At 61.0% G+C, this 54,913-nt stretch carries 58 protein-coding genes (1 of these 58 running past the window's edge); 30 read left to right on the forward strand and 28 right to left on the reverse strand.

Translation table 11 applies throughout. The features are described from left to right. The 4 genes from HGP14_RS04245 to ubiA all read left to right on the forward strand — a co-directional run. Positions 1 to 273, forward strand: the 3' portion of a protein-coding gene (locus HGP14_RS04245) for an SAM-dependent methyltransferase (protein WP_168828589.1). It extends 987 nt beyond the left edge of the window; 273 of the gene's 1,260 nt are visible here — the last part of the coding sequence; its start codon lies off the left edge, out of view; its stop codon occupies positions 271 to 273. Positions 274 to 324: 51 nt separating this feature from the next. Next, entirely contained in the window at positions 325 to 906 is a 582-nt protein-coding gene (locus HGP14_RS04250; protein ID WP_168828590.1) for a histidine phosphatase family protein, read from the forward strand. An 80-nt stretch (positions 907 to 986) separates the two neighbouring features. Next, complete coding sequence (locus HGP14_RS04255; RefSeq protein ID WP_168828591.1) at positions 987 to 1,472, forward strand: class I SAM-dependent methyltransferase; 486 nt, start codon at positions 987 to 989, stop codon at positions 1,470 to 1,472. A gap of 60 nt (positions 1,473 to 1,532) precedes the next feature. Continuing rightward, positions 1,533 to 2,492, forward strand: a complete 960-nt coding sequence (gene ubiA / locus HGP14_RS04260) for a 4-hydroxybenzoate octaprenyltransferase (protein WP_168828592.1) — start codon at positions 1,533 to 1,535, stop codon at positions 2,490 to 2,492. Between the two features lie 59 nt (positions 2,493 to 2,551). Here ubiA and HGP14_RS04265 read toward each other — a convergent pair whose 3' ends face one another. Continuing rightward, on the reverse strand, positions 2,552 to 3,118 hold the full coding sequence (locus HGP14_RS04265) for a DUF6101 family protein (RefSeq protein WP_168828593.1): 567 nt from the start codon (positions 3,116 to 3,118) through the stop codon (positions 2,552 to 2,554). 312 nt (positions 3,119 to 3,430) lie between these two features. On the opposite strand from HGP14_RS04265, the gene HGP14_RS04270 reads away from it, so the two are divergent. Then, on the forward strand, positions 3,431 to 5,593 hold the full coding sequence (locus HGP14_RS04270) for a DUF1217 domain-containing protein (RefSeq protein WP_168828594.1): 2,163 nt from the start codon (positions 3,431 to 3,433) through the stop codon (positions 5,591 to 5,593). 46 nt (positions 5,594 to 5,639) lie between these two features. Here HGP14_RS04270 and HGP14_RS04275 read toward each other — a convergent pair whose 3' ends face one another. The 3 genes from HGP14_RS04275 to HGP14_RS04285 are packed head-to-tail and all read right to left on the reverse strand — an operon-like array spanning position 5,640 to position 8,725. Next, positions 5,640 to 7,067: an FAD-binding oxidoreductase gene (locus HGP14_RS04275; RefSeq protein WP_168828595.1), complete on the reverse strand. Its 1,428-nt coding sequence runs from the start codon at positions 7,065 to 7,067 to the stop codon at positions 5,640 to 5,642. A gap of 19 nt (positions 7,068 to 7,086) precedes the next feature. Beyond that, positions 7,087 to 8,061: an L-threonylcarbamoyladenylate synthase gene (locus tag HGP14_RS04280; RefSeq protein WP_168828596.1), complete on the reverse strand. Its 975-nt coding sequence runs from the start codon at positions 8,059 to 8,061 to the stop codon at positions 7,087 to 7,089. Between the two features lie 55 nt (positions 8,062 to 8,116). Further along, positions 8,117 to 8,725, reverse strand: coding sequence for a DUF6656 family protein (locus HGP14_RS04285; protein WP_168828597.1), 609 nt, complete (start codon positions 8,723 to 8,725; stop codon positions 8,117 to 8,119). A gap of 322 nt (positions 8,726 to 9,047) precedes the next feature. On the opposite strand from HGP14_RS04285, the gene HGP14_RS04290 reads away from it, so the two are divergent. Continuing rightward, on the forward strand, positions 9,048 to 10,292 hold the full coding sequence (locus HGP14_RS04290; protein ID WP_168828598.1) for an aromatic ring-hydroxylating oxygenase subunit alpha: 1,245 nt from the start codon (positions 9,048 to 9,050) through the stop codon (positions 10,290 to 10,292). A gap of 286 nt (positions 10,293 to 10,578) precedes the next feature. After that, entirely contained in the window at positions 10,579 to 11,040 is a 462-nt protein-coding gene (locus HGP14_RS04295) for a BA14K family protein (RefSeq protein ID WP_168828599.1), read from the forward strand. Between the two features lie 55 nt (positions 11,041 to 11,095). On the opposite strand, the gene HGP14_RS04300 is transcribed toward HGP14_RS04295, so the two are convergent. Then, a complete protein-coding gene (locus HGP14_RS04300; protein ID WP_168828600.1) occupies positions 11,096 to 12,091 on the reverse strand; it encodes a transporter in 996 nt (331 codons plus the stop codon). A gap of 194 nt (positions 12,092 to 12,285) precedes the next feature. On the opposite strand from HGP14_RS04300, the gene HGP14_RS04305 reads away from it, so the two are divergent. The 5 genes from HGP14_RS04305 (at position 12,286) to HGP14_RS04325 (ending at position 16,574) form a co-directional block, all read left to right on the forward strand. Next, the gene (locus tag HGP14_RS04305; RefSeq protein ID WP_168828601.1) at positions 12,286 to 14,064 is read left to right on the forward strand and encodes an acyl-CoA dehydrogenase; all 1,779 of its coding nucleotides are present in this window, start codon (positions 12,286 to 12,288) and stop codon (positions 14,062 to 14,064) included. 11 nt (positions 14,065 to 14,075) lie between these two features. Continuing rightward, positions 14,076 to 14,828, forward strand: coding sequence for a crotonase/enoyl-CoA hydratase family protein (locus HGP14_RS04310; RefSeq protein ID WP_168828602.1), 753 nt, complete (start codon positions 14,076 to 14,078; stop codon positions 14,826 to 14,828). Positions 14,829 to 14,962: 134 nt separating this feature from the next. Next, a complete protein-coding gene (locus HGP14_RS04315) occupies positions 14,963 to 15,328 on the forward strand; it encodes an ArsR/SmtB family transcription factor (RefSeq protein WP_168828603.1) in 366 nt (121 codons plus the stop codon). 4 nt (positions 15,329 to 15,332) lie between these two features. Next, the gene (locus HGP14_RS04320) at positions 15,333 to 15,803 is read left to right on the forward strand and encodes an SRPBCC family protein (RefSeq protein WP_168828604.1); all 471 of its coding nucleotides are present in this window, start codon (positions 15,333 to 15,335) and stop codon (positions 15,801 to 15,803) included. 105 nt (positions 15,804 to 15,908) lie between these two features. Then, on the forward strand, positions 15,909 to 16,574 hold the full coding sequence (locus tag HGP14_RS04325) for a dihydrofolate reductase family protein (protein WP_168828605.1): 666 nt from the start codon (positions 15,909 to 15,911) through the stop codon (positions 16,572 to 16,574). A 27-nt stretch (positions 16,575 to 16,601) separates the two neighbouring features. Here the strand turns inward: HGP14_RS04325 and HGP14_RS04330 are convergent, their stop codons facing one another. From HGP14_RS04330 to HGP14_RS04360, 7 genes are all read right to left on the reverse strand, one after another. Beyond that, positions 16,602 to 17,852, reverse strand: coding sequence for a class I SAM-dependent RNA methyltransferase (locus tag HGP14_RS04330; protein WP_168828606.1), 1,251 nt, complete (start codon positions 17,850 to 17,852; stop codon positions 16,602 to 16,604). After that, complete coding sequence (locus tag HGP14_RS04335) at positions 17,849 to 18,595, reverse strand: TlyA family RNA methyltransferase (protein ID WP_168828607.1); 747 nt, start codon at positions 18,593 to 18,595, stop codon at positions 17,849 to 17,851. Before HGP14_RS04335 ends, HGP14_RS04330 begins: the two co-directional genes overlap by 4 nt. Positions 18,596 to 18,724: 129 nt before the next feature. Beyond that, positions 18,725 to 20,641 carry a 1-deoxy-D-xylulose-5-phosphate synthase gene (gene dxs / locus HGP14_RS04340; protein ID WP_168828608.1) on the reverse strand — a complete coding sequence of 639 codons (1,917 nt, stop codon included), beginning with the start codon at positions 20,639 to 20,641 and terminating at the stop codon, positions 18,725 to 18,727. 103 nt (positions 20,642 to 20,744) lie between these two features. Next, a complete protein-coding gene (locus HGP14_RS04345; protein ID WP_168828609.1) occupies positions 20,745 to 21,668 on the reverse strand; it encodes a pirin family protein in 924 nt (307 codons plus the stop codon). Positions 21,669 to 21,738: 70 nt separating this feature from the next. After that, entirely contained in the window at positions 21,739 to 22,506 is a 768-nt protein-coding gene (locus tag HGP14_RS04350) for an SDR family NAD(P)-dependent oxidoreductase (RefSeq protein WP_168828610.1), read from the reverse strand. Positions 22,507 to 22,591: 85 nt separating this feature from the next. Next, positions 22,592 to 22,843 (reverse strand): exodeoxyribonuclease VII small subunit, encoded by a 252-nt coding sequence (locus HGP14_RS04355; RefSeq protein ID WP_047507965.1) that lies wholly within the window; start codon positions 22,841 to 22,843, stop codon positions 22,592 to 22,594. A gap of 2 nt (positions 22,844 to 22,845) precedes the next feature. Beyond that, the gene (locus HGP14_RS04360; protein ID WP_168828611.1) at positions 22,846 to 23,781 is read right to left on the reverse strand and encodes a histone deacetylase family protein; all 936 of its coding nucleotides are present in this window, start codon (positions 23,779 to 23,781) and stop codon (positions 22,846 to 22,848) included. A gap of 161 nt (positions 23,782 to 23,942) precedes the next feature. Here HGP14_RS04360 and HGP14_RS04365 point away from each other — a divergent pair, with 161 nt between their 5' ends. Next, complete coding sequence (locus tag HGP14_RS04365) at positions 23,943 to 24,344, forward strand: thioesterase family protein (protein WP_168828612.1); 402 nt, start codon at positions 23,943 to 23,945, stop codon at positions 24,342 to 24,344. Between the two features lie 101 nt (positions 24,345 to 24,445). Here the strand turns inward: HGP14_RS04365 and HGP14_RS04370 are convergent, their stop codons facing one another. Genes HGP14_RS04370 through HGP14_RS04380 form a run of 3 tightly spaced genes read right to left on the reverse strand, consistent with a single transcriptional unit; the run spans position 24,446 to position 26,316 of the window. After that, on the reverse strand, positions 24,446 to 25,009 hold the full coding sequence (locus tag HGP14_RS04370) for a biotin transporter BioY (RefSeq protein WP_168828613.1): 564 nt from the start codon (positions 25,007 to 25,009) through the stop codon (positions 24,446 to 24,448). 24 nt (positions 25,010 to 25,033) lie between these two features. Continuing rightward, a complete protein-coding gene (locus HGP14_RS04375; protein ID WP_168828614.1) occupies positions 25,034 to 25,642 on the reverse strand; it encodes an energy-coupling factor transporter transmembrane protein EcfT in 609 nt (202 codons plus the stop codon). Next, a complete protein-coding gene (locus HGP14_RS04380; RefSeq protein WP_168828615.1) occupies positions 25,642 to 26,316 on the reverse strand; it encodes an energy-coupling factor ABC transporter ATP-binding protein in 675 nt (224 codons plus the stop codon). The genes HGP14_RS04375 and HGP14_RS04380 overlap by 1 nt, the downstream gene beginning before the upstream one ends. A gap of 97 nt (positions 26,317 to 26,413) precedes the next feature. Between HGP14_RS04380 and HGP14_RS04385 the strand changes: the two genes are divergently transcribed. Next, complete coding sequence (locus tag HGP14_RS04385; RefSeq protein ID WP_168828616.1) at positions 26,414 to 27,604, forward strand: winged helix-turn-helix domain-containing protein; 1,191 nt, start codon at positions 26,414 to 26,416, stop codon at positions 27,602 to 27,604. A gap of 133 nt (positions 27,605 to 27,737) precedes the next feature. Here HGP14_RS04385 and ribB read toward each other — a convergent pair whose 3' ends face one another. The 3 genes from ribB to HGP14_RS04400 all read right to left on the reverse strand — a co-directional run bounded on the left by ribB (position 27,738) and on the right by HGP14_RS04400 (position 33,292). Further along, positions 27,738 to 28,841 (reverse strand): 3,4-dihydroxy-2-butanone-4-phosphate synthase, encoded by a 1,104-nt coding sequence (gene ribB / locus HGP14_RS04390; RefSeq protein WP_168828617.1) that lies wholly within the window; start codon positions 28,839 to 28,841, stop codon positions 27,738 to 27,740. An 11-nt stretch (positions 28,842 to 28,852) separates the two neighbouring features. Then, a complete protein-coding gene (gene aroC / locus HGP14_RS04395) occupies positions 28,853 to 29,950 on the reverse strand; it encodes a chorismate synthase (protein ID WP_168828618.1) in 1,098 nt (365 codons plus the stop codon). Between the two features lie 162 nt (positions 29,951 to 30,112). Further along, on the reverse strand, positions 30,113 to 33,292 hold the full coding sequence (locus HGP14_RS04400; protein WP_312862089.1) for an EAL domain-containing protein: 3,180 nt from the start codon (positions 33,290 to 33,292) through the stop codon (positions 30,113 to 30,115). 240 nt (positions 33,293 to 33,532) lie between these two features. Between HGP14_RS04400 and HGP14_RS04405 the strand changes: the two genes are divergently transcribed. Next, the gene (locus HGP14_RS04405; protein ID WP_168828619.1) at positions 33,533 to 33,793 is read left to right on the forward strand and encodes a DUF1344 domain-containing protein; all 261 of its coding nucleotides are present in this window, start codon (positions 33,533 to 33,535) and stop codon (positions 33,791 to 33,793) included. Between the two features lie 6 nt (positions 33,794 to 33,799). On the opposite strand, the gene HGP14_RS04410 is transcribed toward HGP14_RS04405, so the two are convergent. From HGP14_RS04410 to HGP14_RS04425, 4 genes are all read right to left on the reverse strand, one after another. Continuing rightward, positions 33,800 to 34,390, reverse strand: coding sequence for a histidine phosphatase family protein (locus HGP14_RS04410; RefSeq protein ID WP_168828620.1), 591 nt, complete (start codon positions 34,388 to 34,390; stop codon positions 33,800 to 33,802). 27 nt (positions 34,391 to 34,417) lie between these two features. Next, on the reverse strand, positions 34,418 to 35,236 hold the full coding sequence (gene fabI / locus HGP14_RS04415; protein ID WP_168828621.1) for an enoyl-ACP reductase FabI: 819 nt from the start codon (positions 35,234 to 35,236) through the stop codon (positions 34,418 to 34,420). A gap of 123 nt (positions 35,237 to 35,359) precedes the next feature. Further along, the gene (locus tag HGP14_RS04420; RefSeq protein WP_168828758.1) at positions 35,360 to 36,508 is read right to left on the reverse strand and encodes a DnaJ C-terminal domain-containing protein; all 1,149 of its coding nucleotides are present in this window, start codon (positions 36,506 to 36,508) and stop codon (positions 35,360 to 35,362) included. Between the two features lie 244 nt (positions 36,509 to 36,752). Next, positions 36,753 to 37,211 (reverse strand): RT0821/Lpp0805 family surface protein, encoded by a 459-nt coding sequence (locus tag HGP14_RS04425; RefSeq protein WP_168828622.1) that lies wholly within the window; start codon positions 37,209 to 37,211, stop codon positions 36,753 to 36,755. 66 nt (positions 37,212 to 37,277) lie between these two features. On the opposite strand from HGP14_RS04425, the gene pdxH reads away from it, so the two are divergent. Then, positions 37,278 to 37,898, forward strand: coding sequence for a pyridoxamine 5'-phosphate oxidase (gene pdxH / locus HGP14_RS04430; protein ID WP_168828623.1), 621 nt, complete (start codon positions 37,278 to 37,280; stop codon positions 37,896 to 37,898). Positions 37,899 to 37,916: 18 nt separating this feature from the next. On the opposite strand, the gene HGP14_RS04435 is transcribed toward pdxH, so the two are convergent. Continuing rightward, a complete protein-coding gene (locus tag HGP14_RS04435) occupies positions 37,917 to 38,957 on the reverse strand; it encodes a polysaccharide deacetylase family protein (RefSeq protein WP_168828624.1) in 1,041 nt (346 codons plus the stop codon). Positions 38,958 to 39,179: 222 nt separating this feature from the next. On the opposite strand from HGP14_RS04435, the gene HGP14_RS04440 reads away from it, so the two are divergent. Both HGP14_RS04440 and HGP14_RS04445 read left to right on the forward strand, forming a co-directional pair. Next, positions 39,180 to 40,457: a D-alanyl-D-alanine carboxypeptidase family protein gene (locus HGP14_RS04440; RefSeq protein WP_168828625.1), complete on the forward strand. Its 1,278-nt coding sequence runs from the start codon at positions 39,180 to 39,182 to the stop codon at positions 40,455 to 40,457. 75 nt (positions 40,458 to 40,532) lie between these two features. Continuing rightward, positions 40,533 to 40,820, forward strand: a complete 288-nt coding sequence (locus HGP14_RS04445; RefSeq protein ID WP_168828626.1) for a pyrophosphatase — start codon at positions 40,533 to 40,535, stop codon at positions 40,818 to 40,820. On the opposite strand, the gene HGP14_RS04450 is transcribed toward HGP14_RS04445, so the two are convergent. The 3 genes from HGP14_RS04450 to HGP14_RS04460 form a co-directional block, all read right to left on the reverse strand. Continuing rightward, positions 40,821 to 41,318 (reverse strand): GNAT family N-acetyltransferase, encoded by a 498-nt coding sequence (locus HGP14_RS04450; RefSeq protein ID WP_168828627.1) that lies wholly within the window; start codon positions 41,316 to 41,318, stop codon positions 40,821 to 40,823. It lies immediately after the preceding gene. Positions 41,319 to 41,335: 17 nt separating this feature from the next. Next, on the reverse strand, positions 41,336 to 42,751 hold the full coding sequence (gene tldD / locus HGP14_RS04455) for a metalloprotease TldD (protein ID WP_168828628.1): 1,416 nt from the start codon (positions 42,749 to 42,751) through the stop codon (positions 41,336 to 41,338). Between the two features lie 76 nt (positions 42,752 to 42,827). Next, complete coding sequence (locus HGP14_RS04460) at positions 42,828 to 43,430, reverse strand: invasion associated locus B family protein (protein ID WP_168828629.1); 603 nt, start codon at positions 43,428 to 43,430, stop codon at positions 42,828 to 42,830. Positions 43,431 to 43,759: 329 nt separating this feature from the next. Between HGP14_RS04460 and coxB the strand changes: the two genes are divergently transcribed. The 6 genes from coxB (at position 43,760) to HGP14_RS04490 (ending at position 49,063) form a co-directional block, all read left to right on the forward strand. Further along, positions 43,760 to 44,650, forward strand: coding sequence for a cytochrome c oxidase subunit II (gene coxB, locus HGP14_RS04465; RefSeq protein ID WP_168828630.1), 891 nt, complete (start codon positions 43,760 to 43,762; stop codon positions 44,648 to 44,650). Between the two features lie 19 nt (positions 44,651 to 44,669). Next, positions 44,670 to 46,355 (forward strand): cytochrome c oxidase subunit I, encoded by a 1,686-nt coding sequence (ctaD, locus tag HGP14_RS04470; RefSeq protein WP_168828631.1) that lies wholly within the window; start codon positions 44,670 to 44,672, stop codon positions 46,353 to 46,355. A gap of 60 nt (positions 46,356 to 46,415) precedes the next feature. Beyond that, the gene (locus HGP14_RS04475; RefSeq protein WP_168828632.1) at positions 46,416 to 47,372 is read left to right on the forward strand and encodes a heme o synthase; all 957 of its coding nucleotides are present in this window, start codon (positions 46,416 to 46,418) and stop codon (positions 47,370 to 47,372) included. Beyond that, complete coding sequence (locus tag HGP14_RS04480; RefSeq protein ID WP_168828633.1) at positions 47,372 to 47,509, forward strand: hypothetical protein; 138 nt, start codon at positions 47,372 to 47,374, stop codon at positions 47,507 to 47,509. The genes HGP14_RS04475 and HGP14_RS04480 overlap by 1 nt, the downstream gene beginning before the upstream one ends. A 4-nt stretch (positions 47,510 to 47,513) precedes the next feature. Then, entirely contained in the window at positions 47,514 to 48,122 is a 609-nt protein-coding gene (locus HGP14_RS04485; RefSeq protein ID WP_168828634.1) for a cytochrome c oxidase assembly protein, read from the forward strand. A gap of 62 nt (positions 48,123 to 48,184) precedes the next feature. Continuing rightward, positions 48,185 to 49,063: a cytochrome c oxidase subunit 3 gene (locus HGP14_RS04490; RefSeq protein ID WP_168828635.1), complete on the forward strand. Its 879-nt coding sequence runs from the start codon at positions 48,185 to 48,187 to the stop codon at positions 49,061 to 49,063. Between the two features lie 55 nt (positions 49,064 to 49,118). On the opposite strand, the gene HGP14_RS04495 is transcribed toward HGP14_RS04490, so the two are convergent. Next, positions 49,119 to 49,760 carry a chloramphenicol phosphotransferase CPT family protein gene (locus HGP14_RS04495; protein WP_168828636.1) on the reverse strand — a complete coding sequence of 214 codons (642 nt, stop codon included), beginning with the start codon at positions 49,758 to 49,760 and terminating at the stop codon, positions 49,119 to 49,121. A gap of 131 nt (positions 49,761 to 49,891) precedes the next feature. On the opposite strand from HGP14_RS04495, the gene HGP14_RS04500 reads away from it, so the two are divergent. From HGP14_RS04500 to HGP14_RS04525, 6 genes are all read left to right on the forward strand, one after another. After that, entirely contained in the window at positions 49,892 to 50,275 is a 384-nt protein-coding gene (locus HGP14_RS04500) for a DUF983 domain-containing protein (protein WP_168828637.1), read from the forward strand. Further along, complete coding sequence (locus tag HGP14_RS04505) at positions 50,268 to 51,023, forward strand: SURF1 family protein (RefSeq protein ID WP_168828638.1); 756 nt, start codon at positions 50,268 to 50,270, stop codon at positions 51,021 to 51,023. Before HGP14_RS04500 ends, HGP14_RS04505 begins: the two co-directional genes overlap by 8 nt. A gap of 62 nt (positions 51,024 to 51,085) precedes the next feature. Further along, entirely contained in the window at positions 51,086 to 52,087 is a 1,002-nt protein-coding gene (ispH, locus tag HGP14_RS04510; RefSeq protein ID WP_168828639.1) for a 4-hydroxy-3-methylbut-2-enyl diphosphate reductase, read from the forward strand. Positions 52,088 to 52,317: 230 nt separating this feature from the next. Continuing rightward, positions 52,318 to 53,283, forward strand: coding sequence for a homoserine kinase (locus HGP14_RS04515; protein WP_168828640.1), 966 nt, complete (start codon positions 52,318 to 52,320; stop codon positions 53,281 to 53,283). Continuing rightward, positions 53,280 to 53,720: a ribonuclease HI gene (gene rnhA / locus HGP14_RS04520; RefSeq protein WP_168828641.1), complete on the forward strand. Its 441-nt coding sequence runs from the start codon at positions 53,280 to 53,282 to the stop codon at positions 53,718 to 53,720. Before HGP14_RS04515 ends, rnhA begins: the two co-directional genes overlap by 4 nt. Before the next feature lie 95 nt (positions 53,721 to 53,815). After that, positions 53,816 to 54,619 carry an endonuclease/exonuclease/phosphatase family protein gene (locus tag HGP14_RS04525; protein WP_168828759.1) on the forward strand — a complete coding sequence of 268 codons (804 nt, stop codon included), beginning with the start codon at positions 53,816 to 53,818 and terminating at the stop codon, positions 54,617 to 54,619. Between the two features lie 45 nt (positions 54,620 to 54,664). On the opposite strand, the gene HGP14_RS04530 is transcribed toward HGP14_RS04525, so the two are convergent. Beyond that, positions 54,665 to 54,910, reverse strand: coding sequence for a DUF6894 family protein (locus tag HGP14_RS04530; RefSeq protein ID WP_168828642.1), 246 nt, complete (start codon positions 54,908 to 54,910; stop codon positions 54,665 to 54,667). Positions 54,911 to 54,913: the final 3 nt, after the last annotated feature.

Genomic DNA, 54,913 nt, shown 5'->3' on the forward strand with positions numbered 1-54,913 from the left:
TATGCCTACACGCTCCGTCACTGGCGCGAGCGCTTCGTGGCACGCAAGGCGGAAGCCGTCGCCCTTTACGACGAACGCTTCTTCCGCATGTGGGAGTTCTATCTCGCCGGCTCCGAAATGGGTTTCCGCTGGGACGAGCTCTTCATCATGCAGATCCAAATTTCCAAGAACCAGTATTCGACCCCGGACAACCGCAACTACATTGCCGAGAACGAGGCGAAGCTGAAGCAGTTCGAGGCCACGCGTCCGCCCTTGGAAAAGGTCATCATCTGACATTACGGGCGCGGCTTCGGCCGCGCTCCTTCTTTAAGGAAAGTCTTGCAGATGAGCGGTGTATTTCCTGAAATCCATCTTGTCCGCCACGGCGAAACGGAGTGGTCGCTCTCCGGAAAGCATACCGGCAGGAGCGATATTCCGTTGACCCCGGACGGCGAGGCGGCCGCCCGCAAACTCGCCGATCGGCTTAAGGGACTGACGGTTTCAGCCGTCTGGTCCAGCCCCTCCCAGAGAGCCCAAAACACCTGCACTCTTGCCGGTTTCCGTGCAAATGCGGTTATAAAGCCGGATCTCGCCGAATGGGACTACGGTGCCTATGAAGGCGTCACGACGAAGGAAATCCTCGCGACTAGGCCCGGCTGGCAGCTCTTCCGCGACGGATGTCCGGACGGAGAAATGGCCGCGGACGTCGGTGCAAGGGCGGATCGTATCGTCAGCGAGCTTCGCAATGCCAACGCAGCCGTGCTGATCTTTTCCAGCTCCCACTTTCTCCGTGTGCTCGCCGCACGCTGGCTCGGGCTGCCGCCGGAAGACGGATCGCGCCTTGTCCTCGATACCGCGAGCATCAGCGTTCTGGGCTATGAGCACGACCTGACGGAGCCGGTCATTCGGCGGTGGAACCAGCGTTAGCAACGAGGCAGTCGCCTGAGGGCGAGCTTGAACTATTGAATTTAAAAGCTTATTTCGAGTTAGGGCACTCGGATTGGCTTATGCGAACACGTCTCGACGACTTTATCAGCAGAATCTCCGCGCAAAGAGACATACTCAACTCCATCGCGGAAAGGCGGCCGGAACTGCCGGATGGACCAATATTGGAGATCGGTCTCGGCAACGGCCGGACCTATAGTCACTTGCGTGCGCGCTTCCCTGACCTGCGCATCATCGCCTTCGATCACGAAAACGGTGCGCACGGAAGCTGTCGGCCCGATGATGCGGATGTCGTGCTCGGCGATATCCAGGAAACTTGCATGAGTTATAACGGTGCAGCGGCAGCCGTCGCTCATGCCGATATCGGCACCGGCTACCCGGAAAAGGATGCAATCATCCGCCAGTGGTTACCGTCCCGCATCGTCGCTGTGCTAGCGCGCGGCGGATTTGCGGTCAGCGGCCTGGAGTTGAGGCATCCCGAACTTGAGGAAATTCCGCCGCCTCCGTCTGTCGAGAAGGGCCGCTACTTTCTCTATCGCCGCAGATGAACGCTCGGCGCCGACGGCCCGGCTATTGACCCGCCCGGCGCCTGGTCGCTAGATGGCCGCATGCAACAGATTGGCGGCTTCAACGGGCGCGTCGCCGACGCTCCTTCGGACAATTGGGTTTACCGGATTTTGCCTCCGTGGCTCTGGCCCTATGCGCAGCTTGCGCGCTGGGACAGGCCGATCGGCTGGCAGCTTCTCATGTGGCCCTGTTTCTGGTCGGTCGCACTCGCAGCAAATGCTGCCGCGGCCCGGGGCCTCTTCTCCGGCTCGCAGATGCTGTTTCATCTGTTTCTCTACTTCATAGGTGCCGTCGCCATGCGCGGGGCAGGATGCACCTATAACGATCTGGTCGACCATCAGATCGACATGGAAGTTGCGCGTACCCGCTCGCGGCCCTTGCCGTCGGGGCGTGTCACGCGAACCCAGGCGAAGATCTTCATCGTGCTTCAAGCGTTCGTGGGCCTGCTGGTGCTGTTACAGTTCAATTGGTTCGCGGTTGTTCTCGGCATACTTTCGCTTGCCATCGTCGCGCTCTATCCCTTTGCCAAGCGCTTCACCGATTGGCCGCAGTTCTTCCTTGGTCTTGCTTTTTCCTGGGGTGCGCTGATGGGTTGGGCCGGCATATTCGGCAGCCTGTCCTTTGCCGCGATCGCGCTTTATCTCGCTTCGATCGTCTGGACGATCGGTTATGACACGATCTATGCGCATCAGGACAAGGAAGACGACGAGTTGATCGGCGTGCGTTCGACTGCACGGCTTTTCGGCGAAAAGACGAAGCAGTGGCTTGTCGGTCTGTATGGCCTGACGCTCGTGCTTGCCTTTTGCGCTTTCGCGCTTGCGGGTGTCGGCTTGTTTGCCTATCTCGGCTTGCTCGTTGCCGCCGGCATGTTTGCCTGGCAGATCGTGACGATCAACATCGACGACGCCGACCAGTGCCTTGCCCTGTTCAAGTCCAACACACGCGTCGGTCTCATCATCTTCGCCGGCCTCGTTCTTTCGCTTCTTTTCGTTCTGCCCTGACGCGGAAACGAAAATGCCCGGCACAATGGCCGGGCATCATTGTTTTGAAATGGCGCCGCCTAGTTGCGGGCGATAATTTCCTTGCCTTCGATCTTCATCGTCACGCCGAGCTTGCCTGTTGTGCGACGCACGAGAAAGCGCGGACGGCGATTGGCGAAATAGGAGTGCCGGCGGCGCGGCCTCATGCGGCTGGTGCGCAGATCGCCGAGATGATCTTCGAGCGGCCGTGCAATGCCGTCGGCCTCGACCATCAGCATCGGAATGCGGAATGCCTCCGACCAGCTCCGCCAGTCGGCAGCGATATCGCAAAGATCGTGTGCGACCAGCAGCGGAATGCAGAGATCCGGGTCTTCATGGTGCAGTTCCAGCGTCACGGTCACTTCGCCGCCGCCATGGTCGATCGCCCGGGCTGCCACGCCTTTGAAGGCCCGCTTCGGCAGGGCAACAGACAGCGGCAGGCCGCTGGAGGGAAGAATTTTGCGAAGAATGGCGCCACGTTCGTCGATCGTTATGCTGACGTCACCGGCGGAGTCGTGAACGGCGTAGCTGACCTGTTGAGGAAAGCGGGACGGATCGAGACGCAGTGTCGTTGCAGCCCAAGCGGGCTTCATAACGGTGTTTTTCATGTTTGTTTCTACCCTTGTCTTACCTGAGAGCCGGTTCCCGGTCTTCTCCTTGGGGCTTTTTCGCCCTCTATGCCTCGACAATACGGACGGCCTCTTCCGGACCGCTTAAAATTCGCGGTTAAGAAAACTTTGCCGTCCCGGATGGTTATCAAAAACCAATGTGGCAGGGTTTCCGGACAGTGAACGAGCGACCGCCGGAAGCTGCGTCAAAGCGGGACGGCAGGAAGTAAGCCTCGGGTAAGCTTTGGATGCGACAATAACGTATTGGGTATTCTCTATTCCTTTGAGCCTTTGCCGGAAGAGGCGTGATTTATGATCTCGACTTATCTGAGTTACACGATCCTCACCAAGAATATGCCGTCGACACTGGATAGGGTCGCCAAGCAGCCTTCCACCCAGCGCGAAATCGACTACTACAACGCCAATATCGGCAACGTGAAAACCGTTGACGATTTCATGAACGATTATCGCCTCTACAGCTATGCGACCAAGGCTTACGGCCTCGCGGATATGGCATACGGCAAAGGCTTCCTGAAGCAGGTGCTCGAAAGCGATCTCAGCGATCCGAACAGCTTCGCAAACCGGCTTTCCGACCCGCGCTACAAGGAATTCGCCGCCGCGTTCAATTTCGGTGCGCAGCCTGAGGTTGCTCAGGCGCCGGCGCAGGAGGACGAGACCCTCGGTCTGTACACTCAGTCCTATGCCGACGAGGAAACGTCCGCCAGGACCGAGAGCACCTATTACAGCGCCGCAGTCGACAAGGTGAAGAACGTCTCGGATCTCGTCAACAATGACCGCCTCCGCGATTACATGCTGCAGGCCTATGACATCGATCCGACCTACGTATCCAAGACTTTCCTGAAGTCAGTCCTGACCAGCGACGTCAACGATCCCAAAAGCTTCGTGAACACCAGCGCCAACGACAAGTACAAGGCGCTCGCGGCGCAATTCAGTTTCAATGCCGACGGCACGCTCAAGAATGCCACAGCACAGACCACAGCTCAGAAGAACGCGGTCATCGAACAATACAACGTGACGGTTCCTTCCTTCACCACGTTTACGGCGGCGGCCTACAACAAGACCCATTACGAAGCAACGATCGGCACGATCACCTCCGTCAAGCAGTTGGTCAGCGATCCGCGTATGGTCGATTATATCAAGGCGGCCTTCAGTATGTGGGATCCGCCGAACCTTTCAGGCGCCACGGTACAGGCGATCATCACGAGCGATCCCAGCGATCCGACCAGCTTTGCGAACGTGTTTGGCTACGGCGGCGTTCCGAAGATGTTCAATTTCGACGCTAACGGCAACGTGCCACCGGGGGAGCAGGCACAGACCGCCGATCAGGTAAAGAAGACGTCAGAAAATTACAGCGAGAACTATAGCCAACTAGAACAGCTGACGGTCGACGGCGGTAGCGCGAATTTCAAGACGAGGATGGCCTCGGTCAAGGATATCGATGACTTCTTCCTGAGCAACAAGGACGACGACGACGGCGGCATCAACGACAATGATCCGGAGCTTTATCAGATTGTGCTGCGCGCCTACGGCCTCGGCGAGGACGAAGTTACCAAATCGCAGCTGAAGAAGATCCTCGAAAGCGATCCTTATGATCCGAAGAGCTACGTCAATTCGTTGAAGGACGATCGCCTCGTCAAACTCGCCAAGGCCCTGAACTTCGATAGCAAGGGTGACGCCTCGACGCCGCTTCAGGCCTTGTCGCAAACTCAGATCAACAATTTCGGACTGGCCTACAACACCCAGAAGACGATGCTCCTGAGCGGTGCAGAGCAGCAGGCGGCCGTGAAGGCGTCGAAGGAGGACATCGCCTATTTCGAGGATAACATCGGCAAGGTGAAGTCGGTGTCGGACCTGCTCGCCGACAAAAAGCTCGTCTCCTTCATACTGACGGCGAAGGGCCTGGACCCGAAGCAGGTGACCACAGATACGCTGAAGAAGGCCTTCGCAGCCGATCCGGATGATCCGAAGAGCATGCTGAACGATCCGACCGACAAAAACAGCGCCAAGCTGAAGGAGCTTGTCACGTCCTTCAATTTCGACAGCAAAGGCAACCTCACGCGTTCGACGACGGGCACGGCACAGAATGGCGGCGCGCTGCGCCGGACAAACGAGCTCTATCTGGAGCAGGCATTGGAGGAGCAGCAGGGCGATACGAACCAGGGTGTCCGCCTGGCGCTCTATGCCCAGCGCAAGGCACCAGACATCACCTCGATTTACGATATCATGGGCGATCAGGCCATGTTCGAGGTGGTCACGACGGCCTTCAATCTTCCTTCGGCGTTCCAAAGCATGGATGTCGACCAGCAGGCCAAGGCGCTGCAAAAATACGTCACTCTCAGTGATCTGCAGGATCCCGACAAGGTCGATAAGCTCGTCAAGCGCTTCGCCGTCATGTACGACCTGAAGAACAACACCCAGTCGTCGCCCGCACTGACGATCCTGACCAGCCGCTGAACCAAATCGAAGTAGGCGCTTCTCCGTCCGCGGGACCCCGCGGGCTTTAGACAGCGATCACTTTCCCCGGATTCATGATGTTCGCCGGATCGAAGGCGCGCTTGATGCGTTGCATCAGGTCGATTTCGATGGCGGGCCGGATGGCGGCCAGCTCGTCGCGCTTCAGCTGGCCGATGCCATGCTCCGCCGAGATCGAGCCGCCATGCGCCAGCACGAGCCCGTGGACGATCTCGTTCATTTCATGCCAGCGGGCGATGAACGCATCTTTGTCGGCGCCGACGGGCTGGGAAATGTTGTAGTGGATATTGCCGTCGCCCATGTGGCCGAACGCGCAGATGCGAGCCCCGGGTATTGCGGCAAGCACGGCCTCACCCGCCTCCTGCATGAAATGCGGGATCTTCGAGACCGGCACGGAGACATCGTGCTTGATCGAGCCGCCTTCCGGTTTCTGGGCTTCCGACATGCTCTCGCGCATATGCCAAAGCGCCTTCTGCTGCGCAACCGACGAGGCGATCGCCGCATCCTGCACCAGTCCCGCCTCGAAACCCTGTTCCAGAAGCGCATTCATCATCCGCTCGGCGGTCTCAGCCGAATCCGAGGTCGAAATGTCGATCAGGACATACCAGGGATGTGGTGTTTCCAACGGATCGCGCGCGCCTTCGATATGCTTGGCGGTGATCTCCACACCGAACCGCGGCATCAGTTCGAAGCCGGTGAGCGAGGTGCCGCAGAGGCTGCTTGCAAGGTTGAAGAAAGCGAGCGCATCTTCCACAGAGTTGAGCCCCGCGAAGGCGACCTGACGGCCAAGCGGCTGCGGGAAAATCTTTAGGACGGCGCCGGTGATGATCCCGAGCGTGCCCTCTGCGCCGATGAAGAGGTCGCGAAGATCGTAGCCCGTATTGTCCTTCTTCAGACGGCGCAGGCCGTTCCAGATTTCGCCCGTCGGCAGCACGACTTCGAGGCCGAGGCAGAGCTGGCGCATGTTGCCATAGGCGAGCACCGCCGTGCCGCCGGCATTTGTCGAGAGGTTGCCACCGATACGGCAGGAGCCTTCCGAACCGAGCGACAGCGGGAAGAGCCTGCCATGCGCCTCGGCCGCCTTCTGCACTTCGGCAAGAATGGCGCCCCCATCGGCCACCAGCACGTTTGCCACCGGGTCGACGTCGCGAATCCTGTTCATGCGTTCGAGCGAAATGATGATATCCGACTTGCCCTCGCGCGGCGTCTGGCCGCCGACGAGACCGGTATTGCCGGTTTGCGGGACAACCGCCGAGCCGGTTTCCGTCGCAAGCTTCAGGATCGCCGAAACTTCCTCGACGTTGGCCGGCTTCAGCAGAAGGGGCGAGGAGCCATGATAAAGCCCGCGGTTCTCGATCAGGTGCGGCGCAAGCTCGGACTGGCTGCGCACCGCGTATTTGTCGCCGACAATGGCAGCGAACCGGTCGAGAAGTTCAGGGGAAATGCTGGCGCTCATCGGGCTTATTCCTTCCTTGTCATTCGCGTGGCGCGGCGGCGCGCCTCAAACGGTCGTTGATTGCCTCGCCAAGGCCCTCGTCCGGTATCGGCGCAAAGGCAATCGTGGCCGCGCCGCTCGCATCGGCCTTCTTCATGTAGTCGAAAAGATTGGCGGCCGCTTCGGCCAGATTGCCGCCGGGGCTGAGATTGAGCACGGTGACGGCACCGCCTGCGCCCTCGATATCGGCCGGCCCGAAGGCAATGAGGGCCTCGTCCTGCTTGACGGACCGGGCCTCGAGGCGGACATTCGCACCCGGCGCATAATGGGACGCAAGCATGCCCGGGGCTTCGATTGCCGCCGCGGCCTTCTTCGACCGTCGCAGCCGCCTGCCGGCGATACGCTCGATCTCGGAGGCGGGCAGGCCGCCGGGCCGCAGAAGTCTCAGTTCGTCGCCGTCGACCTTGACGATGGTGGATTCCACCCCGACGGCACTCGCGCCCGCATCGAGGATCAGCTCAATCTTATCGCCCAGATCGGCGTCGACATGTGCTGCGCTGGTGGCGCTGATCCGGCCTGACGTGTTGGCGCTCGGCGCGGCAAGAGGCTTGCCGAAGAGGCCGATCAACTCGCTCGCGAACCCCTTCGGCACGCGGATGCCGATCGTATCGAGGCCGGCGGTTGCCAGTGCATGGATCGAGCTTTCCGCCTTCAAGGGCAGGACGAGCGTCAGCGGCCCCGGCCAGAACGCTTCAGCCAGCGCGCGCGAGACCGGGTCGAACTCCGCATATTTCTCCGCCATCGCCAGGTTGCTCATATGGCAGATCAGCGGATTGAAGCGCGGCCGGCCCTTGGTCTCATAGATCCGGGTTATCGCTGTCGCGTTGGTCGCGTCGGCGGCAAGGCCATAGACGGTCTCGGTCGGAATGGCGACCGGATGGCCCTCCGAAAGCACGGCCGACGCCGCCTCCAGCGCCTCTTGCCTGTGTTTTGCGATGTCGATTATCCGTGCCATGGGCCGCCCGTTGTTCCAGGCAGTCCCATAGGCCTTTGAAAGCTCCCGATCAATATCAGAGCTGGCGGATGATTTCGCGGAGCTGTTCGTTGCGCGCGCCAAGGAGAAGCACGTTCCTGATCGCCACCTGCGGATCGTCGGTCTTGAAGAGCAGGCCGTTACCGCGAACGGAGCGGTCGACCGTCATCTTCTCCGGCGTATGCTCGCCCGGCTTGATGGCGACGGCAAAATACATACGGCCAGAATTGATATCGATGTGGTGGAAGAAATTGTCGTTGTCGCCGATATCCGCATTGAAATTGGCGATATAGAAGGCCCAGCTGACCTCTTTGTAGCGGGCGAATTTCGTCCGGGCAGCAGTCACGTGGCAATAGCCGAGGTGCGGACTGTCCGAGAGCGTCCGGTGGAACACCATCTTCGGAAACTGAATCGCCTCGTGGAAGCCGTTGATCTGCTGATATGCCTTGAGGCCCGCCGCCTGCAGTTTCCGGCCGGTCGTTTCTTCCACTTCCTCATGCGTGAGGTATCGGCGTTCTGGGGCACGGCGGTACGGCCGTGCGCGGGTGATCTTGCCGGTGCGGAGAAATTCGGAATATGGCGCCACAGGCTTTGAGCCCTGCGGGTGTTGTGCCTCTGTGGCTTCAAAATAGCGCAGTTTCGCCATGGCTCGCATTCCATACCGTGTCCCGGGATGGAGCATAGGAGCTTATGCTTAAGAGCGTCTTAAAGTCTTCGCGCACACGCTGAGGCAGTTTTCACGGAAGGCGCAGATGCGACAATGTGCCCTTCCATCCATCGGCGAAATTTGAACTTTTCGGATGTCGCATTTGAAGCAGCTGTGGCTGAAGATCGCCAAGGCTGTGCTACTTTGTTCCCTGTCGTCATTTTCGAAGCCGATGTCGCATTACAACCAAGCCTCGGTCATGGCCGGTGATTAAATGATGGGGAGTAATTCTCCCGGCAGCCTAGGGCACGAGGACAAGCAGATGGATATTCGCAGCAACGTTTTGCGGCAGCTCAAGAACCGGCGAGAAGGCTTCAGCCTCGAACAGCCGTTCTATATCGACGAAGACTATTTCAAGCTCGATATGGAAATGATCTACTATCGCGACTGGCTGTTCATGGGCCATGATTGCGAACTGCCGAAGCCGGGCGCCTATTTCACGGTTCAGATCGGCCAATATCCGGTCGTCATCGTCCGCGGCCGCGACAACGTCATCCGCGCCTTCCACAACAGCTGCCGTCACCGCGGCTCGCGCGTCTGCACCAAGGAGCACGGTTCATCCGTTCGTCTAGTCTGTCCCTATCACCAGTGGTCTTACGATCTCGACGGCAAGCTGGCGTTTGCCCGCCACATGGGCGACGACTTCGACAAGAGCGGCTACGGCCTGAAGCCTGTTCATTGCGAGAGCTTTGCGGGTTACATCTTTATCTGCCTGGCCGAAAACGCTCCGGACTTCCAGCCGGTTCGCGACATGGCCGCGCCTTATATGCTGCCGCACCGCCTGAGCGAGGGTAAGGTCGCCTTCCAGAGCACGATCATCGAGAAGGGCAACTGGAAACTCGTCTGGGAAAACAACCGCGAGTGCTATCACTGCGCTGCAAACCATCCGGAACTCTGCCGCACCTATCCGGAAGCACCGAGCGTCACCGGCACGGACGGCGGCGCCGACGATCCGGAAATCGCCGGTCACTGGGCGCGTTGCGAGGCGGCGGGCCTTCCGAGCAAGTTCCAGATCTCGCCGGACGGTCAGTTCCGCGCCGCCCGCATGCCGCTGATCGAGGATGCTGAAAGCTACACGATGTCCGGCAGGAGCGCAGTCAAGCGTCCGCTGTCGGACGATATGAAGATAGATCGCATCGGCACCATGCTGCTGTTCCACTATCCGACGACATGGAACCACCTGCTCGGCGATCACGCGATCTCCTTCCGCGTCCTGCCGCTCAGCGCCAACGAGACGGTCGTCACGACGAAGTGGATCGTGCACAAGGATGCCGTGGAAGGCGTGGACTACAACCTCGAGGAACTGACGCACGTCTGGACCGAGACCAACGATCAGGACCGCCGCATCGTCGAGGAAAATGCCTTCGGCATTCGCTCGCCAGCCTATGAACCAGGCCCTTATTCGATGCTCCATGAGGGGGGCGTCATGCAGTTCCTCGAATGGTATGCAAACTTCATGGTAAACCGGCTTCAGGGCGATCAGGCAAAGCTTTCCGTCGTCGCCTGATTTTCCGCCGCTCGGCAATACCGACTTCGCTCCGGTCCGCAGCGGCCGGGCGGCCGTTCCCTTGGGTATTCACGATTGATTGACTCCGGCGCCGCAAAAAGGCCCGGTGGATGCGTGCATGATTGTTGCATGCGGTATAGTTACACGTAAAAATTGTATAAAAATGAGCCGGTTAATCCCCGGTTCATTTGCGCTTTCGTAAGATCCAACCCGATGCCGAACGATGTGCGTTGGATACATACCGCCACGTCCTGACCCCTAGGTTCGCTGTGTAACGGAGAATGCAATGAATAGTCTCAGTAAAAAGCTTGCGACTGCCGTCCTTTCAGCCGCTGTTGTCCTGACCAGCTTCGTGCCGTCCCAAGCAATCCAGATGCCGACCTCGCCGCAGGTGGAAAAAACCGCGGATGTGCAGAATGTTCAGTACCGCCGCTATTATCGTCCGGGATATCGTCACGATTACCGTCCGGGCTGGTACGGTGGCTATCGCGGCTATCCCTCTTATCGCCGCGGCTATCGTCACTACAATGGCTACTGGTATCCGCTGGCTGCCTTCGGCGCAGGCGCGATTATCGGTGGCGCCATCGCTTCACAGCCGCGCTACGTCGCTCCGCCCCCGCCGCCGGCCTACGGTGCCAGCAGCGCCCACGTCGCCTGGTGCGCGAACCGCTACCGGTCGTACCGGGCCTACGACAACACCTTCCAGCCCTACAACGGCCCGCGCCAGCAGTGCTATTCGCCCTACTAAGGCTTTCCACAGCTTGAAAGGCTCTATAGCCCGGCCGCAATGCCGGGCTTTTCTTTCAAAGAATATTGACGCGCTTCAGCAGCCACCAGGCAAGCAACACCGAAGCGACGATCAGCGCCATTGCGTATTCGGTGCCGCCGGACCCCTGAGTGAAGGGCAGATTGGCGGTGTTCATGCCGAAAAAGCCGGTCACCAGCGTCGGCGGCAGCAGGAAGGCGGTCATCAGCGACAGAATGTAAAGGTGCCGGTTGGTCTCGGAGGACTGCTTCGAGTCGATTTCCTCGTGCAATAGACGGGCGCGTTCCTGCAACGCAAAGATATCGTGGTCGACTGCTTCCAGCCGGCTCGTCAGCCGGCTGGCAATATCCTCGAAGCCGAAGGGCATCTCGTCCTCGTCGGAAGCCGACGCGCGTCGCATGAGGGAGAGGACGTTTCGAAGGTGCCGGTGGAGGCGGACGATCGTGCGGCGCGCCGGCGCCAGCCGCCGCCGCTCATCGCGCGAAACATTGTCGTAAACGAAATCCTCGATGAGGTTCAGCTCTTCGGTAAGCTCCATCACCACGGAGATCAGCGTGCGCTGGAACTCGATCACCAGCAGCTCGAAGAGATCGACCGGCCGGGAGAACTTCGCCGGATTCTTCTCGATCATCGCGCGTGCCCGCTCGACGCTGCGCAGCGGCTGCAGCCGGGTAGTGACGATGAAGCGATCGGAGATCGCGAAATGCAGCCAGCCGAGATCGCTGGTGTCCTGGTCGAATTCGCGCTGGCAGTCGACCAGGGTACCGTAGAGCATCTGTTCGTCGACGGTAAGCGCAGCATGCGTGTCCCGCGTGGTCAGCGCGGCCTTGGCGTCCTCGGATAGGCCGTCAAGGCTATCGAGCAGGGCAGGGACGCGCGCATCCGCGAGATTGAGGTGCAGCCAGTAAAAACCTTCGCCGGATGCCAACTCTGCCGGAAAGGCGCTGTTCTGAAGGCGAACCGCTTTGCCACTTCCTGCCGGAAAACTGTAGGCCCAGACAAGGCCAGGTATGTTGGCAGGCAAGGTATCCATCAGCCGCGATCCTTTCGATGCGATCAGTCCCTAGAGATTCTTCATGACCGTTGTTTGTACAAGTGTGAAGGCCTGTGGGACCAAGATATCACCAATTCGAAAAGGAATTCGAAATTGACGTTTACGTAAAAATAAACTAGCTCTTCCAGCGGAGGCCCGGGGCTGCGGTTCCGTTCGAGATGCGAGGAGATGATATGTACAAGGCGCCCGTCGAGGACATCGCGTTCACTCTGAAACATGTCGCGGGACTGAGCGAGGCGATCGAAAAAGGCCTCCTCGGCGAACTCGGCGAGGACCTCGTCGATGCAATCCTGAGCGAAGCCGGCCGTTTTGCGACGGAAGAGGTCGCTCCACTGGCCGAGATCGGCGACCGGCAGGGCGCTCGTCTCATCGACGGTGAAGTGAAGACGCCGGACGGCTGGGCGAAGCTCTACCGGGATTGGATCGCGGGCGGCTGGAACGGTCTTTCAGCGCCTGAGGAATATGGCGGCCAGGGCCTGCCCCACATGTTGAACGTTGCTGCTCTCGAAATGTGGAACTCCGGCGCGACCGCCTTTGCGCTCTGCCCGACGCTGAGCATGGGCGCGGTCGAGGCACTGAGCGCCCACGGCAGCCCGGAGCTTCGGCAGAAATACCTCCCGAAGCTGATCTCCGGCGAATGGACGGGCACTATGAACCTCACCGAGCCGCAGGCCGGTTCGGACGTCGGTGCGCTGAAGAGCCGCGCCGAGCGGAGAGACGACGGCACATATCGGCTGTTCGGCCAGAAGATATTCATTACCTGGGGCGAACACGATGCGACGGATAACATCATCCATCTGGTGCTCGCTCACCTGCCGGATGCTCCGGCCGGCTCCCGCGGCATTTCGCTGTTCCTCGTGCCGAAATTCCTCGTCAACGACGATGGCTCGCTCGGAGCCCGAAACGACGTTTTCTGCCATTCGCTGGAACACAAGATGGGCATCCACGGCTCGCCCACCTGCACGATGATCTACGGCGACGGCAAGTTCGGCGGCGAGAAGGGCGCGATCGGCTGGCTTGTGGGCGAGGAGAACAAGGGCCTCAACTGCATGTTCACGATGATGAACAATGCGCGCCTCACGGTCGGCATGCAGGGGGTGGCGATCGCCGAAGCCGCGACGCAGAAAGCGATCGCCTATGCGAGCGAGCGCACGCAGGGCAGGGCGCCCGGCTGGACCGGCAGCGGCATGAGCCCGATCATCGAACATCCGGACGTCGCCCGCATGCTTCTGACGATGAAGGCGCTGACGCAAGGGTCCCGTGCCATCTCCTATGCCTGCGCCCATGCGATCGACATGGCCCACCGCTCGGCTTCGGACAAGCAGCACTGGCAGGAGCGCGCCGCGCTTCTGACGCCGATCGCCAAGTCCTTCTCGACCGACGCCGGCGTCGACGTCGCCTCGCTCGGCGTCCAGGTCCATGGCGGCATGGGCTACATCGAGGAGACGGGCGCTGCCCGCTTCCTGCGCGATGCCCGGATCGCACCGATCTACGAGGGCACGAACGGCATCCAGGCGATCGACCTCGTCACCCGCAAGCTGCCGCTTTCGAACGGTACTCAGGTGGCGGGCTTCATCGCCGAACTTCGCGAGATCGCCGATCAGGTGCGCAGTTCCAATCTCGATGGCTTCGGCGAAACGGCCGCACGGCTTGACGCGGCGATTGCCGATCTGGAGCAGGCAACTCTCTGGCTTTTGAAAGCGCAGGCCGATGGCAAGCTGACTGATGCCCTTTCGGGCGCCACACCCTATCAGCGCCTCTTCGGCCTGGTGCTGACCGGCTGCTATCTGGCCAAGGGCGGGCTTGCCAGCGTTTCGGACGGTGCGAACCAAAGCCGCATTGTGCTCTGCCGCTTTGCCGCCGAAAATCTCTTGTCGGAAACCGCAGCATTGAAGGATCGCGTCGTCAACGGCGCCGAAAGCCTCGCGGCCGCCCGCATCGCTCTTTCGTGAGGATCATCCCCATGTCCGATCACATCGTTGTCGAACAATCAGCAGCCCATCCCGGCATCCAGATCATTCGCTTCAACCGCCCGGAAAAGAAGAACGCGATCACTCGCGCCATGTATGTGCGGATGACGGAGGCGCTGAGGGCGGCGAACGAGGATAGTGCCATCCGGGCGACGGCTTTCCTCGGCACGGAGGGCGCTTTTTCCGCAGGCAACGATATCGGCGATTTTCTTGCCGCTGCGATGGGCGGCAGCCTGGGCAATGAACTCCTCGACTTTCTCTATGCGCTCGTCAATGCCGAAAAACCGCTGGTTTCCGGCGTCGATGGCCTGGCGATCGGCATCGGCACGACGATGCATATGCATTGCGACCTGACCATTGCATCCGACCGCAGCCAGTTCCGCACGCCCTTCGTCGATCTGGCGCTGGTGCCAGAGGCCGCCTCCAGCCTGATCGCACCGCGCCTCATGGGGCATCAGCGGGCCTTCGCGATGCTGGCAGCCGGTGAGGCCTTCTCTGCCAACGAGGCGAAGGATGCCGGGCTCGTCTGGAGGGTCTGCCCCGCGCCGGACGTTGAATTGCTGACGCTTGCGACGGCGGCCAAACTCGCCGCCAAGCCGCCGGAGGCCTTGAGGATCGCTCGCGATCTCATCCGCGGCGATCGTGCAGAAATCATCAAGCGTATTGATGACGAAGCCCGGCACTTCGCCGAGCGCCTGAAAAGTGCGGAAGCCCGCGCCGCCTTCGAAGCTTTCATGCGCCGCTAGAAACGCCATGTCGGCGATTGTCGCCGCCGGCCGCAAACGGTCTGCGGCGCGCGGGCGGTTTCAATTGCAAAGAAAGTTAGGCAAATGCCTAGGTATTTCTTGACTGCTAGGGTCTCAGCGCTATAGTTAGGTATATGCCTAACCAATCGCAGTCACTCGATCTGATGTTTCAAGCGCTGGCCGATCCGGCGCGTCGCAGTATGGTCGATCGTTTGTGCAAGGGGCCCGCATCGGTGAGCGAGTTGGCCGAGCCGCTCACCATGGCGCTGCCGTCGGTGCTTCAGCATCTGCAGATGCTGGAAGCGAGCGGCCTGGTGAAATCGGAAAAGGTCGGCCGCGTCCGCACCTGCCGCATCGAACCGTCCGCCCTCCGCTCGGCCGAGGCCTGGATCCATGACCGCCGGACATACTGGGAGCGCAGCCTCGACAGGTTGGGCGAGTATCTGAAAGCCAATCCGGAGATGCCGGAGACCACGGCAGAGCCAAAGGAAGAGGAGTAAGAGCATGTCTGACTACAGCACGGTCCATTCCACCTTCTCGGTCGAGCGCACCTATGAGGTCCCGGCTGCGCGCGTCTTCGCCGCCTGGTCGGATCCCAAGGCCCGCCTGCAATGGGAGGCGATCGGCGAGAATTTCACGACGACCTACACGCAGAACGACTTTCGCGTGGGGGGCCGTGATGTCAGCAGGTTCAATTTCGGCAAGGATGACGAATATGTCGCCGATGCCCGCTACGAGGACATCGTGCAGGACCGGCGTATCGTCTATGCCTATACGATGTCGCACAACGAGCGCCGCATCTCCGCGTCGCTGACGACCATCAGCCTGATGCCGATTTCGGAAGGCACCCACGTCGTCTTGACCGAACAGATCACCATCCTTGATGGCGGCGACAAGGTTGAATACCGGCAGGCAGGCATCGCCAGCCAGCTCGACCAGCTGGGCGTCTTCCTTGCCAGCGAGAAGGTCGGTTAACCCAGATCACCGGACGCGAGCCGAGGCGCGAAAAAATCCGGACCGAGGTGTCGTATTCGCAAGCCCCGCTCCGTCCTTGCTGCAGAAACAACGGGAGATCTGAAAATGAGAAAAGTCGTTGCAGCAGCATTCGTCAGCCTGGATGGCGTCATGCAGGCGCCCGGCGGGCCGCAGGAGGATACGACGGGCGGTTTCAAATATGGCGGCTGGCTCGTCCCCTACTCGGACGAGCGCATACGGGAATTCATAGACGGGATGTTCTCGACCCCCTTCGACCTTCTGCTCGGACACACGACCTACGAAATTTTCGCCGCGTACTGGCCCTTCATCGGTGACGAGAGCCCCATCGCGGCGCGCTTCAACAGGGTGACGAAATACGTCGCCACCTCCTCGCCGGAGCCGCTGACCTGGGCGAAATCCATTGCCCTCAGCGGGGACGTCGCCGCGGAGGTCGCCCGGCTGAAGCAGGGGGCTGGTCCTAGGTTGCTGACCCAGGGAAGCGGCCGCCTTCTACAGACCTTGATGGCACATGATCTGATCGACGAGTTCCGGATATTGACCTTTCCGCTCATGCTCGGCCGCGGCAAGCGTCTCTTCCGCGATGGCATACAACCGGGCGCACTGAAGCTCACCGAGACGGCCATTTCCACGACCGGTGTCGTCATGAGCGTCTACGAGCGCGCCGGCGAGATCCGCACCGGATCGTTCGGGCCCGATAGTCCGTCCGAGGCCGAGATTGCCCGCCGCGAGCGGATGAAGCGCCAAGGCTGAGGCTGGGTTGCCAGCCGTAGTTCCGGATTACTTCTCCAGCGTCGCCACGACCTCGACATGCGAGGTCCAGAGGAACTGGTCGATCGGCGTGACGCTGGTGACGCGGTAGCCACCCTCGACGAGGATCGCCAGATCGCGCGCCAGCGTCTGCGGATTGCAGCTGACGGCGGCGATCTTCTTCACCGCCGAGCGCGCCAGTTCCTTGCATTGGAACTCCGCTCCGGCGCGCGGGGGATCGAAGACCACCGCATCGTAGACCTTCAGCTCCGATGTCATCAGCGGACGGCGGAAGAGGTCGCGCTTTTCGACGCTAACCTGCTTCAGCCCCTGCGCCTTACGGGCGCCGAGGTCCAGCGCCGCAAGCGCCTTGTCGTCGCCTTCGACGGCGTGGACCCGGCCGATCCGCGCAAGCCGAAGCGAGAATGTGCCCGCGCCGGCAAAGAGATCGGCGATGCGCTTTGCCTTGCCAAGATGAGCCAGCACCAGCTCGGCCATCGCATCTTCGGCGGGCTTCGTCGCCTGCGTGAACCCGCCGGCGGGCGGCGAGACCTGCACGCCACCGAAGTCGACGATCGGCTTCTGCGGCTCGACGAGGATTTCGCCGTTCAGCGAAACGCGGGCGATGCCGCGTATGCCGAGCACGGTCTCGACGGCCTTGCGGCGCTGCTGGTCAGACAATTTCTTGATGCTGTCCACGGCCAGATCGAGCCCGGACAGCGTTTCGAGAACCGAGATGCGGAAGGGTTCGGCGCTTGTCGCAAGTGCTGCGCCGATCGCCTTGATCGCCGGTAGCCGCGCCACGATCCCCGCCGACGAGATGGGACATTCCTCGATTGCCACGATGTGATGGCTTTCAGCCTGGTTGAAGCCGATCAGCATGTCCTTCTCGGTCTTGCGCGCCGCAAAAACCACGCGGCGACGCTCGCCGGGATGCGCCGGGACGATTTCGCCGACTTCGGCCGTAATTCCCTGCGATTTCAGAGCGTCGATCACCAGCTGCCGCTTGAACGCGCGGTACGGCGCATCGGCCATGTGTTGCAGCGTGCAGCCGCCGCAGGTCCCGTTGACGCCATCCGGCCCGAAGTGGCGGCAAGGCGGTTCCTGCCGGTTGGGAGAAGGCTGGGCGATCGACATGATGGTGCCGTGGTTCTTGACGCGCGCGATCGCCACGCTTTCGCCAGGAAGCGAGAACGGCACATAGATCGGGCCGTCCGGCCCGATGGCAATCCCGTCGCCCTGGCCGCCGAGTTTCTGGATGGTGACTGTTTCGGTGCTCACGGCTTCGTTCCTGCCAATAGAAATTCCTGATTGCCGTCGCCGCCTGCGATCGGGGAGGGGATAAGGCCAAGGCTGTTCCAGTCCATGTCGTCGACGAACCAGCGCTCCAATTCGGCCGCCACCGCGGGCGCGGAGGAGGGGACCTTCAACAGCCCACCCTTGCCGATCGCCTCGCGCCCGGCCTCGAATTGCGGCTTGACCAGCAGCGCTGCAATCGCGCCCGGCTCGGCAATCCGCAATGCAGGTGCGAGCGCCAGCTTTAGCGAAATGAACGATACATCCGAGACGACGAAGGTCACCGGCCGGCCGATATCCTCTGCCGTCAGATTGCGGGCGTTCAGTCCCTCGATATTGGTGACTCGCGGATCGGCCGAGATGCGCGGATGCATCTGCCCGTGACCGACATCGATGGCGGTCACATGCGCCGCACCGCGCTCGAGCAGTACTTCCGTGAAGCCGCCCGTGGAAGCGCCGATGTCGAGACAATGGTGGCCGGCCGGATCGAGACGGAAATGATCGAGCGCCGCGATGAGCTTCAGCGCCGCGCGGGACACATAGTCCTGCGCCGGATCGTCGATCTCGATTGTGGCATCTTCCGCAAACAGAGCCCCCGGCTTGGTGATGACGTTGCCGGCGACCTTCACGGTGCCGCGGGCAACGGCGTCTCGCGCCCGCGAGCGGCTGGCAAAAAGGCCGAGGCTCACGAGAAGCTGATCGAGGCGTTGGGTGTTCTGATCGGACATCGGCTGTCCATGACCGGCAAGGCCGCCGCTTGCAAGCTTTTTGTTTGCGGCAGCGATCAGCAATCCCAGAACCGCAGCAGGCTTTGTCGCGCTATCGGGAACCTGCGCAGCTCCAGGCTCCGGCTATCCTTAGCCGGCAACGCCGACGGCTGCGCTACCGCCCAAAGCCTTGAACACCGTCGAAACGATCCCCGCGCGGTCGAGACCGGCATGGGCGTTCATCATCTCGGGTTTCGCCTGCTCCACCCATATATCCGGCATCACCAGCGAGCGGATCTTCAGCCCGTTGTCCAGCAGCCCTTCCATCGCGAGGTACTGCATTACATGGCTGCCGAAGCCGCCGACGGCGCCTTCTTCGACGGTGATCAGCACTTCGTGATGGCGGGCAAGCTGACGGATCAGTTCATGGTCCAGGGGCTTCGCAAAGCGAGCGTCGGCAACCGTCGTCGAGAGGCCCGAAGCGTCGAGGTCTTCTGCCGCCAGCAAGCAGTCCGCGAGCCGCGTGCCGAAGGAGAGCAGCGCTACCTTCGTGCCTTCCTTGACGATGCGGCCCTTGCCGATCTGCAGGATCTCCCCACGCGCCGGCATATCGATGCCGACGCCTTCGCCACGCGGATAGCGGAAGGAGATCGGACCGGCATCATAGGCTGCGGCTGTGCGCACCATATGCTTCAGTTCGGCCTCGTCGGCAGCCGCCATCACCACGAAACCGGGCAGGGTGGCAAGGAATGTCGTATCGAACGAACCCGCATGCGTCGGGCCGTCGGCGCCAACAAAACCGGCCCGGTCGATCGGGAAGCGGACCGGCAGGCCCTGGATCGCGACATCGTGGACGACCTGGTCATAGGCTCGCTGCAGGAAGGTGGAATAGAGCGCGGCGAAGGGCTTGTAGCCTTCGGCGGCGAGGCCGGCGGCGAAGGTGACCGCATGCTGTTCGGCGATCCCCACATCGAAACAGCGGGCAGGGAAGACCTCGGCAAGCTTGTCGAGGCCCGTACCATTCGGCATTGCGGCAGTGATCCCGATGATCTTGTCGTCGAGTTTCGCTTCCTGCACCAGCGCTTCGGCGAACACGCTCGTATAGCTCGGCGCATTCGGCTTGACCTTGGCCTGCGCCCCGGTGATGACGTCGAACTTGTTGACGCCATGGTACTTGTCGGCGGCGGCTTCGGCGGGCGGGTAACCCTTGCCTTTCTGCGTCACGACATGGATCAGCACCGGTCCCTGCGCATTGTCGCGCACGTTGCGCAGCACGGGGAGCAGATGCTCAAAGGAATGGCCATCGATCGGACCGATATGGTAGAACCCCATTTCCTCGAACATGGTCCCGCCGGTCACGTAGCCACGCGCATGCTCGACGGCGCGGGTGATCGCACTATCGACCTTCTTGCCGAGATAACCGGTCAGCTTCTTTCCGAGATCGCGGAAGCCCATGTAAGTGCGACCCGAGGCAAGGCGCGCGAGATAAGCACTCATCGCACCTGTCGGCGGGGCGATCGACATGTCGTTGTCGTTGAGGATGACAATGAGCCGCGCATCCAGCGCCCCGGCATTGTTCAGCGCCTCGTAGGCCATGCCGGCAGACATCGCGCCGTCGCCGATGACGGCAATCACGCGCCGGTCGGTCTTGTCGAGTTCGGCGGCAACCGCCATGCCGAGACCGGCGGAAATCGAGGTCGAGGAATGCGCCGCCCCGAAGGGATCGTATTCGCTCTCGGCGCGCCGCGTGAAACCGGAAAGACCGCCTTCCTGGCGCAGCGTGCGGATGCGGTCCCGGCGGCCGGTAAGAATCTTGTGGGGATAACACTGGTGGCCGACGTCGAAGATCAGCCGGTCGTTAGGTGTATTGAACACGCTGTGAATGGCAACAGTCAGCTCGACGACCCCAAGGCCTGCCCCAAGATGACCCCCGGTGCGCGATACCGCGTCGATCATCTCGTCGCGGACCTCGCGCGCAAGCTGCGGCAGGTCACGATCCTCGAGCTTGCGCAGGTCTGCGGGATATTTGACCTGATCGAGCAACGGGGTTTTCGGAGGATTTGTCACGGGCGGGCGCTCTTTGTTATCGTTCTTGGGTTTTGTTTATTCGATTAGATTGCGGCAAAACAAATGCATTTCAAGAACCGCAAGCATTTAATTCTAAAGGAATTCAGCCCTCAGGCAAAGGCACGAATTCCTCTTCGTCCCCCGGCACGATATCGAAGCGGCCGGTACGCCATTCCTCCTTCGCCTTCTCGATCCGCTCCTTGGAAGAAGAGACGAAGTTCCACCAGATGTAGCGCTTGGAGTTCAGGGCCGCACCCCCGAAGAGCATCAGGTGACAGCCTGCGGGTCCCGCTTCAAGCGTGATGGTATCGCCTGGACGGAAGACGAGCAGCTGATCCGCCGCAAAGCGATCGCCGGCGACGATGACCTCGCCTGAAAGCACATAGACGGCGCGCTCCTCATGAGCCGCACCGAAGGGAAACTTGGCGCCGGGCGCGAAGGCGAGATCGGCGTAAAGCGTATCGGAGAAGACTTCGACCGGCGACAACAGCCCTTCGAACGAGCCGATCACGACCCGGCCCGTGACGCCGCCGTCATCAATCAGCGGCATGTCACTCCTCTCCGTGTGTGCGAAGGCCGGATCGATCTCCTCCTTCTCGTCGGGCAGCGCCAGCCAGGTCTGCAGGCCGGACATCGAAAGGGGATGACCGCGCAGATTGTCTGGTGTGCGCTCCGAATGCACGATGCCGCGCCCGGCCGTCATCAGATTGATGTCGCCGGGGCGGATCACCTTTTCGGTGCCGAGGCTGTCGAGATGCCGGATTTCGCCATCGAAGAGATAGGTGACGGTCGAAAGCCCGATATGCGGATGCGGCTTCACGTCGAGCGCCTCGTCGGGCTTCAGGATCGCCGGACCCATCCGGTCGAAGAAGATAAACGGCCCCACCAACCGCCGCTGCCGCGTCGGAAGGGCCCGCCGCACCTGGAAGCCACCGATGTCGCTCGTGCGCGGGATAATCAGGTTCTCGATCGCGTCGCAGGCGAAAGTATCGCCAGGCAGCGGGTCTTTACCGGGGAAGAAGGACATGAGGTTCTCCGAGCGCTGGGGTGCCGCCAGAAATAGCGCCTGGCGGACCGCAGCGAAAGGGGCCAAATTGTCAGATGGCCGTAAAGCCGTTGTCGACGAAGAGATGCGCGCCGTTGACGAAGCTCGATTCATCGCTTGCCAGATAGAGCGCGGCCCTCGCGACATCTTCCGGTTCGCCGATCCGCCCCTGCTGCGCAGCGATCGCCGCGTCAGAGACATCGACGCCAAGCGCCTGCAGCTCGGTCACCTCCCGCAGCCCGTGCGGCGTGCGTATGAAGCCGGGGCAGACGGCATTGCAGCGGATATTGCGGTCGCGGAATTCCACCGCAATCGCCCGGGCGAACATGTGCACCGCGCCCTTGGTCGTGTCGTAGAGCACCTCCATCGGCGTTGCCGCCACGGCGGAGATGGACGAGGTGCAGACGATTGACCCGCCGCCCGCCACGATCATCTTCGGCAGCACGGCCCTGGTCATCAGGAACATCGAGCGGACATTGACGGCATGCAGCCAATCCCATTCCTCCAGCGTCGTTTCCAGGAACGGCTTGATGACGATGGTGCCGGCATGATTGAAGAGCACGGTTACGGCGCCATAGCGCTCCTCGACGCCGGCAACCGCAGCATTCACCGCTTTTTCGTCGGAGACGTCGGCAATCCAGGAGTCCGCTTCACCGCCTGCATCGCGGATCGCCGCTGTTGTTTGGGCCGCCGCCTCGCCATTGCGGTCGATGATCGCGACGCGTGCGCCTTCGGCCGCAAACAGCTTTGACGCTGCGCCGCCCATGCCCGTCGCGCCGCCCGAGATGATGGCAACCTTGCCCTTCAGCCTGTCCGTCATTCTGAACCGTTCCCCTGTTGTGTCCAGGCGGATGGTAGACCGACGGCCTGCTTCCGGCCAGAGATTTCGGGGAATGTCTTGGGGGTCAGGCTCCGTCCAGCGGCTCGACGCCCTGCGGCTTGCCGGCGCGGTCGAGCCTGATCTTCTCGATGCGGTTTTCGGCGGCCGAAAGCAGGGTTTCGCAGTGCTTCTTCAGCGCTTCGCCACGCTCGTAGATCTCGATGGATTCGTCCAGCGCCACGTCGCCGCGCTCAAGGCGGGCAACGATGCTTTCGAGTTCGGCAACCGCCTTCTCGAAGGAAAGACCGGAAACCTCCGGCTTGGCGTTGTCAGTCATACTCAACCCTTCATCAATCGAAGCACATGCAGGCCCGCCGATTCGGCGAGTCCTTCCAGATCATACCCGCCTTCCAGCAGGCTGACGACCCGGTTGGAGGCACTTTTGTCGGCTATCTCCAGGAGTCTGCCGGTCGCCCAGTCGAAATCCTCGCCGACAAGATTGATCTGCGCCAGCGGATCGCGGTGATGCGCATCGAAGCCCGCGGAGATGATGATGAGATCCGGCCGGAAATCGCTGAGAGCGGGAAGCACGCGCGATTTGAACGCCTCACGGAATTGCTCGCTGCCGACGTTTGGAGAAAGCGGCGCGTTGACGATCGTGCCGTGCTTGCCCGTCTCGTCCTTGGCGCCGGTGCCGGGGTAGAGCGGCATCTGGTGCGTCGAGCAGAAGAGGACGGAACGATCATCCCAGAAGATGTCCTGCGTGCCGTTGCCATGGTGCACGTCCCAATCGACGATGGCGACGCGCTCGGCGCCGTGGCGCTTCTGGGCATGGCGGGCGGCAATCGCGGCATTGTTGAAGAAGCAGAAGCCCATCGCCGTCGTCTTTTCGGCATGGTGGCCCGGCGGACGGGCGGCGACGAACACGTTGTCGGCCTGGCCGGTGAACACGTCGTCGACCGCAGCCATGGCCGCCCCGACGCCGGTCAGCGCCGCCTGCAGGCTCTTGGGGCTCGCATAGGTGTCGGCCTCGATCTGGTTGATCTCGCCATCCTCTTCCGGGATATGGCGCATGACCGCGCGAAGATGGTCCTCCGGGTGGGCAAGCAGCACGGCCTCTTCACTTGCCAGCGGCGCTTCCTTCCGGTCCAGCCGCGCGAAGTTCGGATGGCCGAGCGCGACGTTGATCGCTCGGACCCGGTCCGGCCGCTCCGGGTGGCCTGCGGGGGTTACATGCTCGAGAAAGATCGGGTGTTCGTAAAGGCGGGTGCTCATGCGGATACTCTTATGGCTTACGCCGGTCGGGATCCACACCAGATGGCGCGAATGCCGGCGATTTCAACATTCGCACGCTATCGTGACCGTTTGATCTCCACGGTTTACTTCAGTCTGCCCCGCCATTAGGCTTTGAGTATGGGATGGGGACAGGCAGGCATATGGCAAAGTCAAAACGCTCGAATGTAGCGGAAATACGCGTGCCCTATCGGGATGTGGACATGCAGGGCCAGATGTTCCTCTCGTGCTATATTTCCTATGCCGAAGCCGTACTTACCAATTTCTGGTCCTTGCGGCCCCAATTGAGCGACGAGCCCATTTATACCGTCAGCAAGATTACCTGCAATCTGCACCGGCCGCTGCACTACGATGATATCGTGGAATTCACCCCCGCGGTCGACAAGATCGGCGTCCGTTCTGTCGGGTTCCTGATTGCCGTCGAGGTGGAAGATGAGCGCGCCGCCGAAGTCGAAATCATCTGGCAGGCGCATGAGCGTGAAGACCAGTCCCTCACCGCAATCCCAGAAGAGACGCGCGACTGGCTTTATACTTTCCTCGACTAGAGCGCCGTGCGTCCGAATGGACGCACAAAGGACGCTCTACCTCTTTGAAACTAGAGCATCTTATCTGCACCCAAGGCGAGCCCACCTGGATGCAGGATGCTCTAGGCGCGAGCCGGGAGCAACGGATAGCCTGCCATGACGGCGCGGCCGACGAGCGCTGCAACGAATGCCTTGATGACGTCACCTGGGATGAAAGCCATCGAACCGAGGAAAGCCTGCCGAAGGCCAAGCCCGGCCGCGACTGCCAGATAGGCGATCCCGCAAGCGTAGAGGACGACGATGCCGCCGATCATCGATGCGAGGAAGAAGCCGACCGTCTGGACCAGACCGGACTGCTCGGCCCTTACCAGGCGCTCGCTGAGGTAACCTGTCACAAAGGCGGCAAAGAGCCAGCCGATGAGGAAGCCCGCCGTCGGTCCTGCAAAGGCAGCAAGGCCGCCGCGGCCGCCGGAAAGAACCGGAAGGCCGATCGCGACCAGAACCTGGACGATCAGCACGGCCATCGCCCCGCGGCGCGCCCCAAGCACAACGCCCGCCATCATAACACCGAGCGACTGGGCCGTGATCGGTACCGGGATGAAGCCGAGGGTGATCGGCGGCAAAATGCCGAGCGCCACGATGATGGCTGCGAAGAGGGCAGAGAGAACGAGGTCGCGGGTACTCATCATCGGCTCCGTGTTCATAAAGTGTTAACTGACATGCCGCCGAAAGCCGCGCGCGTCAATCGCCGCTGCGATGTTATCCGCATCCCTGAGCGTGAGAATGATAAGCGGCGCAAGCAGCGTGACCGGCCGCACCTTGATGCCGCGGGCGACGTGCGCCTCCTTGATCGCGTGGTAGCGGCCAAGGATTTCCGGCACGAAACGGACGACGAGCCCGACCGCCAGGCCGACATCGTTTGCCGTCACCAGGCCGGCACGCTCCAGCGGACGGGCAAGCAGCGTGATCTCGTCGATGAATTCGCTGATCGTCGTCGTTGCCGTTACTGCCGCCGCAAAGAGCATCAGTGCCGTCAGCCGCAACAGCGCCACGACGGCGGCATGCCATGGATTGAAGGCGAGGCTGAAAAGCGCCACGACGATGATCGTCAGCAGCACCGGCTTCAACCGCGCAAGTGCCCGGCCCGGCGGCAGGCCGAGGCTGAAATAAACGGCACCCGTCGCCAGCACGCCGAGCGAAAGCAGCGGAATGTTGCGGGTGACGAAGAGAGCAATGCCGAGGATCGCCAGCACGAGCAGCTTCGAGCGCGCCGGGAGCCGGTGCATGAAGCTGCTGCCTTCGAGATAAAGGGATTGCATCAGGCGACGATCTCCCGGTAGCGCGCGATTGCGTCGGCTGCGGGCGCATCGGCCGCGAGCCTGCCCTCGTGGAAAACAAGGACCCGGCCGAAATCTGCGATCAGTTCGAGGTCGTGAGTAATCACGATGGCGTTTTCGGGCAGGCCCTCGATGATCTTCTGCACCAGTGCACGGTTCTTCAGGTCCAGCTGGTTTGTCGGCTCGTCGAGGATCAGGATATTCGGACCCGTGACAAGCACCGCAGAAAGGGCGGCGATCTGCAGCTCGCCGCCGGAAAGTTCGTGCGCCCGGCGCGGTGCAAGGTGAGCGGCACCGAACCTGGCGAGTGCGCCTTCCGCCTTCGTCTCGATCTCGGCCTTCGAAAGACCACGGCCTTTCAGCCCGAAGGCGATATCGTCACGCACGATCGGCAGGATGATCTGGTTCTGCGGCTGCTGGAAGATGAAGCCGACCTCGGGGAGGGTGGACCGCTCGCCGGCGGTGTCCCGGCCGTTGACGATGACACGTCCTGCCGTCGGCTTCGTCAGCCCGTTGATGAGCCGCGCAAAGGTCGTCTTGCCCGACCCGTTGAGGCCGATCACGCCGATGCGGTTTTCCGTGAGGCTGAGGGTCAGCGGCGCCAGCGCTTCCCGCGCGCCGTAGCTGACTGCAGCCTCTTCGAAGCGGATGTCCAAATCATTCCCCTGTCACATTCCGATGCTGCTTCTATAGCCGCAGCCGCAAAAGTGCAAAACAGGTGGCTAGGAACATTTTCCCGAATATGATGCTCACATGACGAATCTCATTTCGAACAGCGACGCCCGCCGGATTTTTCTCGCCAAACAGGGTCTCGGCATGCCGCCGAACCGCCTTCTGAGCAAGGCGGGGCTGCTGCAGCTGATCCATGACATCGGCTTCGTGCAGGTGGACAGTATCCAGACGGTGGAGCGGGCGCATCACCAGATACTCTTTTCCCGCAACCAGACATACAAGCGCGAGCATCTGACCGCGCTGCTGGAAAAGGACGGCGCGCTGTTCGAGCATTGGACGCACGACGCCTCGATCCTGCCCAGCGTCTTCTTCAAATATTGGAAGCACAAGTTCCGCCACGAGGAAGAGGTCATCATCGAGCGTTGGCGCAAATGGCGCGGCGAGGGTTTCGAGCATGCCTTCGATGAGACCTACGAGCGGGTGGCGCGCGACGGCGCTATTACGGCGCGCGAGATCAAGGCGGACGGCCACACCTCCGGCGGCTGGTGGAACTGGCATCCAAACAAGACGGCACTCGAATATTTCTGGCGCACCGGCAAATTCGCCATCGCCGGCCGCTCCAATTTCCAGAAGATCTATGATCTGGTCGAACGCGTTATTCCGGCGGAATTCCGCGATCCCGAAGTGAGCCGAGAGGACTTTGTCGACTGGGCCTGCCGAAGCGCGCTGAAGCGGCTCTGCTTTGCGACACATGGCGAAATCGCCGCCTTCTGGGACCTGCTCTCGCCGGATGAGGCGAAGGCCTGGGTAAGCGAGCACCGCGACGAACTGACGGAGGTCCTGATCGAACCGGCGCTCGGCGGCAAGCCGCGTCCCTCCTGGGTCTTTGCGGATTTCCCGCCCGCCGCCGGTGACTATCCCGAGCCTCCGGCCCGTGTTCGCGTGCTGAGCCCCTTCGATCCGATGATCCGCGACCGCAATCGTACCGAACGCCTTTTCGGCTTCTTCTACCGCATCGAGGTGTTCGTGCCGGAGCCGAAGCGTGAATACGGCTACTACGTCTTCCCGCTGCTCGAAGGCGATAAACTGATCGGCCGTATCGACATGAAGGCTGACCGCAAGAACGGAACGCTGGACGTCAAGCGGCTATGGCTGGAGCCGGGCGTGAAAGCATCGGCCGGTCGGCTGGAAAGGTTGCAGGCGGAACTGGAGCGCGTGGCGAAGTTCGCAGGGGTGGAGAAGGTTGTCTATCTGGCAGAGTGGAGGGGGTAGCCGCTTGCCACTTCTCCCCAGCGGGGAGAAGTGCCGGAGCGCCAGCGAGGCGATGAGGGGGAGCAGGATATGCCGAGCCGCCCCTCATCCGACCCTTCGGGCCACCTTCTCCCCGAGGGGAGAAGGTAAATCCTCAGCAAATCTCCGTCTTGGCGATCTTGATCCCAAAGCCCTCGAGTCCGACGTAGTGGCGCTCGCGGCTGGTGAGCAGCTTGATGGAGCTGACGCCGAGGTCCTTGAGGATCTGCGCGCCGAGACCGATTTCCAGCCATTCGCTTTCGCGGCTCTTGGCTTCGGCATGCGACTCGCGGTCCTGGCTGCGCGTCTTGCGGCCGTTGTCGTAATGGCCGACGCCGACGGAGCCTTCGCGGAGATAGACGATGATGCCACGGCCTTCCTCGGCGATCTTCTGCATGTAGTGATCGACCGGGCTCTTCTTGCCGAAGAGGTCCTCGGCGACGTTTTCCGGGTGCAGGCGGACTGGAATGTCGATACCGTCGCGGATATCGCCGAAGACGACGGCGAGGTGCTGCATCGGATCCCAGGGCAGGGCGTAGGTATGGGCTTTGGCCTTGCCGAACGGCGTTTCGATGTCGAAGCTGGCGCCGAGTTCGATCAGCGTTTCCTTGCGCTGGCGGTAGGCGATCAGGTCGGCGACCGAGACGAGTTTCAGGCCGTGCTTTTCGGCGAAGTCGACCACCTGCGGACCGCGCGTGACGGTGCCGTCGTCATTGACGAGTTCGCAGATGACGCCGATCGGCGGCAGCCCGGCGAGCTTGCAAAGGTCGACGGCGGCTTCCGTATGGCCGGAGCGCATCAGCACGCCGCCTTCGCGGGCAACGAGCGGGAAGATGTGGCCGGGACGAACGAAATCTGCCGGGCCGACATTCGGATTGGCAAGATTGCGCACCGTCAGCGTGCGGTCGTCGGCGGAAATGCCGGTCGTCGTGCCGTGCTTGAAATCGACCGAAACCGTGAAGGCCGTCGTGTGCGCGGAGTCGTTTTCGGCAACCATCGCGTTGAGGTTCAGGCGTTTCGCCTCTTCCTTCGGCATGGGCGTGCAAACGATGCCGGAGGTATGGCGCACGATGAAGGCCATCTTTTCCGGCGTGCAGTGGAGAGCAGCGACGATCAGGTCGCCTTCGTTCTCGCGGTCATCATCATCCATGACGACGACGATCTCGCCGGCTTCGAAGGCTCGGATGGCATCGACGACACGCTTCTGGTCATAAGGCATGGGGGTAATTCCTATTTCAACCGGCCGGTCTGGCCGCGGTCGCGGAGGTAATGGTCAGCGATGGCGCAGGCCACCATGGCTTCGCCGATCGGCACAGCCCGGATACCGACGCAGGGGTCGTGCCGGCCCTTGGTGCGGATATCGACATTGTTGCCGTCCGCATCGATCGAGCGTCGCTCCGTAAGAATGGAAGAGGTCGGCTTGATCGCAAAGCGCGCGACGACCGGCTGGCCGGTGGATATGCCGCCAAGAATACCGCCGGCGTGGTTGGAAAGAAACAACGGTTTGCCGTCATTGCCCATGCGCATCTCGTCGGCGTTCTCCTCACCGGTGATCTCGGCCGCGCCGAAACCATTGCCGATCTCCACACCTTTCACGGCGTTGATGGACATCAGCAGCGAGGCGATATCCTGGTCGAGCTTGCCGTAGATCGGCGCGCCGAGCCCTGCCGGAACGCCTTCAGCCACGACTTCGACCACAGCGCCGATCGAGGAGCCGTTCTTGCGGATGGTGTCGAGATACTCTTCCCATACAGGGACGATTTCTGCGTCCGGCGAGAAGAAGGGGTTCTGGTCCACCTGATCCCAATCCCAGTTCTGCCGGTTGATCTTGTGCTTGCCTATCTGGATGAGGGCAGCGCGAACCTTCATCTCCGGAACAACGAGGCGCGCGATGCCGCCGGCCGCGACACGGGCCGCCGTTTCGCGGGCGGAGGAGCGGCCGCCGCCGCGATAATCGCGGATGCCGTATTTGACATCGTAGGTATAGTCCGCATGACCGGGACGATACTGCCGGGCAATCTCGCCGTAATCCTTGGAGCGCTGGTCGGTGTTCTCGATCATCATCGAGATCGGCGTACCAGTGGTGATCATCGTTTCACCGTCGGCATCCGGCATCACGCCGGAGAGCACCTTCACGAGGTCGGCCTCACGGCGCTGCGTCACGAAACGCGATTGGCCGGGCTTGCGCTTGTCGAGCCACACCTGAATGTCCTCGAGCTTGAAACGCAGTCCGGGTGGCGTGCCGTCGACGACGCAGCCGAGTGCGGGCCCGTGGCTTTCGCCCCAGGTTGTTACGCGGAAGAGATGACCGAATGTGTTGTGCGACATGTGTTCCGACCGGATGAGCGCAAACTCCGGTCGTCACCGGCTGCGCCATACTTCCAAAATTCGGGACACTCATAGGCCAAAAAGCCTTGCGGGCAAACGCCTTTCTTTACCGAAAAATGCTGCGACCAGAGAATCTGTTTCCGCAAATCGTGAACGATGAACTCAGGAGGCAAGCCGCCAGGCTTTACCGTCCGCTGCAGCGGCTGCGAAGGCGTCGAAGGACAAGGGGCGGGAGAAGGCGTAGCCCTGCAACAGGTCGCAGCCGAGATCGCGCAGCATGTGCGCATGCGAAACAGTCTCGACGCCTTCCGCCACCGTTTCAACACCGAGCGAGCGGGCGATATGGATGATCGAGCTCACCAGCGCCCGTTCCTGCGGCGAATGGAGGATCGGCTGCACGAGTTGGCGGTCGATCTTGAGCCGCTTCGGCTTCAGCTTCAGCAGGCTGACGATCGACGTGTGGCCGGTTCCGAAATCATCTATTTCGATATCGATGCCGAGCGCCTTGATGCGGTCGAGATTGTGCGCCGCCACATCCTCGCTCTCGTCGAGGAAGATCGATTCGACCAGCTCGAAGGAGAGCTCGCCGGGAGCGATCTGCAGGTCGAGCAGCGACTCGAACAGGCTTCCGTCATGCAGCCGGCGCGCCGAAACGTTGACCGAGACCTGCGGCACGGCTACGCCGAGTGCCGCCCAACGCATCTTGTCCTTGAGCGCGGTTTCGAGAACGATGCGGTCAAGCACCTGCACGACGTTGATCTCGTCGGCGATGCGCAGGAACTTGTCGGGCGTCAGAAGACCGTGGGACGGGTGGTTCCAGCGCACCAGCGCCTCGACGCCCGTCAGCCGCATCGTCCTGGCGCAGAACTGCGGCTGGTACCAGGCCGTGAATTCGCCGTTTTCGAGCCCGGCAAGGATTTCGTCGGCGGTGCGCTTGCTGTTGACGACGTCGGCCTGGAGGTTCTGGTTGAAGAATTCGTAGCGGTTCCGGCCCAGGCTCTTTGCACGATAGAGCGCGATATCGGCGTTGATCAGCACCTGGCGAGCGTCGACATCCATACCGTCTGCAAGGGCGATGCCGATCGAAACGCCGCAGCGGCAGGCGAAGCCCTCGAAATTGATCGGCTGGCGCATTTCCTCGATGATCCGGGCCGCAAGTTCAGTCATATCCTCGGCGTTGGCATCGAGGACCAGAATGACGAATTCGTCGCCGCCGATGCGCGCAACGACATTGCTGACTTGGGCATTCTGCGAAAGCACCTTTGACGCATGCACCAGCATCGCATCGCCCGCGGCATGCCCGAGCGTGTCGTTGATTTGCTTGAAACGATCGAGGTCGATATGGAGGATGGCGAATTTCTGCCGCTGCGACCGGCTGTTGAAGGTCAGGTTTTCAAGCGCGATATCGAGCTTGCGCCGGTTGGCAAGTGCGGTCAGCGGGTCGTGTAGCGAATTGTGCTCTATTCGATCCTTGGCTCGTTCGAGTTCGATGTTCTTGGAAACCGCGTCGTCCTTTGCCGCCTTGAGCTGAAGCGTCAGCAGCGCGTCTTCGGTAGCATCGAAGGCCACGCCGATCAGCTTCGCCTGTCCCGTCGCGGTTTGATGCACCTTGCCGGTGGAGCGGACATAGCGAACGCCGCCGTCTGCGGTCGGTACGCGGCAGATAAGCGTGTGGGTGTCGCCAACCTGCTTGAAATGCTCCGCACTTTCCAGTGCAAGGCCACGGTCCTCCGGATGAATGCAGGAGAGCCAGACATCCTGGGTCATGAAGCCACGCCGTGGCTCCAGCCCGTAGAGTTCGTACATGCGCTCGTCCCACATGGAGCCTTCGACGCCCAGCGTCGTTTCCCAGATGCCGCACAGATTTGCATCGAGTGCGAGATCAAGACGGGTCGAAAGCTCCGCAAGTTCCGCTTCGCGGCAGGAGAGTTCGTCCAGCGCCTGTTCCAGTTCGGCATTCTTGGTGTCGCTGGTTTCCTTGGCCTTCCGCAGCATTTCGGCCGCCTCGGCGTCTGCAGTCACGTCCGCGACGATGCCGATCGTTCGGCCGATTCCGCCCGCATCAGTGTAGAAGGAGCCGACGGATCGCAGGTGCCGGATGCTCCCGTCGGCGAGCCCGACACGATACTGTGCCGTGCAGGAGGTGCCGGCGACGCTGCAATTGAAGAAGTGCATCTCGGCGATCGGCCGGTCCCCCGCCACGATCGCTTCAAGCCAGCTCTCGAGCGGACGGCTTCCCTCGCCCGATACCTCACCGTAAAGGGCTGAAGCGCGCGCGTCCCAATAGAGGCGGTGCCCGTGATCCTGAAGTTCCCAGATGCCGATATTGGATGAATCCAGCGCAAGATCCAGCCGCTGGGAAAGCTCGAGCAGTTTTGCCTCGCGAGCTTCGAGCTCGCTGACGTTGCGGTTGCGCTCGCCAAGGAGCAGGGTGGCCAGGAAGATAGGAACGATGATGACGCAGCCGGCCGCGACAATGATCAAGCGAAGCTGAACCTGGTTCGGCGGGGGAACGTTCCATCCGCTTGTCGGAGCGGCCGAAAGCTCCCAGCGACCGCCCGCAAATTCGATGTCGCGACGGATGGGCTGCTTGTCAAGCACATCGGCGCTGCCGAAGAAGGGAAGGGCCTTGCCCGCCGCGGCGGTGTTCAGGTCGCGCAAGGCGATCGAAAGATGATCGAGATGCGGGTAACGCCGCTCGTTTTCAGTGTTGCGAGCAGGCATCAGGCCGGTGTTTTCGTAGAACATGTCCCGGTCGATTGCGACTTCGACCGCACCCCAGACCTTACGCTGCCCCTTATCCTTGACGAAAATCGGGAAGAAGATCGCAAAGGCATCCGTGCCGCCCGTGGTCTTGATGGGACCGTAAAAGCGCGCCTGCTGGTCTCTGGTATAGTTGGTGACGGGATGGCGCCGCATTTGCAATTCGCCGACGTCCTTGCCGATGCGGTCCTTGCCGGATTGCGGCGGAAAGACGTTGCTGACCACGAAATTGGGTGCGACGGCTATACTGAGGAAATGCGGATTCTGGATGAGCAACCAGTTTATCTGGCGATTCATTTCCTCTTCGTTGCTGTTCGCGCTCAGCGAAATCACGTTGGCGAGATCGCGGACAACAGTGATGTCAATGTCGATCTGCGCTACCAACCGTGCTTGAAGGAGGCTTGCTTCATTTTCCGTGCGAATTTGCAATTCGCGAAGATGCGCCGCGGTATTTGCATGATCGAGCGTGAAACCGACTACGATAACGACAAATGCCACAAGAGCCGACACGAGCAGTGAAACACGGGTATTTTTGAACACCCGCCGCAACTGAATCTTGCCGCCCAGCCCGAAAAGCACAGTATATCTCCCCTCTTTTTCGGACAACTCTAGGGAGAACGAGTTAATTTACGATTTCATGCTCGTTTGTTACCAATGTTTAAGAAAGTACTAATGGAGGGTGGCTGCCCTTGATTATCGTTTAAATGCTGTTCATCAATTGGGCGCGCGAAGTCACTCTTACGGGCAATTTTCGCCATATTCAGGAGTTTAGCTGTGCTTGATCGGATGTTAGCGACGAGTCTGAAGAGGTTTGCTGCAATGCGTTTTTTTGTTGCCACGCTGCTGGCTACAGCAAGTTTCCTCTCGCCCATCAGCGGCTTTGCGGAAAGTGCCGACGTTGAAGCGACGATCAAGAACGTCGACATGACCAACCTCAGCCTGACGCTCGATGACGGCAAGACCTATCAGGCTCCGGAGGAATTTAACTTCGATGGACTGAAGGCCGGCGTGAAGGTTGTGATCTTCTATACGGAAGTGGACGGCAAGCGGGTGATCAACGATCTCGATATCGTCCAGTAACGGCGGCTAGAGCCAACCGATAAGCCTCTCCGCAGTGTCGATTTTCAGGATCCGGTCCTGCGGAATTTCCCCCTCGGCAGCCTCGTGCTTCGGCAAATCCGCGATCATCTTGAAAAGGCTCCTGATGACGCCGCCATGCGTGGCGCAGACTGTTGGACGCTCGAGTGAATTCAACCAGGAGCGGGTACGCCACGACATGATCTCGTAGCTTTCGGCGTCGTCGCCGGGCGGGATGAAATCCCACTTGTTGAGGTTGCGTTCGATAATGCGCTGGCGTTGCGTCGCCTTCAGCTCCCTGATCGTGAAGCCTTCCCAATCCCCGAAGGAAACTTCGACCAGCCGCTCGTCGGTCCGGTAGTCCTTCGGCGCCAGTCCCATGGCGGTCCGCATGATCTCCATCGTCTGCCGCGTGCGTCCGAGCGGACTTGCAACGAAATCGAAGGGGATTGCCTCGACTTTCAGAAGCTCGGCCATGTTGACGCCGTTCAGCCGCGCCTGTTCGCGGCCGATGGCATTCAGCGGAATATCCTTCTGGCCTTGCAGACGACGTTCAGCATTCCAGTCGGTCTGACCATGTCGGACGACGTAGATGAGCAAGGCAGATTCCGTTTGATTGGACTTCGGTCAGTCCTTGATAACCGAAATATCCGGCGCGTCTACCGCCTTCATGCCGATCACATGATAGCCGCTGTCGGCATGGTGCACTTCACCGGTGACCGAGCGCGCGAGATCCGACAGCATGTAAAGGCCGACGTCGCCCACTTCCTCGATGGTAACCGTACGGCGCAGGGGCGCGTTGTACTCATTCCATTTCAGGATGTAGCGGAAATCGCCGATACCGGATGCTGCGAGCGTCTTGATCGGGCCTGCCGAGATCGCATTGACGCGGATGTTCTTCGGTCCAAGGTCGACTGCCAGATACTTGACGCTGGCTTCGAGAGCGGCCTTCGCGACACCCATGACATTATAATTGGGCATGACCTTCTCGGCGCCGTAATAGGTGAGCGTCAGCAGCGAGCCGCCATCCGTCATCAACTTCTCGGCGCGGCGCGCCACGGACGTGAACGAATAGACGGAGATCTGCATCGTCTTGGCGAAATTGTCCGGCGAGGTATCGACGTAGCGGCCGGTCAGTTCGTCCTTGTCCGAGAAGCCGATCGCATGAACGACGAAGTCGATCTTGCCCCACATCTTTTCGACGTTGGCGAAAACCTCGTCGATGCTCGCTTCGTCGCTGACATCGCAGTGACCGGCAAGCACGCCGCCGAGTTCGGCAGCGAGTGGTTCGACGCGTTTTTTCAGAGCATCGCCCTGATATGTAAAGGCGATTTCCCCGCCCTGTGCATGAATGGCTTTGGCAATGCCCCACGCAATCGAACGATTGTTGGCGACGCCCATGATAACGCCGCGCTTGCCTGACATGAGGCCTGTTGCTTGAGCCATATTTTGCCCCCTAATGATCCAATTGGGAATTTGCCTATGGCATACGCCGTTCACCGGTTCAAGATTGCGAGCAATCATCAACTGTTAGGTATGGTAACAAAGGGTGCGCTTGTCACCAAAATTTCACAAAAACAGCCCCTCGCGCATGCTTCTCATGAGATCCGTGACTTTATCGTCCGGTTTTTCCCACAGCATAATGCGCAACTCCACGACCAGATCGCCTCTTTCGCCATTGTCGTCGGGCAAGCCCTGATTGGGGATTCGGACCGTCTTGTCCGATCCCGACCAGGCGGGAACCGTTATGTCGACCGGCCCGTTCGGTCCCTCGATGCGTGCCTGGGTGCCGAGAACGGCATTCTCGAGCGTCACGGGTAGTACGGTGTGGAGATCGAAGCCATCGACCGTAAAACGCGGGTCCGGTGCAATGTGGATGCTGATGACCGCGTCACCGCGCTGCATGTTCGGCAGCTTGTAGCCCTGGCCTTTCAGCCGTACCTGATGGCCCTCCCGCGTGCCGGCCGGCAATGTGAAACCTGCCTCGCGGCCTTCACCGAGCTGCACGTTGATCCAGTTGCCCTTCAGAATGTCGTCTATCGTCACGGTTGCCTGCGCGAGCTGGTCCGGTGCCTTTTCCGGGGCGGGCGCGCTGCCGGTGAAGCGGCGCACGAGCGATGTCAGCATGCTCAAGGGCTGAAGAATACCGTTGGCTGGAGTAGCCGTCTCCGCACTCTCTTCCTGTGCCTTTGCTATTTCTGCTTCGGTCTTCGCCGTTTCCGCATCCGCACGCCTGCCGGCGTTTGCCTGCGTGCTGGCGGCTGCAGCACCCGTGGCCTTGGTTTGCGCACCAAAGATGCGCTCCACCACGTCCTCTGGGGCTTCCGGGCTGGCGTGCTGCTGCTTTGCCGTGTCAGCGGCGGCTTTCGCCGCCTTTTGCGCGTTGGCGCGGGCGAGTTCTTCCATCACCCGTTCGGCATTTGCCTGCGCGGCCTTGGCGCGGGCCGCCGCCTCGCGGGCGGCTTGGCGCTGCTGCATAATCGTCTCGCCGTTCACGCGCGCCTCCGCCATGCGGGCGGCCGTGTCGAAAAGGCTGCGTTTCTTGGGGTCCTTCAGTGTCTCATAGGCACGGCCGACCTCGGCGAAACGAGCGGCTGCCGTTGGATCGCCCTGATTATGGTCCGGATGAACGGCCTTGGCCTTGCTGCGCCAGGCTGCCTTGATCTCGTCTGTCCCCGCGTCCTGAGGGACGCCCAAAACCTTGTAAGGATCGCGCATATAGTAAACTGCCGTTTCCGATGCGGCGTGCCCGTCCTTGCCCAGCACGCCGAAAGCCAATAACAACTCAATGCGCATGCCGGAAAACCGGAACACGCGCCTGCAAGCCGATCGTGCGTCAGAGTTGCTAATCAGTCCTTATTTTAAGGACGAGTAATGCGGCTTTCGCTGCAAATGGTTAGCTTTTTGCTAAGCATGCGACGCGCCCGCTCGCCGCGGTTAAGCATAGTGTGAAATGAAATGATCAGCCTTCAGGCTGAAAGCTCAGCAGCTGCCAGTTGCCGCCGCCGACGAGGCAGGTTTTCCCGTAAAACTTGGCGATGCCTGCATAGGAGTGACGCGTCGTGCGGAACTGGCGGCAGACCTGGCCGGCATCGTTGTTCTCGACGATCGTGTCGATGACCCCGGCGCTGCCGGTGGAGGAATTCGCCCAGGGAAGCGGCTGGCCGGCAATTTTTCCGATGTCGGCGGAGGTGACTGCGTTTCGAACGGTCATTTCGTCGGAGAGCGTGTCCGTGCTCGGCGCTGCCTGCGGCACGGTGCCGGTAGCAACCGAACGGTCCACCTTTGACTCGCTCAGGAAATCAAAGCCGCCCGTCATGCAGCCCGAAAGCGACAGCATCGCCGTTGCAATAACCAACAGCGTGCCGCAACGGTGCGACAAGGCCTTTGTATGGCGATGTGACTTTGCTATGACTTCCACCCTGCGTCCTGTCCAGTCGTGAATAGCTGGGCATTTAACCGATAAACCCGGGGCATTTGAGCTAATATGTCGGCAAATGAGTTAACAAGCGGTGACTTTACCGAACGCGACGAGCCATTCAAGCTTTTCGCGGAATGGCTGAAAGAAGCCGAGGCTTCCGAGATAAACGATCCGAATGCCGTAGCACTTGCGACGGTCGATGAGGATGGCCTGCCCAATGTCCGCATGGTCCTCCTTAAGGGATTCGATAGCGACGGATTCGTCTTCTACACGAATTTCGAAAGTCAGAAAGGCCGCGAACTCCTTGGACAGAAAAAAGCAGCCATGTGTTTCCACTGGAAGACGCTGCGCCGGCAGGTGCGCCTGCGCGGTCCTGTGGAGATCGTAACGGACGAAGAGGCGGACATCTATTTCAAAACGCGCGCCCGCGGCAGCCGCATCGGCGCCTGGGCTTCCAAGCAGTCGCGTCCGCTGGAAAGCCGCTTTGCTCTGGAAAAAGCCGTGGCGGAATATACCGCGCGTTATGCCATCGGCGAAATTCCGCGCCCGTCTTATTGGTCCGGCTTCCGCATCAAGCCGGTTTCGATCGAGTTCTGGAAAGACCAAAACTTCCGCCTGCACGACCGCGTCGAGTTCCGCCGTTCTGCGCCGGAAGGCGATTGGGAAAAGGTGCGGATGTATCCGTAACCGGTTTACGTCCCGATCCTACCGGCCGATCAGCTTCAGCGGTATGCCGGAGGCAAGTGCCGAAACATACCGCGGCTTCTGGTAAAGCCCATTGAGCGAGAGCCGTGGCAGATAGGTCGTGCCGCCGGGCAAGCCGGGTTGCATGATACCGGGCTGGGTCGTCACTGCGACCTTGAACCCCATCTCGGCCGCGATCGTCGCCTCCCGACGGGTTGTGGCCTCGCGCGTGCCGTACGGAAAGGCGATCGTGCCGGGCCGCTTGCCGGTAATTTCCGTCACGTGATCGGCCGAAAGTGCCATTTCCTCCCGCGCTTCGGCTTCGGGAAGGCGCGCGAGCGCGCGGTGGCTGATCGTATGCGCGCCGAGGGAGGCCAGCGGGCTCGCTTCGAGCAGATTGAGTTCTGCCGGCCCCATCACGAGATCGTCGACGAGTTCCTCTGGATCGATCCCGTGGTCGCGGGCGAGCCTGTCGATCTTTGCGGTCGCCAAGCTCTCGTCGCTGCGGTGAACGTGGTTTGCAAATCGTGAGAATGCCCGGTACTGGTCGGCCGATGTCGCGAGAGTGATGCTCTCCTCGCCGGCGCCGAAATCGAAGCGCACTGTTTCCGCCTTCCGCAGGACAGGGGCAAGCGTCTCCCACCAGATCGTATGGGTGCGTTCGGTAAGACCCTTCGCCACGAACACGGTGAAAGGCGCGGCGTGCTTCTCGAAAATCGGATAGGCGTAAACGAGGTTGTTCCGATAGCCGTCGTCCAGTGTGAAGGCTGCAAATGGCTGATCGCCTCGCGGGCCGGACAGCAATGCCGGAACCTCATCCAGCGCGACGAACCGGTAGCCGTCACGCGCAAGCCGCGTCAGCGCCGCGTCAAGAAACTCCGGTGTAACTTCCAGATGCGCATTCGGCTCGAAAGCGTGCGGCTCGTGCGGTCTGACATGGTGCAGGGTGAAGATTGCGCCGCGCCCGCGTGCGTTGCGCATGAGCCCGGTAGCCGCAAGCAGATGTGCGGCTTCGAGGCCGCATTTGATGACCATCCGCTTCGCGCGACTTTTCCACAGCATCCGTTTGCCGCCTCCCAGATAACGCGAGAGCCTAACAATTATGATGTTAAGCCTTGCTGAACGTTGCATTTCCGGACGAAATCTTTAGGGTCCGTTCACCAAGAAAAGAGAAAATTCAAAAATCCGTGGCCGTTGCTCCTAGAGTCGCGCCAAATCCGCGCTTCTGTCGCAGAACGGTACATATATTGGCTTCGCCGCACGCGGCACTTGATTGAGGGAAAAATGAAAAGATTGCTGGCCGCATTTCTTTCCGTGGCGTTTGCCGTTTCGGCACCGATCGCGGCCATGGCCGGCAGCGCCTCCCTCATCCTTGATGCTCGAACTGGAACGGTTCTCGCGTCCGAGAATGCCGATGTGCTGAATTATCCCGCGTCGCTCACCAAAATGATGACGCTTTACCTGACCTTCGAGGCGCTGAAGCGCGGCAAGATCGGTTGGGAGACCCCGATCGTCATGTCCAAGTACGCAGCCAGCCGTCCGCCGACCAAGCTTGGCGTGAGGGCAGGTGGAACGATCACCGTGCGCGAGGCCGTCTATGGCATGATCGTGAAGTCTGCCAACGACGCGGCTGCCGCTATGGGCGAAAAGCTTGCGGGCTCCGAAGACAATTTCGCGCGTGTCATGACCCAAAGGGCGCGCCAGCTCGGCATGAGCCGCACCACGTTTTACAACGCTTCCGGACTGCCGGACAGCCGTCAGGTGACGACGGCCCGCGACATGTCGATGCTTGGCGTCGCGCTGCTCAGGAACTATCCGAACGAGTATCGCCTTTTCTCGATGGTCTCCTTCAATTTCAGAGGTAAGACGGTCCGCGGCCACAATAACCTGATGTATCGCTATCAGGGCATGGATGGCATCAAGACGGGCTATACCAATGCCTCCGGCTTCAATCTCGTGAGCGCAGTGCAAGATGGCAACCGTCGCGTCGTCGGCGTTGTCCTCGGCGGCCGCACGGCTCGCAGCCGCGACGCTCAAATGGCAGCACTTCTCGACAAGTATCTCGGCCGCGGATCCAACGGCGGTACGCTCGTTGCCGGCGCCGGTGCCAAGCAGCAGGTCGAGGTTGCCTCCGCCGCCGACACCGATGTTTCTCTCCCGGGCGTCGCGTCTTCTGCGATGGCGCCGGCCAGCGGGCGCCCCGCCAAAATTCCGTTCGCTCTCGGCTACTCCAACACCGCAGCCGTTCCCACGGACCGCCCGGCGGCCCTTAATGAAATCGCCAATGCCGGCAAGCCGCAGGCTCCGGCCAGCGGCTGGCAGATCCAGATTTCGGCCGCTCCGAGCGCCGAGGCTGCCCGCGCGCTCCTCTCGCTCGCAAAGTCCGAAGGCGGCGCGCCGCTGAAGTCGGCGTCTCCCTATACGGAAGCTGTCGGCACCGGCGCCAACGCCGTCTACCGGGCGCGCTTCGTCGGCTTCGACAGCAAAGACGCGGCCACGGCAGCCTGCGAAGCGCTCAAGAAGCGCTCCTACGACTGCGTGCTACTCGGCGATCACAGCTAAGCTCCGAACGGCAGAGCTGCTGGACAATCCGGACGAATCGACGCTTTCCTTTCTGTGCACAAAAGGAGAACGCCGATGCTTGCATTCTCTTCGCGCCGCTATGCCGAGGCAAATGGCATCGAAAGGGATCCGGACTGGTATCTCCTGAAGCTGCAGGAAGAAATGGGCGAACTCACGCAAGCCTGGAACCGCGTGAGCGGAAGAGGGCGCCTGAAAGGCAAGACGCCGGATGAGCTGAAGCGCGACCTTGCCGACGAGACGGCCGACATGCTCGGTCATATTCTGCTCTTCGCCCGTCACAACGGCATCGACCTTACGCCCTCGATCGAGCGCAAGTGGCTGTTCAAGTTCAACGCCGGATAGTCAGCTTGCGCTGACGGTCCGCCGGTAGAACTTATTGTCCACCGCCATCACGGGGAAGGAGCGGGGTAGGTCGGCGCGGGTGATCTCGACGAAGCCGTTCTTTTCGTAGAAGCGATGCGCGGCGAGGAATTTGTCGGTCGTGCCGAGAAAGACCTCCCGAATGCCGTTGGCTTCGACATGGGAGAAGAGCGCATTCAGCAGCCTCGCCGCGACGCCATGCTCGCGGCCGCGCACGACCGCGGCGACGAACATCTTGCGAAGCGCCGCCTGGTTGTTGCCGATGTCCTTGAGGCCGACCGTGCCGACGATGACGCCGTCAAGCTCGGCCACCCAGAACTGGCCCTTGCGGGACTGGTAAAAATCCGGGATCACCTGCAGATCCGGCTGGTCGTCGGCCGTGATCGCGATACCGAATTCGTTGCGCTGGATCGGCAGGATAACCGAGAAGACGCCATCGATGTCTGGGGCGGCGAAGGGTCTGATCTTGATATCGCTCATCACTGCCTCCGGACGGGTCAGGCCTGCGTGCCCCCGACGGTCACTTGGTCCATGCGAAGGTGCGGCTGGCCGACGCCGACCGGGACCCATTGGCCGGCCTTGCCGCAATTGCCGATGCCGGTGTCGAGCTTCATGTCGTTGCCGATCATCGACACACGCTTCATGGCGTCCGGACCGTTGCCGATCAGCATCGCACCCTTGATCGGTGCGCCGATCCTGCCGTTTTCGATGAGGTAGGCTTCGGTGCAACCAAAGACGAATTTCCCAGACGTGATATCCACCTGTCCGCCGCCGAAGGAAACGGCGTAGATGCCTTTCTTCACCGAGGCGATGATCTCTTCCGGCGTCTTGTCGCCGCCGAGCATATAGGTGTTGGTCATGCGCGGCATCGGCACATGCGCATAGCCCTGACGCCGGCCGTTGCCGGTCGGCTGCATCCCCATCAGGCGGGCGTTCTGCCGGTCCTGCATGTAGCCGACGAGCTTGCCGTTTTCGATGAGCACGTTGTATCCGGACGGCGTCCCTTCGTCGTCGATCGTGATCGAGCCGCGGCGGTTGTCGATCGTGCCATCATCGACGACGGTGACGCCGGGGGCGGCGACCATCTGGCCGAGCAGGCCTGCAAAGGCCGATGTCTTCTTGCGGTTGAAATCGCCTTCGAGACCGTGGCCGACAGCTTCGTGCAGCATGACGCCCGGCCAGCCCGAGCCGAGCACGACGTCCATCGTGCCCGCCGGCGCCTCGATCGCTTCGAGATTGACGAGCGCCTGGCGCAAGGCTTCATCCGCGCCGTATTGCCAGCTACCCTGCGCGATGAAATCGCCAAAGCCGATGCGACCGCCGCTTCCATAGGAGCCGCTCTCCTGCCGGTCGCCTTCACCCACGATGACGGAGATGTTGATGCGCGTCATCGGACGGATGTCGCGCACGCGATGGCCATCGGCGCGCAGGATATCCACGACCTGCCAGCTCGCGGCGACCGACGCCGTCACCTGGCGCACCTTGTCGTTCTTGCCGCGCAGATATGCGTCGATATCGGTCAAGACCTTGACCTTCTCTTCGAAAGTCGGCGAGCCGATCGGATTTTCGTCAGTATAGAATTTCTTGTTGGTGCCCTGAGGGGCTGCCGCGTAGCTGCCGGAGTAGCCTTTCGTGACGGCGCCGACGGCATCTGCCGCACGCTTCAGTGCCGCAACCGAAAGATCGCCCGCATGTGCGTAGCCGACGGCTTCGCCGGCGACGGCGCGAAGGCCGAAACCCTGCTCCGTGTTGAAGCTGCCGCCCTTCAGGCGGCCGTTGTCGAACATTAGCGATTCCGCCTGCGCATGCTCGATGAAGAGTTCGCCGTCATCCGAGCCGGAAAGCGCCTCGGCAACGAGTTTACGCATCGCCGCTTCGTCGGCGTCGAACAGCGTCAGCAGGTCGGTATTCATGGTCGTATTCTCCGCTTCGAAGCAGGAACGCTTCCAGGCCGATGTAGGTCCGCAGAGCAGCTGGAGCAAGTCCTTATCAGGGCAGCGCGTCGTAGCCTTCCGCAAAGCCCTTGAGATCGACCGGAATGCCGATACCTTCTTCCGGGGTCTGGAAGACGATGAAGGTGGCGCTTTTGCCACTGCGGAAAGTCTTCAGAAGCTCGTCCTCGAGAACGACCTCCGCATAGCAGCCGTCTGCAAAGCAGCGCACGAAGTAGGCGCGGCCGATATCCTTGCCGTCGACATTGAGACCAAGCCCGTTGGGCAGCAGCACGCCGAGCGGCGCCAGCACGCGGAGAATCTTCGATTTCCGGTCGGCGGTCTTCAGCACGACGACGGAGAGGCCGACTTCCGGCCGGTCCTCGGCGATCACGTTCTGCATCAGCGCACATTGCTCAGCGGAGGCGCCGGCTGGCTTGTCGCAGACGACCGACCACGCGCCGTGATTGGACTTCACCGTTCCGGGTGCCTGGGGCTGACTCTGGCCGGGGGCTGCCTGCTGCGGGGCGGGCTGCGCCGGCGCCGGCTGCGGGGCAGGGGGCTTCGGTGCCGGCTGCTGCTGGGCGAGTACGGGTGCTGTCGCGGCGGCGGCGATGCTGATGGTCAGAATGAGCGACCGCGCGAGGGAATGGAAACCCATGGAAACCTCTGGAATTCGAATCAGTGCCGCTATTGTTGAAGGCCACCATTGCAAATGAAAAGCCCCGCCCCGTCAAAACCGGGGGACTGCGGCAGAAATAGGACCTTCGCCGATAATGCCGGAAGGGAGTCACCCGCGATTGCTTTTCGTAGGATGGTGGAATCTTCGGCAATGCTTTGCGTTGCAGCCGAATTCGGCCTTGGACGAAAATGCCGCATATACAATTGCTTTGGCTAGTTGCGGTTGATGGCAAACTGTGGTTTGACACGACGGAGGATGGAAGGACTGCGTCGGGCTCGACGCCGGTCTGGGTTTAGGGAGATATTGAGGTGATTAAGAAGGCTTATGCAGCCGTGACCGCTTTGGTCTGTCTGCTTTTTGCTTCAGCCAGTTTAGCCGATCAGCCGATGCCGTGGCAGGCCACGCTGCAGCCGGCCGCAACGCCGATCATGCGGGAAATCCGTTGGTTCGAGCAGTACACGCTGTGGTTCATCGTTCCGATCACGCTGTTTGTCCTGGTGCTTTTGATCGTCGCCTGCGTCAAGTTCCGCGCTAGCGCCAATCCGGTACCGTCGAGGACAAGCCATAATACGATCATCGAAGTTATCTGGACCGTAGGGCCGGTTCTCATTCTTCTCTTCCTCGCCGTTCCGTCGTTCAATCTTCTGACGGAGCAGCTCACTCTTCCGGAAAATCCGGATATCACGCTGAAGGCGACTGCTACCCAGTGGCAGTGGAATTATGAGTATGAGGGCACCGGCGATTCACCGCTCGCTTTTGACTCCTATCTGCTGAAGGAACCGGATCGCGCCGCTGCCGGCAAGACCGATCTTGCCACCTATCCGCGCCTGCTCGCGGTTGACAACGAGGTCGTGCTGCCGGTCAACAAGACGATCCGTGTTCTCGTAACCGCCGCGCCGACCGACGTCATCCATGCCTTCGCAATGCCGTCCTTCGGCGTCAAGATCGATGCTGTTCCGGGCCGTCTCAATGAGACCTGGTTCAAGACCGAGCGCGAAGGCCTGTTCTATGGCCAGTGTTCCGAGCTCTGCGGCAAGGACCACGCATTCATGCCGATCGCCATCCGCGTCGTCTCCGAGGACAAGTACAAGCAGTGGCTCACGGCCGCCGCTACTGACCTTCCCGGAGCTTATAAGGCCTTGATGGCCGCCACCGATGGTCCGGCAAAGTCTGTCGACGTCGCCGAAAACGTTCAGTAATTAGAAGGGGATCGCGACAATGGCTGGACCTTCCGCTCACGATCATTCTCATGACGCCCATGCGCATGACGATCATCACGACCACTCGCACAAGCCGAGCTTCGTCAATCGCTGGTTCTTCTCGACGAATCACAAGGACATCGGCACGCTTTACCTGATCTTCGCGATCATCGCCGGCATCATCGGCGGTGCGCTGTCCGTCGCCATGCGCATGGAACTGCAGGAACCGGGCATCCAGATCTTCCACGGTCTGGCCTCGATGGTTTACGGCTTCGAAGGCGACGCCGCGATCGACGGCGCCAAGCACATGTTCAACGTTTTCACCACCGCTCACGCCCTGATCATGATCTTCTTCATGGTCATGCCGGCGATGATCGGCGGTTTCGCCAACTGGATGGTGCCGATCATGATCGGCGCGCCGGACATGGCCTTCCCGCGCCTGAACAACATCTCCTTCTGGCTGATCGTTCCGGCCTTCCTGCTGCTCGTGCTCTCGATGTTCGTCGAGGGCCCCGCGGGCGCTTATGGCGCAGGCGGCGGCTGGACGATGTACCCACCGTTCGCGACCGTCGGCCAGCCGGGCCCGGCCGTCGACCTGGCGATCTTCTCGCTGCACATTGCTGGTGCCTCGTCGATCCTCGGCGCGATCAACTTCATCACCACGATCCTGAACATGCGCGCTCCGGGCATGACGCTGCACAAGATGCCGCTCTTTGCCTGGGCGGTTCTGATCACCGCGTTCCTGCTGCTGCTCTCGCTGCCGGTTCTGGCAGGCGGCATTACAATGCTGCTCACCGACCGCAACTTCGGCACGTCCTTCTTCGCGCCGGAAGGCGGCGGTGACCCGATCCTCTACCAGCACCTGTTCTGGTTCTTCGGCCACCCGGAAGTCTACATCCTGATCCTGCCGGGCTTCGGCATGGTCAGCCACATCATCTCGACCTTCTCGAGAAAGCCGATCTTCGGCTATCTCGGCATGGCTTATGCCATGGTGGCGATCGGTGCCGTCGGCTTTGTCGTCTGGGCCCACCACATGTATACGGTCGGGCTGTCGCTCGATGCCCAGCGCTACTTCGTCTTCTCGACGATGGTCATCGCCGTTCCGACGGGCGTGAAGATCTTCTCGTGGATCGCGACGATGTGGGGCGGTTCGATCAGCTTCCGCGTGCCGATGGTCTGGGCGATCGGGTTCATCTTCCTGTTCACGGTCGGTGGCGTGACGGGCGTTCAGCTGGCAAACGCCGGTCTCGACCGTTCGCTGCACGACACCTATTACGTTGTGGCCCACTTCCACTACGTTCTGTCGCTCGGCGCCGTGTTTGCCATCTTCGCTGCATGGTACTACTGGTTCCCGAAGATGAGCGGCTACATGTACAACGAGTTCGTCGGCCACCTGCATTTCTGGGTCATGTTCATCGGCGTCAACCTGGTGTTCTTCCCGCAGCACTTCCTCGGGCTTGCGGGCATGCCGCGCCGTTACATCGACTATCCGGATGCATTTGCCGGCTGGAACTTTGTTTCCTCGGTTGGCTCGTATATCTCGGCTTTCGGTGTGCTGATCTTCCTCTTCGGCGTTTTCGAAGCCTTCGCGAAGAAACGCGTCGCGGGCGACAATCCTTGGGGCGAGGGTGCCACCACGCTCGAATGGCAGCTGCCTTCGCCGCCGCCGTACCACCAGTGGGAACAACTCCCGCGTATTAAGTAAGAACTGAAATTCGGCGCCGCATGCAGATGCGGCGTCCGGGCTTGAATGTAGGACGAAGGAATGCCGGTCATAAACAGTCACGAGGTGCTTGCGGAGGAGGGGGAATATCGCCTGTCGGAAGCTAGTGCGCGCGATTATTTCGAGTTGCTGAAGCCGCGTGTGATGTCACTCGTGGTCTTCACGGCGTTTGCCGGTCTGGTGCTGGCGCCCGGTCACATCAATCCTCTTCTGGGCTTAATCTCGGTCCTGTGCATCGCAGTGGGGGCAGGCGCCTCCGGCGCGCTCAACATGTGGTACGATGCCGATATCGACGCCATCATGACCCGCACTGCCCGTCGGCCGATCCCGGCCGGCCGCATCAGGCCGGGGGAAGCGCTGGCCTTCGGCCTCGTGCTCTCGGGCTTTTCGGTCACCATCCTCGGCCTTGCCGTCAACTGGCTTTCGGCCTCGATCCTTGCCTTCACGATCTTCTTCTACGTGATCGTCTACACGATGTGGCTGAAGCGCTCGACGCCGCAGAACATCGTCATCGGCGGTGCCGCCGGCGCTTTTCCGCCGATGATCGGCTGGGCCTGCGTGACGAACTCGGTGACGATCGAGAGCACTGTTCTGTTTCTCATCATCTTCCTTTGGACTCCGGCACATTTCTGGGCGCTGGCGCTCTTCAAGATGCGCGACTACGAAGCCGTCGGCGTGCCGATGCTGCCGAACGTGTCCGGTGAGCGCACGACCAAACACCAGATCGTCGCCTATGCGGTGCTGACGGCGGTGTGCGCTGTCATCCCTTCCTTCCTCGGCTTTGCGAGTATTGGATACGGCCTTGTCGCGGCCGCGCTCGGCGCGTTCTTCATATACTGTTCCATCGCCGTCTGGCGCATGCCGGATGGCGATCTCAAGATGATCCCGGCAAAGAAGCTGTTTGCTTTCTCGATCTTCTACCTGTTCGCGATCTTCTCTGCCCTGATGCTTGACCGGCTCGCCTGGCTGCTGGTTTCCCAGACGGGGGGTCTCTTCTGATGGAAACCGTCAAGCTTACCGAAGCGCAGCGCAAGTCGCGCCGCAACCGGAACGTCGCTCTCGGCCTCGTACTTGGAGCTCTCTGCGTTCTCTTCTACGCCGTCACGATCGTGAAATTCACGGGGCACGGGGGCTGAACCGATGAGTGAGAGCGCAAAGGCACCGGCGAAGCAGGGTCGCAACAACGGCGCCGTCGTCTTCATGTGCCTGAGTTTCGTCGTCGGCATGGGAGCGATGAGCTTTGCCGCCGTGCCACTGTATCGCATGTTTTGCCAGGTGACCGGCTATAACGGCACGACGCAGCGCGTCGATCAGGCCTCGAGCGTTATTCTCGATCGCACGATGCGCGTCACCTTCGACGCCAATGTGGCGCCGGGTCTGTTCTGGAATTTCAAGCCGGTCCAGCGCGAGGTCAATCCGCGCATCGGCGAGACCATCCAGGTCAACTTCGTGGCCGAGAACCGTTCCAATGAAACGCAACGTGGCCAGGCGGTCTTCAATGTCACGCCGGGCGAAGCGGGAGCTTACTTCAACAAGGTCCAGTGCTTCTGCTTCAACGAGACCGATCTGAAGCCGGGCGAGCGGCTCGAGATGCCGGTGGTGTTCTACATCGATCCGGATATTACCAAGGCCGTCGAGTCGAAAGACATCCACACGGTCACGCTATCATATACGTTCTACCCGAAAGAAGGTCCCAAGCCTGTGGCTTCGAATGCGGGTGGAGCAGCGAAAGTTGAAAAGAAACTTTGATTGAGACTCGTTTCCGGCCATGCCCGGAGACGATGCGAAGGCAGACATTCGGGGGAGCTGACATGGCCGATGCGCATCAGAAGAATCACGACTATCACATCATCGACCCAAGCCCGTGGCCCATTCTGGCCGCGATTGGTGCCTTCATCGTAACCTTCGGTGGCGTCGGCTACATGCGCTTTCTGAATGGCGGGTCGCTGCACCTTTTCGGCATCGAATGGGCTCAGCCCTGGCTGTTCTTCATCGGTCTCGCGCTGATCCTTTACGTCATGTACGGCTGGTGGGCCGACACCGTGAAGGAAGCCCACGAGGGCGCGCATACCCGCGTCGTGTCGCTGCACCTGCGCTACGGCATGATCATGTTCATCGCTTCGGAAGTGATGTTCTTCGTGGCCTGGTTCTGGGCCTATTTCGACGCGAGCCTCTTTCCGAATGAAGCCATCCAGGCCTCGCGCGTCGCCTTCACCGGTGGCCAGTGGCCGCCGAAGGGCATCGAGGTTCTCGATCCCTGGCACCTGCCGATCTACAACACCGTCATCCTGCTGCTCTCCGGCACGACGGTCACCTGGGCCCACCACGCCCTCCTGCACAACGACCGCAAGGGGCTCATTCAGGGTCTGACGCTCACCGTTCTGCTGGGAGCGCTGTTCTCTGGTGTCCAGGCGTATGAGTACCTCCATGCGCCGTTTGCCTTCAAGAACTCGATCTACGGCGCCACTTTCTTCATGGCGACCGGCTTCCATGGTTTCCACGTGCAGATCGGCACCATCTTCCTGCTGGTCTGCCTGCTGCGGGCAATCCGTGGCGACTTCACGCCGAAGCAGCACTTCGGCCTCGAAGCCGCCGCCTGGTACTGGCATTTCGTCGACGTGGTCTGGCTCTTCTTGTTCTTCTGCATCTACGTCTGGGGCGGCTGGGGCGCACCGGTCGCAGCAGGCTGATGGATTGAAAGAGAAACAGAAAAGCGGGTGCCATCGGCGCCCGCTTTTTTGTGGCTCACCTTGAAGCGGCGATCCGCTCGAAGGCGGAGGGTTCCGGAATTCCGAGATCGAGCTGCTGCCGGATGGCTTCGGCGCATTCGTGCGGCGTCAGGACCGACGTATCGAGCTCGAGATCGTAGATGCCCGGCTTGTGCACCTCCTCCTGCCAGCGCCGCACGGCGTCCGGAATTGGTTCCTCGCTACTGCCCTTTTCGTATAGATCCTCACGCTCGGGTTCGTCGATGTTGCGGCGCTCCATGATCACGTCCAACGGGCAACGTACGCCGACGAAAAGCACCGGGAAGCCTTCGAGCCTGCGGGCGCAGTCGGTCAGAATGCCGAGCGGCTGCGAATAGGCTTCGTGATGCCCAAGATCGGCGACGATATTCAGTCCCAGTCCGGCATGGATGGCGATCGACTCGTAGAGCGCCGCATAGAAAAACGGCACCCATTCCTCCAGATCGGGACGCTCGCCGCCGGGGCGAAGGCCTATGCCCGGCAGGTAACGTTCCGGCGTCATGCCGTTATAGGTATCGACGCCGAGGTTCATCCACGGCCCGTCGAGCTCCTGCTGAATGGTTCTTGCGATCGTTGTCTTGCCGCTCCGCGGCGCGCCGTTCAGGATCACGATCTGCCCGGCATAGCTGTTGGTGTTCATCAGTGTTCTTCTTCTGCTTGGCGCGGAATCGCACAGCGAATCGCGCAGGTAATTTCCTTTCGTCCTGGGGATGCTTTATGGGAGACTTAAGGCACGGTCGAAAAAAGACGACTTTGCCCGAAAGGAGTAGCATGAGCGAAGACACAGCCCATTTCCCTCCCGTCGATCCGGTTAAAACCGGCTTCAAAGGCTGCTGCCCGCGCTGCGGACAGGGAAAATTGTTTTCTGGCGTGCTCGCGCTGAAACCGCGCTGCGCCGCTTGCGGCCTCGATTATGCCTTTGCCGATTCGGGCGACGGCCCTGCGGTTTTCGTCATTCTCATCGTCGGCTTCATCATCATCGGGATGGTGCTCTGGCTGGAGGTGAACTATTCGCCGCCGATCTGGCTGCACATTCTGCTTTTCGCCCCGTTGACGATCGTGCTTTCGCTGCTGGCGCTGCGCTGGTGCAAGGGCATCCTGATCGCCATGCAGTACCGCCACAATGCTCGTGAAGGACGCATTTCCCGTGACTGACATCCAGACAACGGCCGCCCGCCGCAAGCTGCCGGTCTTCACCGGCTTTGCGGTGCTGATTGCGCTGGCCATCCTGATTTCGCTCGGCACCTGGCAGGTGGAGCGCTTGCACTGGAAGGAAGGCCTGATCGCCGATATCGCGGCGCGTCGCGGATCGGCGCCGGTGCTGCTTGCCGATATCGAGCAGATGCTGGCCTCGGGGAGCGATATCGAATATCGCCCCGTTACCGTGTCCGGCCTCTATGTGCATGACAAGGAGCGCCACTTCTTCGCCACTTGGCACGGCGAGACCGGCTACTTCGTCTATACCCCGCTGCAGCTTGCCGACGGTCGCTACCTTTTCGTCAATCGGGGCTTCGTTCCCTATGAGAGCAAGGAGCCCGAAAAGCGGATGCAGGGGCAGGTGACGGGGGTACAGACTATCACCGGCCTGGCGCGCAACAAGCTGCCCGGGAAGCCTTCCTCACTCGTGCCGGAAAACGATGTCGCCAAGAACATCTTCTACTGGAAGGACCTCGATGTAATGGCCGCGAGCACGGGCCTCGACAAAGGAAGTGTCGTGCCGTTTTTCGTGGATGCCGATTCGACGCCAAACCCAGGCGGTTTTCCCGTCGGCGGCGTCACCGAGATCGACTTGCCCAACAACCACCTGCAATATGCCTTCACCTGGTACGGGTTGGCGGCAGCGCTGGTCGCCGTTGTCGCAATCGCGTGGTTCCGCAAAGGCGGCACGCCCGCCTCGCAATAGTATCGCTTCAATTCCCTCTTATATTGGGCTAGACACCCGAGACGATGGATACCGGACGTAAGATGAACATTGCAGCGAAACCTCCTTTGACGATCAGGCTTTGCGGTCCCCGCGGCTTCTGCGCCGGCGTCGACCGTGCGATCCAGATCGTCGTGTTGGCGCTGAAGGCCTACGGTGCGCCCGTCTATGTCCGCCACGAGATCGTGCATAACCGCTACGTGGTCGAGGGATTGGAGGCCAAGGGCGCGGTCTTTGTCGAGGAGCTGGACGAAATTCCGCAGGAGCACCGCGCCCAGCCGGTCGTCTTTTCCGCGCATGGCGTTCCGAAGTCCGTTCCGGAAGATGCAAACGCCCGCAATCTTTTCTATCTCGATGCGACTTGCCCGCTGGTCTCCAAGGTCCACAAGCAGGCAATGCGGCATAACCGCCTCGGCCGTCATGTCGTGCTGATTGGCCATGCCGGCCATCCGGAAGTCGTTGGCACGATGGGCCAGCTTCCCGAGGGCTCTGTCTCGCTGATCGAGACGGTTGAAGATGCCGATTCCTACCAGCCCGCCGATCCGGATAACCTGGGCTATGTAACCCAGACCACGCTCTCGGTGGATGACACGGCAGGGGTGATTGCACGCCTCGAGCAGCGTTTTCCGAATCTGACGGCGCCTGCTGCCGATTCCATCTGCTACGCGACGACCAATCGCCAGGAAGTCGTGAAGCAGGCAGCACCCGGCTGCGACCTCTTCATCATCGTCGGCGCGCCGAACTCCTCGAACTCCAAGCGCCTTGTCGAGGTCGCGCTGAGGGCAGGGGCAAAGAAGTCGATCCTGGTGCAGCGCGCCGCCGAACTCGACTGGGACGAGATTGGCCCGATTTCGACGCTCGGCCTTTCCGCCGGCGCCTCCGCACCGGAAGTGATCGTCAACGAGATCATCGAGGCCTTCCGCACGCGTTTTGACGCCAAGGTCGAGCTGGCCGAAACCGTCCAGGAAAACGAGCATTTCCTCGTCAACCGGGAGCTGCGCAGTATCGAACTGACGGCGGCCGACATGGCTTTCGTGAATGGTTGAGCTAGAGGCAGAGCGTACATCAGGAACTCCCTCATTCCTGTGCTTGTCACAGGAATCCAGTGTGCCCAAGTCCTTGGGCGCGAAAGACTCTTGATTAGCGGGCGCTTATCGCTTTATTCACGGCGCAGACGCGCCGTGGCTGGATTCCTGTGACAAGCACAGGAATGAGGGACAACGGGAAGCCGTCGAGACGCCCACCTTCTAGTGCCCACCGATTGTGAGACCGCACCTTGGCCGTTTACACCGATATTTCCGAAGACGATCTGAAGTGGTTCCTGACGGAATACGATACCGGCGAGCTGCTGTCCTACAAGGGGATCGCCGAGGGCGTCGAGAACTCGAATTTCCTACTGCACACCTCGAAGGATCCGCTGATCCTGACGCTTTACGAAAAACGCGTTGAAAGAAACGACCTGCCTTTCTTCCTCGGGCTGATGCATCATCTGGCCGACCGCGGCCTGTCCTGCCCGCTGCCGCTGCCGCGCAAGGACGGCGCACTGCTCGGCAGACTTTCGGATCGTCCTGCAGCTCTCATTTCCTTTCTCGAGGGCATGTGGCTGAGAAAGCCGGAGGCAAAGCATTGCCGGGAAGTCGGCAAGGCCCTGGCGAAGATGCATGTCGCAGGGGAGGGTTTCGAGCTGAAGCGCCCGAATGCACTGTCACTTGAAGGTTGGAAAGTGCTTTGGGACAAGTCTGAGGCGCGTGCCGACGAGGTCGAGAAAGGCCTGTCCGCCGAAATCCGTGGCGAGATCGATTTCCTGTCCGCCAACTGGCCAAAGGAACTGCCGGCCGGCGTCATCCACGCCGATCTCTTTCCAGACAACGTCTTTTTCCTCAGCGACGAACTGTCCGGCCTGATCGATTTCTATTTTGCCTGCAACGATCTGCTCGCCTATGACGTCTCGATCTGCCTCAATGCCTGGTGCTTCGAGAAGGACGGCGCCTACAACATCACCAAGGGCACGGCGATGTTGGAAGGCTATCAGAGCGTGCGGCCGCTCAGCCCTGCCGAACTTGCCGCCCTCCCGATTCTCGCGCGCGGTTCCGCGCTCCGCTTCTTCCTGACCCGCCTGTACGACTGGCTGACGACGCCGGAAGGCGCGATGGTCACCAAGAAGGACCCGCTCGAATATCTGCGGAAGCTGCGCTTCCACCGCCAGATCGAATCGGCCGCCGAATACGGGCTGTCAGCATGAAGCACGTCGATATCTTCACGGACGGCGCCTGCTCCGGCAATCCCGGCCCCGGCGGCTGGGGCGCGATCCTGCGTTACGGCGACGTTGAAAAGGAACTTTCCGGCGGCGAGGCTGAGACGACCAACAACCGCATGGAACTGATGGCTGCGATCTCCGCCCTCAGCGCATTAACGCAGCCCTGCGAGGTCGATCTTTATACCGACAGCGCCTATGTCAAGGACGGCATTTCCAAGTGGATTTTCGGCTGGAAGAAGAATGGCTGGAAGACCGCCGACAAGAAGCCGGTGAAGAATGCCGAGCTTTGGCAGGCCCTGGAGGAGCAGCGCAACAAGCACAAGGTGACGCTGCACTGGATCAAGGGCCACGCCGGCCATCCGGAAAACGAGCGGGCCGATGAGCTCGCGCGCATGGGAATGGCGCCCTTCAAGAAACGCTAGAACGTCCCGGCCAAAATTTCGTAGAAACAAACACATGAGGCGCTTCCATGAATCAGCCGGGAAACGCCTTCGTGCGGAACACGAGGGGGGATGTCGTGCGGATTGTCTCGCTGAACGCCTGGGGCGGCAAGCTGCATCGGCCTTTGATGGACTATCTCAGCACCGTCGAGGCCGATGTCCTTTGCCTGCAGGAAGTCACCCGCTCCGTGACCGTGAAGAGCGACTGGCTGGAATATCGCGACGGCAGCCATATCCTGCCTCAGCGCGCCAACCTCTTCGAGGAGATCAGGGCTGCTCTGCCGATGCATGACGCCTTTTTCGCGCCGACGGCGAGAGGCGAACTCTTCGACGGCGACCAAATCGTGCCTTCGGAATTTGGTCTCGCGACCTTCGTGCGCCGGTCCTTCGCGGTGATCGGCCACGCAATGGATTTCGTTCATGGCGACTTTTCCGAAGATGGCTACGGCTCCCATCCGCGGGCGCGAAACGCGCACGCCATCCGCCTCTTCGACTATGAGGCGGGCTCTACGGTCACCGTTACCCAGCTGCACGGGCTGCGGGATATGAACGGCAAGGGCGATACGCCTGCCCGCCATGGCCAGGCTGACGCGTTGGTCAAGCTGATTGAGCGCATCTTGCACAAGGGCGAGCGGCTCGTCGTCTGCGGCGACTTCAATGTCTTGCCGGGAAGCGTCATGTTCGAAGCCCTCGGCAGACTCGGCTTAACCGACCTGGTCACCTCCCGTGGCTTTACGGATACCCGAACATCGTACTACGCCAAAGAGGGGCGCTTTGCGGACTACATGCTCGTGACGCCGGATGTCGGCGTCGTCAGGTTCGATGTGGTCGCGGAACCGGAAGTGTCGGATCATCGTCCGCTTCTGCTGGAAATTGATTGATCGCGGCCGTGGTATGTGTCAGCGGTTCTGGCGATGCATCCGCGCTTACCGGCCGATCAGGCTAAAGATGACGTCGTGAAAACGGACCTCAGCCAGCACTGACCCGTCAGCATCGGTCACCTCTATGACGTGTGGCTCGATCATCTCTCCAGCCGCCACTCGCTCTGCGATCAGCGTAAGAGCATCTTCGTTTGCTTCATCAATCGCCGCCACCAGATCGTCTAGTTCCGAACCATCTGGATCATCGATCAGGTCCGCACCTTTACGGATGTGAAAGTAGAATACCGGCATAAG

Origin of the sequence: Rhizobium sp. P32RR-XVIII (assembly GCF_012641395.1) — a bacterium.
Lineage (GTDB): Bacteria > Pseudomonadota > Alphaproteobacteria > Rhizobiales > Rhizobiaceae > Rhizobium.

Coding starts and splice junctions, on each gene's coding strand:
- HGP14_RS04250 (WP_168828590.1), top strand. CDS start 325: ATGAGCGGTGTATTTCCTGAAATCCATCTTGTCCGCCACGGCGAAACG.
- HGP14_RS04255 (WP_168828591.1), top strand. CDS start 987: ATGCGAACACGTCTCGACGACTTTATCAGCAGAATCTCCGCGCAAAGA.
- ubiA (WP_168828592.1), top strand. CDS start 1,533: ATGCAACAGATTGGCGGCTTCAACGGGCGCGTCGCCGACGCTCCTTCG.
- HGP14_RS04265 (WP_168828593.1), bottom strand. CDS start 3,118: ATGAAAAACACCGTTATGAAGCCCGCTTGGGCTGCAACGACACTGCGT.
- HGP14_RS04270 (WP_168828594.1), top strand. CDS start 3,431: ATGATCTCGACTTATCTGAGTTACACGATCCTCACCAAGAATATGCCG.
- HGP14_RS04275 (WP_168828595.1), bottom strand. CDS start 7,067: ATGAGCGCCAGCATTTCCCCTGAACTTCTCGACCGGTTCGCTGCCATT.
- HGP14_RS04280 (WP_168828596.1), bottom strand. CDS start 8,061: ATGGCACGGATAATCGACATCGCAAAACACAGGCAAGAGGCGCTGGAG.
- HGP14_RS04285 (WP_168828597.1), bottom strand. CDS start 8,725: ATGGCGAAACTGCGCTATTTTGAAGCCACAGAGGCACAACACCCGCAG.
- HGP14_RS04290 (WP_168828598.1), top strand. CDS start 9,048: ATGGATATTCGCAGCAACGTTTTGCGGCAGCTCAAGAACCGGCGAGAA.
- HGP14_RS04295 (WP_168828599.1), top strand. CDS start 10,579: ATGAATAGTCTCAGTAAAAAGCTTGCGACTGCCGTCCTTTCAGCCGCT.
- HGP14_RS04300 (WP_168828600.1), bottom strand. CDS start 12,091: ATGGATACCTTGCCTGCCAACATACCTGGCCTTGTCTGGGCCTACAGT.
- HGP14_RS04305 (WP_168828601.1), top strand. CDS start 12,286: ATGTACAAGGCGCCCGTCGAGGACATCGCGTTCACTCTGAAACATGTC.
- HGP14_RS04310 (WP_168828602.1), top strand. CDS start 14,076: ATGTCCGATCACATCGTTGTCGAACAATCAGCAGCCCATCCCGGCATC.
- HGP14_RS04315 (WP_168828603.1), top strand. CDS start 14,963: ATGCCTAACCAATCGCAGTCACTCGATCTGATGTTTCAAGCGCTGGCC.
- HGP14_RS04320 (WP_168828604.1), top strand. CDS start 15,333: ATGTCTGACTACAGCACGGTCCATTCCACCTTCTCGGTCGAGCGCACC.
- HGP14_RS04325 (WP_168828605.1), top strand. CDS start 15,909: ATGAGAAAAGTCGTTGCAGCAGCATTCGTCAGCCTGGATGGCGTCATG.
- HGP14_RS04335 (WP_168828607.1), bottom strand. CDS start 18,595: ATGTCCGATCAGAACACCCAACGCCTCGATCAGCTTCTCGTGAGCCTC.
- HGP14_RS04345 (WP_168828609.1), bottom strand. CDS start 21,668: ATGTCCTTCTTCCCCGGTAAAGACCCGCTGCCTGGCGATACTTTCGCC.
- HGP14_RS04350 (WP_168828610.1), bottom strand. CDS start 22,506: ATGACGGACAGGCTGAAGGGCAAGGTTGCCATCATCTCGGGCGGCGCG.
- HGP14_RS04355 (WP_047507965.1), bottom strand. CDS start 22,843: ATGACTGACAACGCCAAGCCGGAGGTTTCCGGTCTTTCCTTCGAGAAG.
- HGP14_RS04360 (WP_168828611.1), bottom strand. CDS start 23,781: ATGAGCACCCGCCTTTACGAACACCCGATCTTTCTCGAGCATGTAACC.
- HGP14_RS04365 (WP_168828612.1), top strand. CDS start 23,943: ATGGCAAAGTCAAAACGCTCGAATGTAGCGGAAATACGCGTGCCCTAT.
- HGP14_RS04370 (WP_168828613.1), bottom strand. CDS start 25,009: ATGAGTACCCGCGACCTCGTTCTCTCTGCCCTCTTCGCAGCCATCATC.
- HGP14_RS04375 (WP_168828614.1), bottom strand. CDS start 25,642: ATGCAATCCCTTTATCTCGAAGGCAGCAGCTTCATGCACCGGCTCCCG.
- HGP14_RS04385 (WP_168828616.1), top strand. CDS start 26,414: ATGACGAATCTCATTTCGAACAGCGACGCCCGCCGGATTTTTCTCGCC.
- ribB (WP_168828617.1), bottom strand. CDS start 28,841: ATGCCTTATGACCAGAAGCGTGTCGTCGATGCCATCCGAGCCTTCGAA.
- aroC (WP_168828618.1), bottom strand. CDS start 29,950: ATGTCGCACAACACATTCGGTCATCTCTTCCGCGTAACAACCTGGGGC.
- HGP14_RS04405 (WP_168828619.1), top strand. CDS start 33,533: ATGCGTTTTTTTGTTGCCACGCTGCTGGCTACAGCAAGTTTCCTCTCG.
- fabI (WP_168828621.1), bottom strand. CDS start 35,236: ATGGCTCAAGCAACAGGCCTCATGTCAGGCAAGCGCGGCGTTATCATG.
- HGP14_RS04420 (WP_168828758.1), bottom strand. CDS start 36,508: ATGCGCGATCCTTACAAGGTTTTGGGCGTCCCTCAGGACGCGGGGACA.
- pdxH (WP_168828623.1), top strand. CDS start 37,278: ATGTCGGCAAATGAGTTAACAAGCGGTGACTTTACCGAACGCGACGAG.
- HGP14_RS04435 (WP_168828624.1), bottom strand. CDS start 38,957: ATGCTGTGGAAAAGTCGCGCGAAGCGGATGGTCATCAAATGCGGCCTC.
- HGP14_RS04440 (WP_168828625.1), top strand. CDS start 39,180: ATGAAAAGATTGCTGGCCGCATTTCTTTCCGTGGCGTTTGCCGTTTCG.
- HGP14_RS04445 (WP_168828626.1), top strand. CDS start 40,533: ATGCTTGCATTCTCTTCGCGCCGCTATGCCGAGGCAAATGGCATCGAA.
- HGP14_RS04450 (WP_168828627.1), bottom strand. CDS start 41,318: ATGAGCGATATCAAGATCAGACCCTTCGCCGCCCCAGACATCGATGGC.
- tldD (WP_168828628.1), bottom strand. CDS start 42,751: ATGAATACCGACCTGCTGACGCTGTTCGACGCCGACGAAGCGGCGATG.
- HGP14_RS04460 (WP_168828629.1), bottom strand. CDS start 43,430: ATGGGTTTCCATTCCCTCGCGCGGTCGCTCATTCTGACCATCAGCATC.
- ctaD (WP_168828631.1), top strand. CDS start 44,670: ATGGCTGGACCTTCCGCTCACGATCATTCTCATGACGCCCATGCGCAT.
- HGP14_RS04475 (WP_168828632.1), top strand. CDS start 46,416: ATGCCGGTCATAAACAGTCACGAGGTGCTTGCGGAGGAGGGGGAATAT.
- HGP14_RS04480 (WP_168828633.1), top strand. CDS start 47,372: ATGGAAACCGTCAAGCTTACCGAAGCGCAGCGCAAGTCGCGCCGCAAC.
- HGP14_RS04485 (WP_168828634.1), top strand. CDS start 47,514: ATGAGTGAGAGCGCAAAGGCACCGGCGAAGCAGGGTCGCAACAACGGC.
- HGP14_RS04490 (WP_168828635.1), top strand. CDS start 48,185: ATGGCCGATGCGCATCAGAAGAATCACGACTATCACATCATCGACCCA.
- HGP14_RS04495 (WP_168828636.1), bottom strand. CDS start 49,760: ATGAACACCAACAGCTATGCCGGGCAGATCGTGATCCTGAACGGCGCG.
- HGP14_RS04500 (WP_168828637.1), top strand. CDS start 49,892: ATGAGCGAAGACACAGCCCATTTCCCTCCCGTCGATCCGGTTAAAACC.
- ispH (WP_168828639.1), top strand. CDS start 51,086: ATGAACATTGCAGCGAAACCTCCTTTGACGATCAGGCTTTGCGGTCCC.
- rnhA (WP_168828641.1), top strand. CDS start 53,280: ATGAAGCACGTCGATATCTTCACGGACGGCGCCTGCTCCGGCAATCCC.
- HGP14_RS04530 (WP_168828642.1), bottom strand. CDS start 54,910: ATGCCGGTATTCTACTTTCACATCCGTAAAGGTGCGGACCTGATCGAT.